The organism is Micromonospora sp. CPCC 206060, from assembly GCF_036906895.1.
Classification (GTDB): Bacteria; Actinomycetota; Actinomycetes; order Mycobacteriales; family Micromonosporaceae; genus Micromonospora.
The window spans coordinates 1-55,763 of sequence record NZ_JBAKHU010000006.1 but is presented as its reverse complement, the minus strand read 5'-3'; the positions used below and the strand labels follow the sequence as shown (position 1 = coordinate 55,763).

Sequence of the window (55,763 nt, the reverse complement as noted above, 5' to 3'; positions counted from 1 at the left end):
CCAGGGCCAGGGTGAACCCGGGCAGGTGCCAGGTCTGCCCGGCCAGGTAGTGCTGGCGCAGCAGGATCTCCTTCGGTTCGCCGAGGCCGCTGACCGCGTCGCCGTGGTACCCGAGCCGGACGATCCACAGTCGGGACGCCTCGCCGAGGCAGCGGGCGGTGTCGGCGCACTCGGTGGCGGCGAGCTGCCCGCCGGTGCGTTGCGGTCGGGTGGCCAGCAGGTCCAGGGGGCGGCGGTTGGCGGGTACGTAGTGTTCGACGGTGTCTCGGGCGACCCAGCTCCCGCCCGGGTCCTGGCTGCCGTAGACGACCCCGTCACCGGTCCGGTAACCGTCGGCGATCAGGGCGGCGAGCTGGTGTCCGGCTTCGCTGTGCCCGTCCGGTTCGCGGATGGCGAGCTGCTGCGGTACGGCCAGCGCGATGATCACGGCCAGCGTTCCGATGGTGAGGCCGACGTGGACCCGGCCCAGCGCGACCCCGGCGAGCAGCGCCCAGGCGGGCAGGGTGAACAGCAGGTACCGGGGCAGGAACAGGGGGGTCACCTGGGCTGCGGCGTACAGGCCCAGTATCGGGACGGTGGCCCAGGCGGTCAGGGTGGCGACCGGGCGGCGCAGCGGAAGGCTGAACAGGGCCAGCAGCCCGACCAGCAGCCCGACCCAGGCCACCCCGAAGATCTCCCGGGGCAGGGTGAGTAGGGTCTGCACGTCGGCCGGGGGGATCCAGGCGACCTGGCTCTTCTGCTGGTTGCCCAGGCGCAGCAGGGGGAGGGCGGGCAGGGCGCCGACGGTGGCGGCGAGCAGCCAGCCGACGGTGCGGCCGCGGTAGTGGGCGAGGACCACCCAACCGTGCGCGGCCAGCAGCAGCAGGGCGATCGGGTGCAGCAGGCCCAGGGCGGCGACGGCGAGCAGGTAGGCCAGCCACCGCCAGAGGCGGGGCCGGGTGACCGCCCGGACCAGCAGGTACGTCGCCAGGGCCGCGCAGAGCACGACGAACGCGTACACCCGGGCCTCCTGCGCGAAACGCGACGAGGTCGGTAGGAGGGCGAAGAGCAGCCCGGCGGTCAGCCCGGCCCGGGGGCTGGCCAGCCGTGCCCCCAGTGCACCGATGAGGGCCGCCGCGCCGGCCATGGCGAGCACCGAGGGCAGCCGGAGTGCGGTGTCCGAGGTGCCGGCGAGTTCGGCCCAGCCGTGTACCAGGGCGTAGTAGGGCCCGATGATCGCGTCGACCCAGCGCAGCAGGGCGAACATCTCCGACCAGGACGACCGGGCCACGCCCCAGGTGGCCAGTTCGTCGGTCCACAGTGCCGGGCGGCCGATCCCGATCAGGCCGAGGGTCGCCATCACCAGGCCGGGCACCAGCCAGGAGGTGACGCCGACCGGTGGTTCGTCGGTCGGTACGTCCAACGGCGGATGGCTCTCGTCCTCACCCCACGGGTCGCGGCGGATTAGCTGCATGTCCCTCAGCCGGGGGATCACCGCGGTCATGTCCCGTTCGTTCGTGCGGCTCTGCATCGCCTGCCGGACTCCCCCCGTGTGGTGCCGCGAACCCCGCGGAAGCCTAGCGGTCGATGCGTCGTTCGGGGCATCCTGCCCGGGTTCAGCTCCGCTGAGTATCTGTCTGCCCACTGTGTGCGATGACGGGGTAGGATATCGATCGCTGTACGTGGCCAGATGTATCGATTCCGGTAATCGCCTCGACTGGCGGAGGTACTTCACCACCACGGGGGAGTTCGTGACCGTAACCAAGTCCGGTCCACTCGGAGGCGTGGGCGCCCTGCCCGATCTCACCGGCGGGTCGATCCCGGCGCACATTCACGATCTGCTGGAGGAGGCCATCATCACCGGTGTCCTCGCACCGGGCACCCGGATGCGGGCCGACCTGCTGGCCGCCGAGTACGGCGTCAGCCGCATCCCGGTCCGTGAGGCGCTGCGGTCGCTGCACGAGGCCGGCTGGGTGGACATCCGCCCCCGCTACGGGGTGTACGTGCGGGACCGGTCCATCCAGGAACTACGGGAACTGGTGGCGACCCGGGCGGTCATCGAGGCGTCGATCGCCGGCTGGGCGGCGCAGCACCGGTCCACCGACGACCTGGCCCGCCTCGGTGAGCTCGCCCTCTCGGGGCGTCGGGTCGCCGGCACGGCGGACGCCCGGCAGTTGTCCCGGCTCATCTCGGAGTTCTGGGCCGTGCTCCGCCAGGCCGCCGGTAACCAGGTGATGGCGGCCGTCTCCGTCGACCTGGAGAAACGGGCCCGGTTCTATCTGTCGGCGGTCCCCGCCGGGTCCGGCATGCACTGGCCATCCGCTCTCGACCGGCTGGTGCTGTTTCTGACCAGGGGCGACGTCGAGTCCGCCGCCGCCGAGGCCCGCAGCTACATCACGGCGACCGGTGCCACCATGGGGCGGCTGCTGACCGCCCGTGACCGGTCGTAGTGGGCGGAGCGACGGCGGTCGGGGAGGGGGCTGCGCGGCGCACCCGATGATCGGCTAAAGTTCTTCTCCGTCACCGGTTCACCTCGGCGGCACGCGGACGTAGCGCAGCTGGTAGCGCATCACCTTGCCAAGGTGAGGGTCGCGGGTTCGAATCCCGTCGTCCGCTCCATCCCCCTCTGCGCGGCCGGTTCCCGTCACGGTTGCGACACGACCAGATCGATGACCTCCCCAGGGGACCTCCGTGGCGTCGGCCCGCCCGGCTGCCCGTACCCGATCCGCATGACCATCTGCGGCGTCCCGTAACGTCCCAGGGCCAACCGGAGCTGTTCCCGGGCGCCGGGCACCTCGATCGGCTGGGAGAGCATCGACACGCTCAGCCCGGCGTCGGTGGCGGTGAGCAGGACCCGCTGCAACGCCTGCCCGGCGGCGATCTGGTCGGCGGTGGCGTCGCTGGGTGAGCCGAGCACCGCCACCAGCGGCTCCGGTTCGAAGTCCCGTCCCGGTGCCCGGTGCCGGGTGCCGAAAGCCCGCTGCGGCAGCAGGTCGTGCGGTTCGGACTGCGGTCCACCGGCCGCCGCCGGGATGCCGTCGTCGGCCGGCTCGGACCGGATCCACTCGACCACCTCGGCCCGGTAGCCGGGGTCGCGTTCCAGCACCCGGTTGGCGCTGCGGGCGATCTCGGCCACCATGGCGACCGCACTGGTGCCGATCACCAGCTCCAGCCAGGCCCCCTCGGCCTGTGCCGCCTCCCCGAGCCGCCAGCGCGCGTCGGCCGGTACCGGGTCGGGCCAGAAGGGCGCCCGGTTGCTGAACCGGAGGGAGATCGCCCCGTGCAGGCTCTGCTCGGTCGGGGTCGGCCGGCGGGGCTGGTCGGGGACCAGGCGGGCCACCACGTCGGGGTCCGCCGGGTACGGCCGCAGTCGCACCTGGGCCGGGATACCCGCCACGGCCAGGGAGAGTCGCAGGTTGAACAGGGCGGCACCGCAGGCGAGCCGGGCGCCCCAGCCACTCGGGTCGGTCGCCGGCAGACGACGGGCCGGGTCGATCGAGACCTCGATGCCGCCGTCCCGCAGCCGGAACCGCCACGGCTGGCTGTTGTGCAGCGACGGGGCCCGTACGGCGTCGGCCACGGCGGCCCGCAACTGCTCGATCGTGTACGCGGTCTGCATGGTCACACGCCTCCCTCGTGCCCGGCGGCCCGATCGTCCGTACCGGTCCTGCCCGCCGCCTCCGCCGCGTCGTCCGTGCCGTGCGCGATCACCTCCACCGGGTCGCGGCGCGGTACCGGCGGCAGGCCGTCGGCTGCGGCGGTGTACCCGATCCGCAGGGCGAGATAGGGCTCGCCCTGCCCGGCCAGCAGGTCCCGCAGCAGCCGGCGTGGCCAGGCCACCTCGATCGCGTCGCTCAGCGGCGCGGTGGACAGCCCGCACGCCACTGCGGTCAGCAGCACCGCGGAGAGCGCCTCCCCGCCGCGCAACCAGCCGGCCGGGTCGTCGTCGGTGCCGTGCAGGACGGCGAAGCTGGCCCCCGAGTCCCGTCCGACACCCACCCCCAGTCCGGGCGTACCGCCCAGGGTGTGGTCGCGCACCGGCACCCGGCGTGGCACCTGCCGGACGGCGGTGGTGGCCGGCACCCCGTCGCCGCTCCACGGCGGCCGGTGGGTCCACCGGGTCAGTTCGGCGCGGTACGCCGGGTCGGCCAGCTCGGTCGCGGCGGCCTGCGCGGTGACCACCGCCAGCATCGGCATCTGGTCGCCGCGGACCACGTGCAGGCCGGCGCCCTCGGCGGCGGCCGCGTCCCGCAGCCGGTCGAGCAGGATCGGATCCACCGGGGTGTCGCCGAACGCCCGCCGGTCGGTCCGTCGGCGGGGGATCGCGGCCAGCAGGGCGTGCTCGGCCACCTGCGGGGTACGCCGACCGGTCAGCCGGATCCGGGCCAGCAGGCGCGGACGCGCGGGCTCCGGGTGCCGGTCGACGGTGACCTCGTGGCCGCCGGCGGTCAGCACCACCCGGGCGTGGTGCAGCGCGGCGCCACAGCTCAGGGTGAGCAGCCGTCCCGCCGGGTCGGCGACGGTCAACTGCCGGTCCGGGTCGGCGTGCAGCTCCAGGGCCCCGCCGGTGATCACCCAACGCCACGGCTGGGTGTTCAGCACCGACGGCGCGTGCAGCGCCGCCCGGGCCGCGTCCGCGAGGGCGGCCGGCACGTCGATGGTCGGGGGTGTCGTCGGTGTGGCCATCCTCGCCTCCTCGGTTCGTCACCTCCACGGTGCGGCACCGGGCGGGGTGCCGCGCAGGGCCGGACGTCCCGAAGCGGAGGGGACCAGCTACCCGGTTCCGGCCCGGTTACGGGACCTTCGGCCCGTGCGCCGGCCGGTCGGATCGGGTAGAAACGACGAATGATCCGGGTGTTTCTGCTCGACGACCATGAGGTCGTCCGTCGTGGTCTGGCCGACCTGCTCTCCAGTGGTGGCGACATCGAGATCGTCGGTGAGTCCGGTTCGGCCCAGGAGGCCGCCCGCCGGATCCCCGCGCTCCGCCCCGACGTGGCGATTCTCGACGCCCGGCTGCCCGACGGCAACGGCATCGACGTCTGCCGGGACGTGCGGGCCGTCGACTCCTCGATCAAGGGCCTCATCCTCACCTCGTACGAGGACGACGAGGCGCTCTTCGCGGCAATCATGGCCGGCGCGGCCGGGTACGTGCTCAAGCAGATCCGGGGCACCGATCTGATCGACGCGGTGCACCGGGTCGCGGCCGGGCAGTCGCTGCTTGACCCGGCGGTCACCCAGCGGGTGCTGGAACGCATCCGCAGCGGCGTCGAGCAGCCCCGGGAGCTGAAGGCCCTCACCGAGCAGGAGCGGCGCATCCTGGAATACGTCGCCGAGGGGCTGACCAACCGGGAGATCGCCAGCCGGATGTTCCTGGCCGAGAAGACCGTGAAGAACTACGTCTCCAGCGTGCTGGCCAAGCTGGGCCTGGAACGGCGTACCCAGGCTGCGGTGCTGGCCACCCGGCTGCTCGGTCAGCACCCCTGACCCTCCTGGCCCAGGAGGCGCGCCCCTGACCTGCCCTCCGTCGTGCCGCTGCGTGCTCAGTCGCGCAGTGGCACACTCCACCGCAGCACCGTGCCGTGCGGAGCCCCCGGGATGATCTCGAACTCGCCGCCGTGCCCCTCGGCACGTTCCCGCAGGTTGACCAGGCCGCTGCGGGCCGCCGCCGGGTCGCAGCCCACCCCGTTGTCGGCCACTGTCACGGTCAGCCGGCTGCCGTCGACGTGCACCGCCACCCGGACCTGACTGGCCCGGGCATGCCGGACCGCGTTCGACAGCGCCTCCCGCAGGGTGGCCAGCAGGTCGGGCCGGACCCCCTCGGGTACCGCGCTGTCCACCGGCCCGGTCAGCTCCAGCGCCGGCCGGAACCCCAGCGACTCGGCCGCCGTGTCCACCGCCTCCCGGATGTCCGTGCGCAGCGCCGCGCTCATCGGGGTACGCAGCTCGAAGATGGTCCGCCGGATGTCCCGGATGGTGGCGTCCAGGTCGTCGACCGCCGCGTTGATCCGCTTCGCGACCTCGGGCCGGGCGGTCAGCGGCACCGCGCTCTGCAACTGCAGGCCGGTGGCGAAGAGCCGCTGGATCACCACGTCGTGCAGGTCCCGGGCGATCCGCTCCCGGTCCTCCAGCACCACCAGCAACTCCCGCTCCTCCTGCCCCCGGGCCCGTTCCATGGCCAGGGCCGCCTGGTCGGCGAAGCTGCCCAGCAGCGGCACGTCGTCCTCGGTGGGGCCGCCCCGATCCGGGGTGTGCGCGACCACCAGCACACCGTGCAGGGTGTCCGCCGTCGCCAGCGGGGAGACCACCGCCGGCCCGGCCGTCACCGGCACCGGCCAGGGGGCCGACTCCGCGAGGTTCTCCACCATCTCGTGCCGGCGGTCGGTCACCGCCCCGGCGAAGGTGGTCTCGGACGCCGGCAGGACCACCCCGACCAGCCGGTCCAGCCCGTGGTGGGAGCCGTCGACCACCTCCACGGTGAACTGGCCGGCGTCCTCGTCGTAGAGCAGCACCAGCGCCAGATCGGCGTCGGCGACCTCCCGGGCCCGGCGGGCCACCAGGCGCAGCGCGTCGGTACGCCGTACCTCACCGAGCAGCACCGAGGTGATCTCGGCGGCAGCGGCCAGCCAGCGTTCCCGGCGGTGCGCCAGCGCGTAGAGCCGGGCGTTCTCCACCGCGACACCGGCCGCGGCGGCCAGCGCCACCACGATCTCCTCGTCGTCCTCGGTGAACTCCGCCGCGCCCTGCTTCTCGGCCAGGTAGAGGTTGCCGAACACCTGGTCCCGGATGCGCACCGGTACGCCGAGGAAGCTGTGCATCGGCGGGTGGTTCGGCGGGAAGCCGTACGACTGGGGATGCTGGGTGATGTCGGGCATCCGGACCGGCCGGGGATCGGCGATCAGCAGCCCCAGCACCCCCCGGCCGTGCGGCAGGTCCCCGATCTTCGCGTGCAGTTCGGGGTCGATGCCGTGGGTGATGAACTCGGCCAGCAGCATGTCCTGACCGATCACCCCGAGCGCGCCGTACCGCGCGCCGACCAGCTCACAGGCCGCCTCGACGATCCGCCGCAGCGTACTGCGCAGATCCAGGTCGGTGCTGATGCCGACCACCGCGTCGAGCAGGGCCCGCAGCCGTTCCCGGCTGGTCATCACCTCGCCGACCCGGTCGAGCATCTCCTGGAGCAGCTCGTCGAGGCGAACCCGGGACAGCGGGGTCAGGCCGAGTGAAGGGGTCTGCGGCTCGGCTGATGGGTTGACCATCGGCCGATGGTAGCCGGACCGGCCGCTAGCTGCGGACTGCGGAGGTGTCCACGATCTGGCTGGCCGACAGCCGGGGGGTGTGCGGCGGTCCGGCGTGCGCCGGGTCGGCGATGCCCAACCGCAGGACCAGATAGGGGAAACCCACCCCGGCGAGCAGGTGACGCAACGTCTGTCGGGTGCCCGGCACCTCGACCACCCCGCTGAGCGGTACCACCGACACCCCGAGCCGGGTCGCGGCCAGCCAGGCCGCCGACAGGGCCTCGCCGGCCCGCAGCCAACTGTCCGGCTCGTCCTCGTCGCCGCTGAGCGTCCCGTAGACGGCCGCCCGGTCGTGCCCGGGGCCCACCGGCAGGGTGCCGGGGCGACCGAAGTCCCGGCCCGGCACGGTGGTCTGCGGCTGCTGCTCAGGCAGCACCTCCGGCGGCAGGCCGGTGCCCTCCGCGCGGCTGATCCAGTACCGCAGCTCCGCGCGGAGCTGCGGCTCACCCGCCTCGACGTCCGCCGCGTGACTGGCGGCGGCGGCCAACTCCAGTACCTGGTCGGCGTCGAGCACCTGCAACCGGGCGCCCTCGGCCGCCGCCGACCGGCTGATCTCGTCGAGCACGGCGTCGCCGACCCGCTCCTCGGTGACCGGTCGGCGGTCGGTGTGCCGCACCTGCATGCACTGCACCAACCGCATCGCCGCCGGGTCGGCACCGTCGGCGCGGCTGGCGGTGAGCCGGGCCAGCAGGTCCGGGTCGCCGGGCTCGGGCAGCCGCTCGACCGCCACCCGCCATCCCTCGGCGGCCATCGCCACCCGGGCGTGGTGCAGCGCCGTGCCGCAGCTCAGCACCAGCAGCCGGCCGTCCGGGTCGGTGGCGGTGAGCTGGCGCTCGCGTACCGCCCGCAGCTCCAGCCCGTCGGGTAGGACACGCCACAGCCAGGGCTGCGTGTTGTGCAGCGAGGGCGCGTAGCCGGCCGTCGTGGCTGCCTCCGCGAGCGCGGTGGCCAGCGTACGGTCCGTCCCCGGCTTCTCCTGGCTCATGGTCACGACCTTCCTTTTCCGCCCATCGTGCCCCAGCCCGCAGCGGTGCGGGGCCGGTTGCCCGCTCCATCCTCCGCTCGGAACGGTTGGTCCGCACGGTACCTATGCCCTGCCCGGCCCGGGACATTCGCCCCACCCGGTACGTCGGGTCCCGACGCCCGGTACGCCAGAATCCCGGTCACCAGCCCGCCCGGATTGGGAGGATCGACCGGGAGGAGAGGCCCATGGAGTGCGTCCCGGAGCAGCCCGCGGCGAACCGGCGGCGGGCCTGGCTGGAGTGGACCCCGCTGGTGGCGCTCACCGTCCTGGTCGCCGCCGGGGCGGTGCTCCGGTCCACCGGACGGCCGGGCGCGGCGGGGCTGGTCTGGGCCGGGGTGACCGTGGCCACCCTGCTGCCGGCCACCTGGTCGGTACTGCGGTCGTTGTGGCATCGGCAGTTCGGGGTCGACGTGATCGCCGTCCTCGCCCTCGGCGGTGCGCTGCTGGTCGGCGAGTACCTGGCCGGCGCGGTGATCGCCCTGATGCTGGCCACCGGGCGGACCCTGGAGGCGTACGCCCAACGCCGGGCCACCCGGGACCTGCGGGCCCTGCTCACCCGGGCGCCCCGGACCGCGCGCCGCCGCACCCCGGACGGCGGGATCGAGGTGGTCGACCTGGCCCGGGTGCAGGTCGGCGACCGGCTGGTGGTCGGCCCCGGCGACGTGGTCGGTGTGGACGGGCGGACCGAGGAGGCGGTCACCCTCGACGAGTCGGTGGTGACCGGCGAGTCCCGCCTGGTGCAGCGCCAACCGGGCGAGGACGTGGCCAGTGGTGTGGTCAACGCCGGTGCCGGATTCGGGATGCTGGCGACCACCACCGCCGCGCGGAGCACCTACGCGGGCATCGTCCGGCTGGCCGAGGAGGCGACCGCCCGCAAGGCCCCGATGGTCCGGCTCGCCGACCGGTACGCGGCGGCGTTCGTACCCTTCACCCTGGTCCTGGCCGGGCTGGCCTGGCTGCTCTCCGGTGAGTTCGTCCGGGCGGTCGCGGTGCTGGTGGTGGCCACCCCCTGCCCGCTGCTGCTGGCCACCCCGATCGCGATCGTCTCCGGCCTGTCCCGGGTGGCCCGCCGGGGCGTGCTGGTCCGCGACGGCGGCTCCCTGGAACTGCTCGGTCGGGCCCGGACCCTGCTGGTGGACAAGACCGGCACGTTGACCGCCGGCCGTCCCCGGGCCAGCGAGACCGTCGTCGCCCCGGGCGGTGACTCCGACGAGGTACTGCGGCTGGCCGCCTCGGTCGAGCAGCTCTCCGGGCACGTGCTGGCGGCGGCCCTGGTCCGGGCGGCCCGCGACCGTGGCCTGGCCCTGACCACCCCCACCGAGGTGACCGAGGAACCCGGTCGGGGCGTCACCGGGCGGGTCGGCGGCCGGCTGGTCCGGGTCGGGCAACTCGACGGTGAGCTGCCCGACTGGGCCGAACGGGCCCGGCGGCGGGCCGACCTGGACGGCGCCGCCACCGTCTGGGTCAGCGCCGACGGTGCGCCGGTCGGTGCCCTGCTGCTGGAGGACCCGGTACGCCCCGACGCCCGGCGGACCGTGCGCCGGCTGCGCGAGGCCGGCTTCACCCGGCTGGTGATGCTCACCGGGGACCGCCCGGGTACCGCCGACCAGGTGGCCCGGGTGGTCGGCGTGGACGACGTGGTGGCCCGCTGTTCCCCGCAGCAGAAGGTGCAGCGGGTACGCGCCGAGTCGCAGCGGGCGGTCACCGTGATGGTCGGCGACGGGGTGAACGACGCCCCGGCGCTGGCCGAGGCGGGGGTCGGGGTAGCGATGGGCGCCACCGGGGCGACCGCCTCGGCGGACATCGCCGACGCGGTGCTCACCGTGGACCGGCTGGACCGGCTCGCCGACGCGGTGGAGATCGCCCGGCACGCCCGGCGGATCGCGGTGCAGAGCGCCACCGTGGGCATGGGCCTGGCCGTGCTGGCCATGGTGGCCGCCGCGTTCGGGCTGCTGCCCCCGGTGGCCGGGGCGTTCCTCCAGGAGGGCATCGACGTGGTGGTGATCCTCAACGCGCTGCGGGCACTCGGCGGCGGACTGCGCCACCAGGCGGTACCCGGACACACCGGGGAACTGCTCGACCGGTACGCCGCCGAGCACGCCGGGCTGCGGGGCGTACTGACCGGGCTGCGCGGCGCGGCCGACCTGGTGGCGACCCGACCGGACGCCGACCAGGTGGTGCCGACGCTGCGCGCGGTGCACCGCCGGCTGGTCGACGAGGTGCTGCCGCACGAGACGGCCGAGGAGCAGCGGCTCTATCCGGCGTTGGCCGGCCCGCTGGGCAGCGCCGAGGCGACCGCCACGATGAGCCGCTCCCACGTGGAGATCCACCGCCTGATCGACCGGATCGGCGGCCACCTCGACCAACCGGGTACGCACCCGGCGCCGGACGGCGACGCCGCAGCCGGGCCCGGCGGCCGACTCCACCCCGACCAGGTGCCGGACCTCCTCGCCAGCCTCTACGGCCTGGACGCCGTGCTCCGCCTGCACCTGACCCAGGAAGAGGAGGACTACTTCTCCCTGAGGACGTAAGGAAGGGCCCCCGCTTAACGCTTTCGGTAGAGGAAGGGCCCCTTCTTAACAACTCAGAGCGGTCGGACCACGGCCACCGGGCAGTACGCGTGCGCGATGAGCTGCTGGCTGACCGAGCCGAGCAGCATCCCGCGCAGACCGCCATGCCCCCGGCTGCCGACCACCACGAGCTGCGCGTTGCGGGTCGCCGCGACCAGGATCGCCGCCGGGTTGCCGGCGGGTACCTCGACGGTCACCTCGACCTGCGGGTACCGCCGCTGCCAGTCGGCCAGCAACCCGTCCAGCGCCTCCCGTTCCCGGGCCGCGATGTCGTCCAGGTGCAGGTCCGCCGGGGTCCACTCGGGTACCGGCCGACCCCAGGCCCGCACCACGTGCAGCGGTACGCCGCGCAGCGCGGCCCGCTCGAACGCGAAGCCCAGGGCGGCCAGCGAACCGGCCGACCCGTCCACCCCGACCACCACGTGCCCAGGCCGGCCGCCCCCGGCCGGCACCGATCCGCGGACCACCACCACCGGGCAGTGCGCGTGCCCGGTCACGCTGACCGCGGTGGAGCCGGCGAGCAGCCCGGCGAAGCCGCCGTGTCCCCGGCTGCCGAGCACCAGCAGTGCGGCTGAGGCGGACCGCTCGGTCAGCACCAGGGCCGGTGGCCCGTCGAAGACCTCCCCGTGCACGGTGATCCCGGGATGCGTGCTGCCGGCCCCGGCCACCGCGTCCCGGACCAGCTCCTCGACCTGGCGCCGGGCCAGCTCGTCCGGCCAGGTGCCGGGGGCGATACCCGGCCCGACCCAGCTGGCCACGGTCAGCCACTCGAAGGCGTACGCCAGCCGTACCGGCCGGTTGGTCCGGCCCGCCTCGTCCAGCGCCCACCCGAGCGCGGTCCGGGCGTCGTCGGATCCGTCGTACCCGACGAGGATCTCGTCACTGGTCACCGGGTGCTCCTCAGCGGTTCGTGGGGTCGGTTTCGCGTACCCACCGCCACTCGGCGACCATCGGGTGGTCCTCGCCGTACCGGCGGGTGTGGTCGCGGCACTCCTGCCGGGCGTCGACCATTGCCTGGCGCAGGTGCGCGGCCCGCACGGCCAGCCCCGGTACCCGGTCGATGACGTCGATGACCAGGTGGAAGCGGTCCAGGTCGTTGAGCATCACCATGTCGAACGGCGTGGTGGTGGTGCCCTCCTCCTTGTAGCCGCGGACATGCAGGTTGCCGTGGTTGGTCCGCCGGTAGGTCAACCGGTGGATCAGCCACGGGTAGCCGTGGTACGCGAAGATGATCTGCTTGTCCCGGGTGAAGATGGTGTCGAAATCCCTGTCCGGCAGCCCGTGCGGGTGCTCACTGGCCGGTTGCAGCCGCATCAGGTCGACCACGTTGACCACCCGCACCTTCAGCTCGGGCAGGTGCCGGTGCAGCAGGTCGGCGGCGGCCAGGGTTTCCAGCGTCGGGACGTCACCGGCGCAGGCGAGCACCACGTCCGGTTCCTGGCCCTCGTCGGTGCTGGCCCACTGCCAGATGCCCAGGCCCCGCCGGCAGTGCTGGATTGCGGCGTCCATCGGTAGCCAGTTCGGGGCCGGCTGCTTACCGGCGACGACCACGTTGATGTAGTGCCGGCTGCGCAGGCAGTGGTCCATCGTGGAGAGCAGGGTGTTGGCGTCCGGCGGGAGGTAGACCCGGACCACCTCGGCCTTCTTGTTGGCCACGTGGTCGATGAAGCCGGGGTCCTGGTGCGAGAAGCCGTTGTGGTCCTGCCGCCAGACGTGGCTGGAGAGCAGGTAGTTCAGCGAGGCGACCGGTCGGCGCCACGGGATGCCCCGGGTGGTCTTGAGCCACTTGGCGTGCTGGTTCAGCATCGAGTCGACCACGTGGATGAACGCCTCGTAGCTGGTGAAGATGCCGTGCCGGCCGGTGAGCAGGTACCCCTCCAGCCAGCCCTGGCACAGGTGCTCGGAGAGCACCTCCATCACCCGGCCGTCCGGGGACAGGTGGTCGTCGCCGGTCTCGGTGGCTCCGACGAACGCCCGGTCGGTCACCTCGAACGCCGCACCGAGCCGGTTGGAGGCCACCTCGTCCGGGCCGAACAGCCGGAACCGGTCCGGGTTCGCGGAGATCACGTCGCGGACCCAGCCGCCGAGCGCGCCGGTGGCGCCGGCCATCGGCTCACCAGGGCGACCGACGTCGACCGCGTAGTCCCGGAAGTCGGGCAGGACCAGGTCGCGAAGGACCATCCCGCCGTTGGCGTGCGGGTTGGCGCTCATCCGCCGGTCACCGCATGGGGCCAGCTCCGTCAGCTCGGTAACCGGGGCGCCGGTGGCGTCGAAGAGTTCCTCCGGCCGGTAGCTGCGCAGCCAGCGCTCCAGTTCGGCCAGGTGCGCGGGGTTGTCCCGGACCTCGTTGATCGGTACCTGGTGGGCGCGGAAGGTGCCCTCGACCCGCTTGCCGTCGACCTCGCGCGGGCCGGTCCAGCCCTTCGGGGTACGCAGCACGATGGCCGGCCAACGGGGCCGGTCGGTGTTCCCGTCGACCCGGGCCCGACGCTGGATGGCCGCGATGGTGTCCAGCGCGCGGTCCAGGGTGGCGGCCAGTTCCTGGTGTACCCGTTCCGGCTCGTCGCCGTCGACCACGAGCGGCTCGTAGCCGAAGCCGCGCAGCATCGACATCAGGTCGTCGTGGCCGATCCGGTCCAGCACTGTCGGGCTGGCGATCTTGTAGCCGTTGAGGTGCAGGATCGGCAGCACCACGCCGTCGCGGGCCGGGTTGAGGAAGACATTGGACAGCCAGCTCGCGGCGAGCGGGCCGGTCTCCGCCTCGCCGTCGCCGATGACGCAGGCCACCAGCAGGTCCGGGTTGTCGAACGCGGCCCCGTACGCGTGCATCAGCGAGTAGCCCAGCTCGCCGCCCTCGTGGATCGACCCGGGGACCTCCGGTGCCACGTGACTGGGGATGCCGCCGGGGAAGGAGAACTGCCGGAACAGCCGGGCCATGCCGGTCTCGTCCCGTCCGACCGACGGGTACAGCTCGCTGTAGGTCCCCTCCAGCCAGGTGTTCGCCACGATCGCCGGTCCACCGTGGCCGGGGCCGGTGACGAAGATGGCGTCCAGGTCGCGCTGGGTGATGGTCCGGTTCAGGTGGGCGTAGAGCAGGTTCAGGCCGGGGCTGGTCCCCCAGTGGCCGAGCAGTCGGGGTTTGACGTGCTCGGGTGCCAGCGGCTCGTGCAGCAGCGGATTGTCCAGCAGGTAGATCTGCCCGACGGTCAGGTAGTTGGCGGCGCGCCAGTACGCGTCGAGCCGGCGCAGCTCGTCCTCGGTCAGGGGGCCGTGTACGTCGAGTGCGGTATCCATCTACCAAAGCCTCTCGCGGGTCGGGGGATCGCGCATCCGGAGCCGGGCCGTCCGGGTCGATCCCAGCTTCGCGGTCGGGTGGTCAGCTCGGTCAGGGCCGTTGGTCCCGGCCTCGGGGGCCCTCCTGGTGTATCGACGGGTGCCTCTGGCCCTCCGGCGGAGTGGGTCGGTCCACGCCCGGGTCGTGCCGGTCCATGCCCGGGTCGTGCCGGTCCATGCCCGGGTCGTGCCGCCGTGCCTGCTGCCCGACGGCCTGGCCGCGCACCACGATCACCGGTGCGGGGGAGTGGTACAGCAGGCTCTGGCTGACCTCGCCGAGCATGCCCCGGGTCGGGTCGGAACCCCGGGCACCGACCACGGCCAGCACCGCCGCCCGGGACCGTTCGACCAGCACCTGGCCCGGCTCGCCGGTGACCACCTCCTGCCGGACCGGCACGCCGGGGTGGTCACCCTGCCAGCGGGCCACGTCGTCGGCGAGCCGGCTGGCCAGGTCACCGTCGAGCCGGTCCGGGTCGGTGACCCGGATGACCAGCAGTTCGGCCCTACGGCGGGCGGCGTAGTCGAAGGCGTACGCCAGCGCGGCGTCGGCGGACGGCGATCCGTCCACCCCGACCAGTACCGGCCCGTCGGCCGGTGGCGGGGTGCCCCGGACCACCAGAACCGGTGACCCGGCGCGGGCGGCGACCTGCACGGCGGGTGCGTCCGACGGTACGCAGCCGCAGCTCGCCAGGTCACCGTCGCCGAGTGCGACCAGCGCGGCGTGCTCGGAGTACCGGACCAGGCTGGCGACCGCCGGACCCTCGGCGAGTTCGCCGTGCACCGCTAGGTCGGGGACGATCTCGCTGGCGGCGGCCATGGCTCGGTCGATGAGTTCCTCGACGGCGTCCCGGGGCCCCAGGCCGCTGGGTTCGGTCTTCACCGCCGCCCAGTTGAAGGCGTGCAGCACGGTCAGCGGGCGGCGCTGTGCAGCGGCCTCCTGTGCGGCCAGCCGGACGGCGGCCAGGCTCAGCGACGAGTCGTCGACCCCCACCACGACCGGCGCGTCGGCGGGAGCGGTCATCCGGCCTCACCTCCCGGCTCCCCGCCCCCGACCGTGGCGGCTGCCCACGATCGAGGCTAGTGCGGCCGGTGGGGCCGGGCCTCGGATTCAGCGGAACTGGAGCCGGTCGCCATGGTCCCGTCGGCGGCGGGCGAGCCGTCCACTTCCCGCCGATCATGGAGTTGTGGTGCCCCACGAAAGCCGTGAACGGGTGCCAACCGCCCACCACAACTCCATGATCGACTAGGTGATGGTGAGTAGGGCGACGGTGGCGTTGTCCCGGCCGCCCGCCGCGAGCGAGTCGGCCAGGATCCGGTCCACCGTCCCGCCCGGCTCCCGGATGCCGCCCAGCAGGTCCCGCAACCGGCCGTACTCGACCTGCTCGGCCACCCCGTCCGTGCAGAGGCAGTAGACGTCCCCGGGGCGCAGGGTCACCGCCAGCAGATCCGGCTCCGGCCGGTCCGGATGCCCGATGTAGCGGGTCAGCTGGTACCGGGCGGCGGCGGCCGCCGGCGAATCGGCCGGGTACCAGCCGTGCACCGCGCCCAGCCAGGCGACCGTGTGGTCGACGGTCAGCAACTCCAGCAGGCCACCCCGGAGCCGGTAGACCCGGGAATCGCCGATCTGGGTGATCCAGCCGTGCTCCCCGTCCGGCCCGACCAGCAGGGCGGTCAGCGTGCAGCCGGTCAACTCGCCCAGTTGCGCCCCGGCGGCGCGTACCCGGGACTGGGCCTCGGCGACGGCGGCGCGCAACCGCCGGTCGTCCGCCGTCGAACCGGCCGCGTGCACCGCCTCGACCAGGGTGGTCATCGCGGTGGACCCGGCGACCGTGCTGCCCCGGCCCGACCCCATCCCGTCGGCCACCGCGGCGAACGGCAGCGTCGCGTCGACGTGCAGCACGTCGAAGTTCGCCGGGTAGCGGTGACCGACGACGCTGCCACCGGCGAGCGTCACGTCGTGCCGGCCGACCCGGAACCGGCGCACCTGGCCGGGATTCGTGGACATCAGCGGACGCTAGCAGGGGCGCAACCACGGTGGGGGACCACCGGCCGGGACCTGATGCCGGCAACCCGCAGCGGGGCCGACCGCCGGCTGCGAGGATGGGAACGGACCCGTCGGTGACCTGCGGAGGCGGCAGCGGTGAACCTGTGTGAGCTGCTGGAGACCCACCGACTGATGGCGGTGGTACCCGCCGACGACCCCGAGCCCGCGCTGGCCAGCATCCGGGTCCTCGTCGAGGCCGGGGTACGCCTCATCGAGGTGCCACTGACCTCGCGGGACGCGGTCGGGGTGCTGCTGCGGGCGCACGCCGAACTGGGCGGCGACGCGGTGCTCGGCGCGGGCAGCGTACTCACCGACGCGGACGTGGTGCAGGTCGAGCAGGCCGGTGGCGCCTTCGTGGTGACCCCGGCCCTGGTGCCAGCGGTCGCCGAGTCGGTACGCCTCAACCTGCCCGCCCTGGTCGGCGCGCTCACCCCGGCCGAAGTGGTCTCGGCCAGCCTGGCCGGGGCGACCGCGGTCAAGGTCTTCCCCGCCTCGCTCGGTGGCCCCGACTACCTGCGTACGCTCCGCGAACCCTTCCCGACCGTGCCGTTCGTCCCGGTCGGCGGGGTGGACCTCGACGCCGCGCTCGCCTACCTCGACGCCGGTGCGTTGGCGGTGGGGATCGGGGCGCCGCTGCTGGGCGACGCCCCGCACGGTGGTGACCTGGCCGCGCTACGCCGTCGCGCCGCGACCTTCCGCTCCGCCCTCACGTAAGGAAGGGCCCCTTCTTAACGCATCCGGTAGAGGAAGGGGCCCTTCTTAACAACTCTCAGCGCCATTCAACGCCCCGATGCGCCGCTTGGTGTGCCACTTGAAGCGCCGCTTGGTGTGCCGTTTGGAGCGCCGCTTGGTGTGCCATCTGGTGTGCCGCTTGGCGCCGGTGTTCCCTGATCAGCCGAGCCAGCAGGGTACGTTGTTCAGGGTGAACGATGTCGGCCTGCTGTTCGTCCCGGTCCAGCTGCCCAGGAAGCCGAAGCTGGCGCTGCCGTTCGGCGTGACGATGCCGTTCCAGGAAGCGTTGCCGACGGTGACCGTCGCGCCGGTCTGGCTGACCGTGCCGTTCCAGAGCTGACTGACCGACTGACCGTCGCGGAAGGCCCAGCGCAGCGTCCAGCCGTTGACCGGGGTGTACGAGGTGTTGACGACCTTCACCTCGGCCTGGAACCCGCCGGTCCACTGGTTGGTGACCGTGTACGTCACCCGGCACGGCTTCGGGGCCTCCTCGGTCGGGGTCACCGACGGCGAAGGGCTGGGCGAGACGGTCGGGCTGGCCGTGGGCGAGACGGTGGGCGAGACCGTGGGGGAGACGGTCGGGCTGACTGTCGGCGTCGGGGTCGGCGCCCCGATCCGGGACGGGTCGACGATCCCCCAGTACGCCGGCTTGGCCTGCAACTCCAGGTCGAACAGGAGCGGGGCGTCCTTGCGGGTCACCGGGAAGCTGTCCAGCCAGGTGTCGTCGTCGGCCAGCCCCCAGACCGTCACCGAGGTGATCTCACTGGCGTACCGGCGGTAGAGGGCGAACAGGTCCCGGTAGCGGTACGCCTGGGTCAGTAGCCGGTCGGCCGGCGGGGTCGGGAACGACTCGGAGTTGTTCCGGTAGATGCCGATGTCCATCTCGGTGATCTGCTGTTCCACCCCGAGCGGGATGAACTTCTGGAGCATCGCCTCGGTCTCGGACACCGACGGCCAGTCGATGTTGACGTGCATCTGGTGCCCGACCCCGTCGACCGGTACCCCCTCCGAGCGTAACTGCGCGACCAGCGCGTGCAGTTTGTCACGCTTGGCCGGCACGTTGGTGTTGTAGTCGTTGATGTAGAGCGCGGCGGTCGGCGCCACCTCCCGGGCCACCCGGAACGCGGTGCGCAGGTAGTCCAGGCCGGTGATCTCGAACCAGCGGCTGCGGCGCAGCCCGTCGGCCTGATTCTCGTCGATCACCTCGTTCGCCACGTCCCAGACGCCGATCTTCGTGCCGTACCGGCCGACCACCGCGCGGATGTGCGCCTCCAGCCGGCTGAGCAGCAGCGCCTTGTTCTCCGGCGTCGCGGTCATCGGGTTGCCGGCCGCGTCGTTGAAGACCCAGGTCGGGGTCTGCTGGTGCCAGACCAGGGTGTGCCCGCGTACCGCTATGCCGTTGGCGACGGCGAACCCGACCAGCGCGTCGGCGTCGGTGAACCGGAACTGTCCCTCGGTCGGCTCGGTGGCGTCCCACTTGAGCACGTTGCCGGGGGTGATCGAGTTGAAATGCCGCTTCAGCAGTTCGGCGTGGTTGCCGACGAGCTGCTGCGGGCCGATCGCGGCGCCGATCGGGAAGGCGTCGGCGAGGGCGCTCTTCACCGCCGGGATGTCGGTCTGGATCGGTTTGGTCGGCAGGTACGACAGCTGGAAGTCGTCGATGTGCAGGCTCGCGGTGCCGCTGGCCGACTCGACGTACGTGGCCAGGTAGTCGACGTCGTGCGCGAGCAGGTAGGACCCGGTCAGGTTGACCCAGCCGTCGGCGGTGACAGCGGTGTTGCCGACCACCTGGTCGTAGGCGGCGGTGCCGGCGGTACGCCGCTCCAGGCTCAACCGGACCTGGCCGGAGGGCTGCCCGGCGGCGAGCCGGACCCACACCGACAGGGTGTACCGGGTGCCCTTGGTCATCGTCTCCAACAGATTGCGGGTGGGCCCCTCCCAACTGCGCGTCCGGCCGGTCACGGCCAGGCTGTGGGTACCGCTGTGGGCGGTCGCGGTGCTGGCGGCGACGGTCTCGTCGGCCCGGGCGGTCCAGCCCTGGGCGGTGCCGTCGTCGAAGGTGCTCTGCACCACGACGACCGGGTCGGCGGCGTGCGCCGGGGGAGTGGCGGTCAGGGGTACGACGACGGCGAGCGCGGCCGTCGCGGCCAGGGTGGCCAGCGCGGCGGGCAGGGCGCTCCGTCGGGAGGTCAGGTGCATCGTGGTCCTCACGTTCGCAGGTGTTCGGGCTGCGCGTGGAGTTCCCGGGCCGCCTCGGCGATGAGTGCGCTGGCGGTCGGCGACCGGCGCCGGTGGCGACCGACGGTCGTCGCCGGGTACGGCGATGCCGACGCGACGGCGACCGACGGTCGTCGCCGGGTACGGCGATGCCCACGCGCCGGCGACGACATGAGCCCGCATGTCGGTCGCGCGCTGCGCGGTCCTGCTCCCTGGCCGTGCCGGTGGCGCTGGTGGTGGTGCCCGCCGATGTCGCGGACGACCGCCGTCGGGGTGCTCCGGCCCCGGCCACCGATGCGCATCGATCGTAGGGGTCCGGGGCGCACCCGGACCAGTTCGTCAACCTGGGTTGACAAAAGACGGTCGTCAACCTAGGTTGACACCATGAGTAGCGCAACGGAGTTGGCGGCGGCGGCCGGCAGCACCGACCCCCGGGTCGGGTTGCGGGCGGTGCTCGCCCTGCGCCGGCTGCTGGACCGCCTGGAACGGGTGCAGGTGGACAACGCCCGGCGACAGGGCTGGTCCTGGCAGGAGATCGCCGACGCACTGGAGGTCAGCAAGCAGGGGGTCCACAAGAAGCACGCCGGTCGGCCGGCGGTCAACGGAACGTGGGAGGAATGATGTTCGAACGGTTCACCCAGCGCGCCCGGGCCGTGGTGGTCCACGCCCGGGACGAGGCTGACCGGCTGCACCATCCGCGGGTCGGCACCGAACACCTGCTGCTCGCCCTGCTGCACGACGGGCAGAGCCTCGCTGCCACGGTGCTGCGCGACGCCGGGGTCCGCGCCGACGACCTGCGGGCCCGCATCGAGCAGGAGGCCGGGCCCGGGTCCCGGGCCCTCGACGAGGCCGACGCCGCCGCGCTCCGGGAGATCGGCATCGATCTGGCCGCCGTCGTGGCCCGGGTCGAGGAGTCCTTCGGGCCGGGCGCGCTCAACGATCCGCCGCCGGCACCGCGGCGGTGGCCGTGGGGTCGACGGTACGACGGGAGCCGCTTCTCGCCCCGCGCGAAGAAGGTGCTGGAGCTGGCTCTGCGCGAGGCGGTCCGGCTGCGGCACAACTACGTCGGCACCGAACACATCCTGCTCGGGCTGCTCCGGGAGGGTAACGGCCTGGCCGCCCTGGCCCTGACCCGGGCCGGGCTCGACCTGGCCGACCTGCGCCGCCGGGTGCTCGACGCGGTCCGCGCCGGTGCCCGACCGGCTGCCTGAACCGACCGCCTGAACCGACCGCCTGGCCGACCGCCCGGTCGCCTGCCGAAACCTTTTTCCGCTGCCCGGAAAGTCACCCTCCGCCGGGTCGCCCCCGGAACCGATGTGCTGCACACTTGCGGCCGTGAGCGGTGTGCAGCAGGCCCCCGGCGGTGGTCCGGGCCCGGTCGACGGTTGCCGGGGACCGGTGTCGGCCGTGGTCGTCAACCCGGTCAAGGTCGCCGACGTCGACAAGCTGCGCAGGACGGTCCGGGGCACCCTGGTCGACGCCGGCTGGCCGGAACCGCTCTGGTACGAGACCACGATCGACGACCCCGGCCTCGGGCAGACCCGGGCCGCCATCGAGGCCGGCGCCGAGATCGTCTTCGCCTGCGGCGGTGACGGCACGGTGATGTCCTGCGTCAGCGGTGTGGTCGGCACCGAGGTCGCCCTCGCCGTCCTCCCCAACGGCACCGGCAACCTGCTCGCGGCCAACCTCGGGCTCTCCAACGACCTCGCCGCCGGCCTGGAGGTCGCCCTCGAACGCGGCCGGCGTCGGCTCGACGTCGGCGCCGTCGACGACCGGTACTTCACCGTGATGGCCGGAATGGGCTTCGACGCCCAGATGCTCGACTCGACCTCGGAGACCACCAAGGCCCGGATCGGCTGGCCGGCGTACCTCGTCGGTGCCGCCCGGCACCTGCGGGACCGACCGATGCGGGTGCAGATCCGGATCGACGACCAACCGCCGCTGCGGCGGCGGGCCCGGTCGGTCCTGGTCGCCAACGTGGGCCGGCTCCAGGGCGGGGTACGCCTGCTCACCGGGGCCGAGCCGGACGACGGCTACCTGGACGTGGCCGTGCTCACCCCGCGTACCCTGCGGCACTGGGCCGCTCTCGGCTGGGCGCTGCTCCGCCGGCAGGGCCGGATCCCCCGGATGGAGGTGTTCCGGGGAAAGCGGGTCGAGATCACCAGCAACCGTCCCCAGCCCCGGGAACTGGACGGGGACCTGATCGAACCGGACCGTACCCTGCGGGTCGAGGTTCGCCCTGAGGCGTTCTGGCTCTGCGTACCCCGGCCCGAGCAGGCCCCGGACCTCGCCGACGACGCCGAGGCGGTGGCCGAGCGGGGCGAGCGGCGGGTCGAGGAGGCACGCCGTGAGTAGCACCCGGATGGTGCCGGAGACCCGGTTGATGGCCCACGAGGAACTCTCCGCCGACGACGCCTGGCACACGCTACGCCGGCACGGCGGGTGGCACCTGGCCCGGGACGCCTTCGTCCGGTTCCGCTACGGCGACGGGTTCAGCCACTCCCGGGCGCTGGCCCTGCAACTCTGCCTCGCGGTGGTGCCCTTCCTGATCGCCCTCACCGGCCTGATCAGCGACCTCGGGGTGGAGGAGGGCGGCCGGGTGGTCGCCGACACCGTCCTGGCGCTCACCCCCGGTGCCAGCGAGGAGGTGGTGCACGACCTGCTGGTCGAGGAGGAGCGCACCGAACGGGCCGGGGAACTCGCGCTCAGCCTCGGCCTGCTGACCGGTCTGGTCGCGCTGACCTCGACGATGGCGCAGATCGAGCGGGGCGCCAACCGGATCTACGGCGTCGAGCGGGACCGTCCGGCGCTGTGGAAGTACCTCCGGGCGGCCATCCTCGCGGTGACGGCGGGCGTACCGGCGCTGATCGGGTTCCTGATCCTGGTCGGCGGCGGCCCGATGGGCGACAGTGTGCAACGGCACTACGCCTGGGGCGAGGTCGCCAACGGTCTGTGGGACGTCGTCCGGTGGCCGCTGAGCCTGGCGTTGACCGTGCTCGCCGTCGCGGTGCTGTTCCGGCACGCGCCCCGTCGCAACCAGCCCGGCCTGTCCTGGCTGCTCTTCGGCGCCGGCATCGCCACCGCGCTGTGGTGGTTGGCCAGCCTGCTGCTGGCCGCGTACGTGCAGGTCAGCGACGGATTCGGGCAGACCTACGGCGCGTTGACCGGGATGATGGCGCTGCTGCTGTGGGCCAACCTCACCGGGATGGCGCTCTTCGGTGGGCTGGCCTTCGCCGCTCAGTTGGAGGCGCTGCGGATCGGGGTCGAGGAGCCGGCCCAACCGGACCTGTGGGAGCCCGAGGCGGAGCGTACGGAACTGCACGACACCGGAGAGATGACCGCCCTCTGAGCGCCCCGGGCCACCCCGGTGTACGAGCCGCACGGATCGGGTAAAGCCGCTCGCCAGGAGCGAGAGGGAGGTGCCGTGGTGACCACGGTCAAAGAGGTGGTGCGGCGACCACTGGGCCATTTCGCCGAGCGGAGCCTCGCCGGGCTCGCCGTCATCCTCGGCGCCGGGGTCGGCTTCGGCGTCCTGCTGGTGCTGGTCCGGACGAGGTGGTCCCCGCTCTACGACGTCGACCACGGGGTGGCCGCCTGGCTCAACGACCTGGTGGCACCGCACGGTCCACTGGTGACCGTGCTCAACGCGATCACCGACCTGGGCGGGCGTCCGGTCATCATCTGGCTGGTCACCGTCGCGGTGGTGGGTCTGCTCATCCGGCGGCGGGCCCGGCTGGCGGTCTACGTGATCGTCACCGGCCTCGGCGCGCTCATCCTCGACCCGGCGCTGAAGACCCTGGTCGGGCGGCTGCGCCCGGAGGTGGAGGTGCCGATCGGCAGCTACGCGGGGGAGAGCTTCCCCAGCGGGCACGCGCTCGGTTCGATGGTCGCCTACGGTGCCCTGCTGCTGGTGTTCCTGCCGGCGATGGCGCCCCGGTGGCGTCGACCGGCCATCGCGCTGGTCGCCACGGTCGTGGTCGCGATCGGGCTCACCCGGATCGCGCTCGGCGTGCACTTCGTCTCCGACGTGCTCGGTGCCTGGTTGCTCGGCGCGGCCTGGCTCGGCGTCACCGCGTACGCCTTCTGCCTCTGGCGGCGGGAACGGGGCCGGACGGTACCGCCGTTGACCGAGGGCCTGGAGCCGGAGGCCGGGCACGACATCGTCCCCGCCCCGGCCGGGGAGCAGGTGCTGCCCCATCCGCGTTCGGCGACCGCCGAACTGGTGGTCGGCTGGGTGCTGGTCTTCGGGGCGTTGTTCGCCTTCGGTACCTACGTCAGCTACCACGCCAAGGGCACCATCTTCGAAGCCCTGGACACCGACGTGCCGCGGTGGTTCGCCGACCGGCACACCGGCGCGCTCACCGACCTGAGCTGGTGGTGGAGCAAGTTCGGCGACACCCACGCCATTCTGCTGGTCTCGATGGTCTTCTGCCCGCTGGTGCTGGCGGTCTGGCGCCGCTGGCGGCCGGTGCTGTTCGTGGCGCTGACCATGTTCGGCGAGCTGAGCCTCTTCCTCGCCTCGGCCGCAGCGGTCGACCGGCCCCGCCCGGCGGTGGAGAACCTGGACGGCCAGATGCCCACCTCGTCCTTCCCGTCCGGGCACATCGCCGCGACCATCTGTCTCTACGCCGCGATCGCGGTGCTGGTCTTCCCCCGGACCGACCGCTGGTGGCGGTGGGTGCTGGTGGCGCTCGCGGTGATCATGCCGCTCGGGGTGGCCATCTCCCGGATGTACCGGGGCATGCACCACCCGACCGACTTCATGGGCGCGATCCTGCTCAGTGCGTTCTGGATCGGCCTGCTCTACTGGGTGCTGCGCCCCAACGCGGACGTCTACGAGGGCAACCAGCCGGCCATCGAGTCGGCGGACGTGCACACCCTCGACGACGAACTGGTCAGGGCGGGCCGCCCGGACTGACCGGCAGTGCACCGGGCGACGGCCGGTAGGCCACGGGGCAGTCGACGTGCACCGGCCGGGAGGGAACGGGTACGGCCATGCTGCGGGTGATGACCTGGAACATCCGTAACGGCGGGCAGGACCGGACAGCCGGGGGGAGAGCCGTCCGGCCCGGCGACGATCCGGCCCGCCTCGCCGGGGTCGTCGAGGTTGTCGACGGGTACCGGCCGGACATCCTGGCGGTCCAGGAACTCCGGGGCTTCCGCCGGGACGATCGGATGGCGCGCTTCGCGGCGGCGGTGGGTATGCGGCCGTACCTGGCCCGGGAGTGGTTCGGGCAGCCGGTTGCGGTGCTGGTCCGGCCGCCGGGGCGGGTCGTCGGGGCGGGACCGCTCCGCCGTCCGTTCCACCACGCCGCGCAACAGGTCGTCGTGCCGACCAGCGCCGGACCGTTGCGGGTGCTCGCCGCCCACCTGCACCCGTACTCGGGCACCCGACGGCTGGTCGAGGCCCGGTGGCTGGCGGCGGCCTGCCGGGGCGGCCCGGACCGGCAGGTGTTGCTGATGGGGGATCTGAACACCCTGGATCCGTGGACCGACCACGCCGGGAGACTGGACCGGCTACCGGCCGCCTACCGTGGCCGGCACCTGCGCCGTGACTCCACCGTGGACACCCGCGCGGTCGCCCTGCTGGACCGGGCCGGACTGGTCGACCTGTACCGGCACGCCGGTCAGGGCGACCCGGAGACCGCACCGACCCGGCACGGTGGCGGTGCGGAGTTCTCCGGGATGCGGCTGGACTACCTGTTCGGTTCGCCGGCGCTGGCCGCGCGGACCCGGGTGTGCCAGGTGCTGCGCGGCGGGGCGGCTGAGTGGGCCTCCGATCACTATCCCGTCGTCGCCGAACTGGACCTCGACCTCTACTGAGCCGGCTCAACGGGATCGCTGCCGTCGGGCGCGGTCTGCACGGAAGTGCCCACCTACGGGGGCGGCCGGGTGACACCGCACGCACGTTGACCAGGTTCTCTAGGCTGTCGCCCGTGACAACCAGCGATCGAGGTACCCGCGTGTCGGTGCCACCACCGGCCGACCAACCGCCCAGGCTCTCCCCCCTGATCGCGGTGCCGGCCCGGGTGGTGGCGCTGCTGGTGGTCGTACCGTTGCGGTTGATCTGGGAAGCGGTCGTGGCCGTCGGTGGTTTCGTCTACCGTTACCTGCTCGCCCCGGTCGGCCGGTTCCTCTACCGCTACCTGCTGCGCCCGATCGGCTGGCTCCTGCACCGGGTGGTCTGGCTCCCGCTGACCTGGCTGTTCCGCTATCTGATCTGGGTGCCGCTGGTCTGGCTGCTCCGGTATCTGGTGTGGATCCCGCTGACCTGGGTGGTTCGCTACCTGATCTGGGTGCCGCTGGACTGGCTGGCCAGGCTGCTGGCGCCGGCGGGACCGGTGCTTGCCCGCTGGTTGGACGCCTTGTGGCGGGTGCTGGCCGACGCCGTCGGCTACGCCTGGCGGGCCGCCGGCTGGCTGTTGCGGGGGATCTATCTGGTCCTGTTCCGTCCGATCGGGCTCGTCCTGGCCTGGACCTGGCGGCACACCGTGGTCCCGGTGGCCCGGGGCGTACGGGCGGTCTGGCGGGCGACGGTCGTGCCGGTGGCCCGGTGGGTGAACCGCGCCGTGCTCGGACCGGTCCGTGCGGTGACCCGGGAGATCCTGGCCGCTCTCGGCCTGCGCGGCTGATCCACTGCCAGCCTGTCCGGGGAGTCCCCGGTCAGAGCAGCAGGTTGATCACGACGGTCAGCACGACTGACGCGACGATCGAGAAGAGGATCATCAGAAGGCAGCCGAGTCCACCGCCGAGCGGGCGGATCTCCGTGTTCCCGATACGCATGACGGTCACCCTTCCCGTAGCGGCTGGGCCAGAAACTCGCGTACCGCGACGGCGACGGCGACGGGCGTGGGGGCGACCCGGTTGTGCGCCGCCCACTCGCTGGTCAGCCCGGCGGCCGGGCGGGGCGCGGCCAGCGCCAGCCGTAGTTGGCGGGCGTCGAACCGGCCGGGACGGTGGGTGGTCACAGTTGCCGTAACCGGGGTAGCAGTTCCTCGCGGGCCCAGTCGATGAACATGGGCTGGCTCTCGCCGCCCACCTGGACGATGGCGACGTGGGTGAATCCCGCGTCGACGAACTGCTTGAACGCCTCGACGTGCGTGTCGGTGTCCGGTCCGCACGGGATGCCCTGAGCCACGTCCTCCTCCCGGACGAACTGGGTCGCGGCGGCGAAGGACTCCGGCCCGGGGAGGTCGGCGTTGACCTTCCAGCCGAGGCCGAACCAGCGGAACTGGTCATGGACGATCTTCCGGCACTCGGCCTCGTCCGGCCCGTAGCAGATCGCCACCTGGCCGTAGCGGGGTTTGCCACCACCCCCGGCGTCGTCGAAGAGCCGCAGGATGCGGTAGTCGGGCTCGGTGGCGATCACCCCGTCGCCGTACTCCGCCGCGAGGCTGGCCGAGGAGGGGCCGGAGGCGGCCAGGGCGATCGGTACCGGGGTCTCCGGTCGGTCCCAGAGGTAGGCGTCCGGCACGTCGAAGTGGTTGCCGGTATAGGTGAGGGTGGCGCCGTCGAGCAGCGGCCGGATGATCTGCATCGCCTCCTCGAACATCTCGTGTCGCTGCTGGACGTGCGGCCAGCTACCGACGACGTGTTCGTTGAGGTTCTCCCCGGCGCCGAGGCCGAGGGTGAACCGGCCGTCGGAGAGCACTCCGAGGGTGGCGGCCTTCTGCGCCACCACGGCGGGGTGGTAGCGGCGGATCGGGCAGGTCACGAAGGACATCAGTTCGGCCCGGGAGGTGGCGTGAGCGACCGCGCCGAGCACCGACCAGGCATAAGGGGCGTGGCCCTGGGAGTCCAGCCAGGGGTAGTAGTGGTCGGAGATGACGAGCTGGTCGAAACCGGCGTTCTCCGCCCGTACCGCGTAGTCGACCAGTTCCTTGGGGCCGGCCTGCTCGCACATCAGTGTGTAACCCACGGCGACCATCTCGACGTCTCCTCTCGCCCGGCGACCGTCGGGGTTTACCCCGAGGCCGGCCGGTGAATCCCCGCCGGGCCGGATACTCCGGCATCGATTCCTTGGCAGGTGCTTCTCCGGTGCCCAAGGGCTCCGCTTAATCGGTTCATCTAAGCTCCGGCGCTCGTCCTGTAGTGGGATTGGCCGCCCCGCGATGGTCCTGCGTGTGCTCGGCCGTCGCGGGGTGCTCAGTGCAGGCGCAGCGGCACTGAACCGTTTGCGCCCTCTCCGGGCATCGGCTTAAGCTGATGGGCGCGCAACCGGGTGCCGGGCGGGGCTGTCGGGCAGCAGCCTTCCTTTGCCAGATCTCTCTGCGCCCGCGTTCGCGGGGCCTCTCCACGAGGAAGACCATGAAGAAACGCCTGTCCCTGGCCGCCGCTGCGCTGCTCGCGCTGGTCGCGGCCGTCTTCGCCGTCAACACCCCGGCGCACGCCGCCGCTGGTTTCACCGTTGCCAACGGCAAGCTCTACGACGCCAACGGCAACGAGTTCATCATGCGCGGCGTCAACCACGCCCACACCTGGTACCCGCAGCACACCAGCTCGTTCGCCAGCATCAAGGCGCTCGGTGCCAACACCGTCCGGGTGGTGCTGGCCAGCGGCGACCGGTGGACGAAGAACAGCGCCAGCGACGTCGCGAACGTCATCTCGCTCTGCAAGACCAACAAGCTGATCTGCGTCCTGGAGGTGCACGACACCACCGGGTACGGCGAGCAGAGCGGGGCGATCACCCTGGACCGTGCGGTCGACTACTGGATCAGCATCCAGAGTGCGCTGACCGGCGAGGAGAAGTACGTCATCGTCAACATCGGCAACGAGCCGTACGGCAACCAGAACTACGGTTCCTGGGCGACCGACACCGGCAACGCCATCAAGCGGCTGCGTACCGCCGGTTTCCAGCACACCATCATGGTCGACGCCCCGAACTGGGGTCAGGACTGGTCGAACACGATGCGGGACAACGCCGGCTCGGTGTTCAACGCGGACCCGAACCGCAACACGGTCTTCTCGATCCACATGTACGGCGTCTACAACACCGCCAGCAAGATCAGTGACTACCTCGGCCGGTTCCGCAGCAACAACCTGCCGATCGTGGTCGGCGAGTTCGGCCACAACCACTCCGACGGTGACCCGGACGAGGACGCCATCCTGTCGTACAGCCAGGCCAACGGGATCGGCTACCTCGGCTGGTCGTGGAGCGGTAACGGTGGTGGCGTCGAGTACCTGGACATGGTCACCAGCTTCAACCCGGCGAGCCTGACCAGCTGGGGGCAGCGGATCTTCAACGGCGCCAACGGGATCAAGCAGACCGCCCGGGAGGCGTCGGTCTACGGCGGCGTCACCCCGACCACCCCGCCGACGACCCCGCCCACCACTCCGCCCACGACCCCGCCCACCACCCCGCCGACCACGCCGCCCGGCAAGCCCTGCACGGCGACGTACTCGATCATCAACAGCTGGCAGGGCGGCTTCCAGGCCGACGTCAAGGTGACCGCTGGCGCGCAGGCGCTCAACGGCTGGGCGGTGAACTGGACGTTCGCCAACGGCCAGAGCGTGAGCCAGTCCTGGAACGCCAACCTGACCAGCAGCGGGGCCAACGTGACCGCGCGCAACGTCGACTACAACGCTGCCGTGGGTGCCGGGGCGAGCACCACCTTCGGCTTCATCGCCAGTTGGAACGGCACCAACGCGGTTCCGGCGGTGACCTGCACCGCGAGCTGACCGCAGTCAGCCCGCACCACAAACGGATCTTGGTGGCGAACGGACCCGGGAAGGGCCGTTTGCCACCAAGATCCGTCATCGGCTGCCGGGCCGGCCGGCTGCCGGGCTGAAAGATTCATTGTGGACCCGCTGTCTCCGTTAAGGCTGCCCTGAGCTGCAAATATGCCCCGTCCGACCGGGACGGGGTCCGGCGAGGGTGGCCGCCGCGTGGGTAGTCAGACAGAATCGGTCCGCCTGATGCTGCCCGCTTGGCGCGGACGCTCTCAAGGAAGGTACGGGGACACCGGACCGCTGACCGGGCGATGACGACCTGACCGGAGGACACCATGAAGGTGTGGCGTTGTGAGCAGTGCGGCTTCGAGTACGACGAGGCCAAGGGCTGGCCGGACGAGGACATCGCCCCCGGCACCCGCTGGGAGGACATCCCCGACGACTGGTACTGCCCGGACTGCGGAGCGGCCAAGGCCGATTTCAGCATGGTCGAAGTGACCCCGGCCTGAGCCATGGCCGGACCGGAGCGGGTCGTGGTGGTCGGCGCCGGCATCGCCGGGGTCAGCGCCGTGGCCGGGATGCGGGCCGCCGGGTTCGCCGGGCAGATCGTGCTGGTCGGTGCCGAGGACGGACTGCCCTACCGGCGGCCACCGCTGAGCAAGGAACTGCTCCGCGGGGAGAAGACCCTCGCAGACCCGCCACCTGGTACGCCGACCAGCGGGTCGAGCTGGTGACCGGATGCCCGGCCACCGCCGTCGATCCGGCTGCCCGGCAGGTCACCCTCACCGATGGACGGATCCTGGCGTACGACCGACTGGTGCTGGCCACCGGCGGCCGGGCCCGCCGGATCGGCCCGGAGTCCGACCGGGTACACACCCTGCGCACTGCCGCCGACGTACCCGCCCTGCACGCGGCGCTGACCCGCGCGGACCGGCTGGTCGTGGTCGGCGCCGGTCTGGTCGGCTCGGAGATCGCCGCGAGTGCCCGGTCGTTGGGGTGCGCGGTCACCCTGCTGGAGACCGCCGCCCGGCCGCTGCCGAGGCTGCTCCCGCCGGACATCGGCCGGATGTACGCCGACCTGCACGCCGCACACGGCACCGAACTCTGCACCGGGGTCAGCATCGTGGATCTCGTCGACCAGGGTGACCGGGTCGTGGTCACCGCCGCAGACGGCCGCTCCTGGTCGGCGCCCGTGGTGGTGGTCGCCGTCGGCATGCAGCCCAACGCCGAGCTGGCCTTCGCCGCCGGGCTGCTGGTCCACGACGGCATCCGGGTCGACGGGGCGCGCCGCACCTCCGACCCCGCCGTCTACGCCGCCGGTGACGTGGCGAACCGCCCCGAACCGGTGCTCGGCGGGCGCTGCCGGATCGAGCACTGGCAGGGCGCGCAGACCCACGGCACCGCAGTGGGCCGGGCGGTCGTCGGGGAGGCGGTCGACTTCGCCGAGGTGCCCTGGTGCTGGTCCGACCAGTACAACCACAACCTCCAGGTGACCGGCTGGCCGGAGGCCGCCGACCGGTGCGTGCTGCGGGGCAGCCTCGCCGACCGGCGGTTCACCGCGTTCCTCACCCGCGCCGACCAGCTCGTCGGCGCGGTGGCCATGGGAAGCCCGGCCGACATCCGGGCTGCCCGTACCCTGATCGGGGCCCGGGCCCGGGTACGCGCCGACGCGCTGGCCGACGACGCGATCGCCGTGGCTGACTGCCGGATCAGCTGAGAGGGGCGTGCCGGTGGAGATCAGACAGGTCACGACGGTCGACGGCGTGCTCGCCGCCGGGGCGCTCTTCGACGACCCGGTACGCCCCGACTGGGCCACCCGCTTCCTCGATTCGCCCGGCCACCACCTGCTCGTCGCGTACGTCGACGGGACACCGGTCGGCATGGTGACCGGGGTGGAGATGACCCACCCGGACAAGGGCACCGAGCTGTTCCTCTACGAGCTGGGCGTCGCCGACGGGTACCAGCGTCGGGGGATCGGCGGGGCGTTGGTCGCCGCGCTCGCCGACCTGGCCCGGGAGCGCGGCCTGTACGGCATGTGGGTGGTGGCTGACGGCGACAACGTCCCTGCGTTGGCCACCTACCGGTCGGCCGGCGGCGAGGCCAGCCCGAACGAGGTCGTCTTCACCTGGACGTTCCCCTGACGCCAGCGTGCTTCCAGACAGTTCCCAGCCTGAACGGTTAGGGTGCGCAGAGTAGCGTCCGGCTCCGCCCCGGAGAGCCGGTGCGATTCCCCCGGGGGTTCTGCGGCATGGTCTTCAAGAAGATGTTGAGCGCGTTGGGGGTCGGCGGACCCAGTGTGGACACCGTCCTGGCCAATCCCAACACACGACCCGGGCTGAGCCTGGACGGGCAGGTCAACCTGCGTGGCGGCGATGCGGCGGCGAGCATCGAGCAGATCAGCGTCAGCCTGGTGACCCGGGTCGAGATCGAGGGCGGGGACACCGAGTACGCCGGCATCATGGAGTTCCACCGGATGCCGGTGAGCGGTCCGCTCCAGCTCGCTCCCGCCCAGGAACTGGCCATCCCGTTCCAGCTCCCCGTGCCCTGGGAGACCCCGATCACCGACGTGTACGGCCAGCGCCTGCACGGCATGATGATGGGGTTGCGGACTGAGGTGGCGGTGGCGCGGGCGGTCGACAAGAGCGACCTGGACCAGGTGGCGGTGCACCCGCTGCCGGTACACGAGCGCATCCTGGAGGCGTTCTCGCAGCTCGGCTTCCGGTTCCACAGCGCGGACCTGGAACGCGGGCACATCTACGGGGTGCAGCAGACGCTGCCGTTCTACCAGGAGATCGAGTACTTTGCTGCGCCGCAGTACGCGCAGACCATCAACCAGGTGGAGCTGACCTTCGTCACCAACCAGCGTGGCGTCGACGTCATCCTGGAGTGCGACAAGCGCGGCGGACCGTTCACCCCGGGGCAGGACACCTTCGGCCGGTACACCGTGGCGCACGCCGACGCCGACCGGCTCGACTGGACCCAGGTGGTCGACAGTTGGCTGCGCGAGACCGTCTCCCGGTACGGCAGCCACGGCGGTCGCGGTTTCGCCGGTCACCACGGCGGCCACGGTCGGGGGCACGGCATGGGCGGGATGGCCGCCGGTGCCGCGCTCGGGGTGGCCGGTGGCCTCGTTGCCGGCGAGATGATCGAGGACGCGTTCGAGGGCGACTTCGGCGACGTCGAAGAATAGGCCGGCAGGGCGCAGTCGACGGCGGTGGCCTGCGGGAAATTCCCCACAGGCCACCGGACGTCACTGCCGTCGATCGCCGGTCAGCGCCGGTCAGCGGCGGCGGGAACGCTCCTCACCGCTGCGGAACGCGCTCCCGGCCTTGGCCAGCCCCCGGCTGCCCAGGTAACCAAGGGTCAGCAGGGTGATGAAGAACCAGGCCTGCGGGGCGCGGAAGATGTCCACCCCGACCGAGTTCTTCCCGACGAGCTGTGACGCGGCCAGGATACCGACCACCGCGGCGATGTAGATCCAGAACTCGGTGGTCCTCAACGCGTTCTTGGTCTCGGTACCCGGAGCCCGCATCTGGGCCTCCCGGTGCCCGTCGTGCTGCACCGCCGGCATCGGCCGGGTCGGGGTCTCCTGGATGGTCCGGTTCATCGGTCGTGCGGATGCGGCCTGCGTGCTCATCTGTCCTCCTTCAGGATTCGATGAGTCGTACTGCTGGCCCCTGCCCCGCTCCCGCGTTCCGGTCGCGGTGCGGCATGTGCCGGCGGGACCACGGCCTGGCTACCCGTTGCCCTGGCCGGGAAACCGTCGCTGGCCGCCCGATCCCGTGGCCCGGCGGATGCGGGCACCGGCTGTCCGGTGCAGCGTTCCCCGGGGGGTGCCGGGTGGCGTTTAGTCCCGGTGATCGCGGGCAGCCTCCGGGGTACCGACACTTTGTGAGGTGGTTGCACGTGCGCGAGGACGACGTGACCAGGGAAGCCGCGCGGCGGGCCGAGCAGCGGATCGCCGGTGGCCACTACGGGCCCGGCGCACTCGATGAGGTGACCGTGCCGCAGACCGACGAGCGGCGCGTACTCCAGGAGACCGACGCCGATGACCCGGCGGAGGTGGACATCGACCCCGAGGTGCTGCGCGACGGGGGCCCGACCCGGGGCCAGGGGGCGGTCACCACCACCGGTGGCACGGCCGGACCGGCCAGCGCCCGGCGGATCGCCCGTTCACCGGAGAAACACCCGGAGGTGGCGCCGACCACCACCGGTGACGCCACCACCGGAGGAATGAGTACCCCGGCCCGGGGGTCGACCAGCGATCAGTCCAGCGAGGCCAGCCAGGTCGGTAACTTCACCGACCGCTGACCGGCCCCGCCGGGTGTAACGGATCCGGGTGTTAAGCAGGGGCCCTTCCTCTACCGGAAGCGTTAAGCGGGGGCCCTTCCTTTCACGCGGGGCGGAGCACGCCGAGGCGTTGGGTGGCCCGGGTCAGCGCCACGTAGAGGTCGCTGTGGCCGCGCGGCGACTCGGCGACGATCCGGTCCGGGTCCACGACGATCACCGAGTCGAACTCCAGCCCCTTGGCCTGCGGCACGGTGAGCACCACCAGCCGGCTCTCCAGTTCGGGGTGCTCACCGACCGCCGCCTCGGGCAGTTCGGCGCTGATCGCGGCACCCAGCTCGGTGACCCGGCCGGCCGGGACGATCACCCCGAGCCGGCCGTCACCCACCGTGTCCGCCTCGGCGACGGTGGCCGCGACCAGTTCCCCGGCGAGCGCCGCCGGCTCGACCCGTCGGTCCCACGGCGGCACCCCGGTCTCGCGTACCGCGCGGGGTGGGCGCAGCGCCGGGTCGATGCCGGCCAGCACCTCGGCGGCGACCGCCATGATCTCGGCCGGCGTCCGGTAGCTGACGGTCAGCTCCTCCAGCCGCCAGCGCTGCGTCACGTACGGCTCCAGCACCTCGTGCCAGGAGGCCGTGCCGGCCAGGGCACCGGTCTGTGCGACGTCCCCGACGATGGTCATCGACCGGCTGGGACAGCGGCGCATCAGTACCCGCCACGCCATCGGGGAGAGTTCCTGCGCCTCGTCGACGATGATGTGGCCGAACGCCCAGTTCCGGTCCGCCGCGGCCCGTTCCGCGGTGGTGAGCCGTTCCCCGGTCTCCTGCCGCTCACCCAGCCGGTCGGCGTCGAGCAGGTCGGTGACGCTGAGGATCTCGCCCTCCGGCTCGTCCTCCAGGTCGATCGAGCGGGAGCCCTGGGCGATCTCCAGCACGCCCTCGGCGTACTCCCGCTGGGCGACCTGCGCCCGGCGGGCCCGTTCGGCGCGGGCGGCGATCTCCCGGCCGTCCTCGCCGAGCTGCTCCGCCGCCTCGTCGAGCAGCGGTACGTCCGCCGGGGTCCAGCCGCCCGGCTGCCGGTGCAGCAGGGCCCGTTCGGCGTCGGTCAGCCGCGGTGCGGCGGCGGCGATCCGGTCGGTGTCGGCGTAGAGGTCGGCGAGCAGTTGCTGCGGGGTGAGGACCGGCCAGAGCTCGTCCAGGGTGGCCCGGACCTCCGGCTCGGCGGCCAGTTCCCGGCGGATCTCCGCGAGGTCGGCCTCGTCCAGCAGGTTCTCCCCGCCGAGCGGGTCGGCACCGATCCGTTCGGCCACCTGGGCGGCGAGGGCGTGCACGATCTCGATGTCGAAGACCGCCCGGGCCAGGTTGTGGGGTTTGCCGGTCCGCCGGGCCCGCTCCCGCGCGGTGGCCACGGTCTCCGGGGCGAGCTGGAGGACGTACTGGTCCACCTCGACGTCCCGCACGTCGTCCGGGACCTCCTGCCGGTCGGCGATGGCGGCGGCGAGTACCTCGGTCATCTCCAGCCGGCCCTTGACGGCGGCGGTCTCCGCCGGCTCGTCCCGGTCGGCGACCACGCCGGGGAAGAGTTCTCCCTGGGTACGCAGCAGTACCCCGGTCTCGGCGAGCGTGGGCAGTACCTGGGAGATGTAGCGCAGGAACGTGGCGTTCGGCCCGACGAGCAGAACGCCCCGGGTGGAGAGTTCCCGCCGGTGCGTGTAGAGCAGGTACGCGGCCCGGTGCAGGGCGACCGCGGTCTTGCCGGTGCCCGGGCCGCCCTGGACGACCAGTACGCCACCGAGGTCGGAGCGGATCACCCGGTCCTGTTCGGCCTGGATGGTCTCCACGATGTCGCCCATCCGGCCGGTGCGGCTGGCGTTCATCGCCGCCAGCAGTGCCGCCTCGCCGGTCAGCCCTTCATGCGCGGTGGGGGAGGCGGTGGCCAGGTCGAGTACCTCGTCGTTGAGGGCGACCACCTTCCGATGCCGGGTACGCAGATGCCGTCGGCGGCGTACCCCCTGCGGTGACGCGGCGGTGGCGAGGTAGAACGGGCGCGCGGCGGGGGCCCGCCAGTCCATCAGCAGCGGTTCGTGCCCGCCAGAGGTGTCGAAGATGCCGATCCGGCCAACATACTGACGGGCGTCATTGTCGAGGTCCAGTCGGCCGAAGCAGAGACCGTTCTCCACGGCGGAGAGCTGGTCCACCTGTTCGGCGTACATGCCGATGGCGCTGTCCCGCTGGGAGCGGGCCTGCGGGGTGCCGCCGGTTGCCCGTAACTGCTCGGCCAGCCGGGCGGCGGCCTGCTCACGCAGGTCGTCCAGCCGGTCGTAGAGCATGGAGACGTACTCCTGCTCGTGGCCGATCTCGTCGTCGGGCGACCCGTGGTGCGGGCCGCCGGGGGCGCCGGAGTGGCTTGACAAGCTATCTCCCATTGGTTAAACTGGACGTGGCAGCCGCATTTTCATGCGGCTATTTTTTTTGCCTGAACTGTTGAAGATAGCGCGTTCTGGCTCGTCGGCCAACGGCGACCCCGGACATGGTCGAGGGGTGCGCACCATACTGGTGCGCACCCCTCGTTTCGCGCTGGTACCACGTTCGGTGCTCGTACCAACGTTCGCGCTGGTACCGCGTTGGTGCTGGGGCCGGTCGACCCGGGGTCAGCCGCGGGCGACCTCGTACAGTCGCTCCGGGGTGACCGCACCGACCAGCACCCGGCCGTCGTCGGTGAGCAGCACGCTGAACAGCCGGCTGGTCAGCAGTCGCCCGCTGCCCCAGTCGCCGCTGACCTTCGTCAGGCCGTTCAGCAGACCGGCGATCTGCTCGGCGGCGGCCTTGTCCCCGGCAGCCTTGTCCCCGTCGGCCTTGTTCCCGGCAGCCTTGTCGGCCTCGCCGAGCGGACCGGCCTCGGCGACGACGACCGTGGTCCAGCCGGTGCCGACCGTCTTCGTCCGGTCCATCCCGTCCGGTGCCGTCCCCGGCTTCCGTTCCGGCGCGTCACCCTTCGCCGAACCCTCGACGATCTTCACGCCGGGCGGCGGGTTGAACTTGAACTGAGCCGCGTCCGGTCGCCGGAAGTCGACCTGGGTGAAGGCCACCTCGAAGGCCGCCCGGTCGGCACCGGTGGCGAACACCTCGAACCGCAGCGGGATGTGCTCGGTGGCGTCGATCGCGATGCGGATCTGGGCGATCAGCGAGCGGTTGTCCCGGGGGTCGAGCACCAGCTCGTACGCGTCCCGACCGGCGACCGTCGCCGACCGGCCCACGCTCACCTCGGTGCTCGGGTCGATCGCGGCCAGCGCCAGGTCCGCGGCCTGCTGCGGGGTGGCCGGCAGGTCGCTCGGCGCGGCCTTCGTCCCGTTCTCCGCCGCCACGGTGTGGTGGACCGCCTCGTTGGTCCGGCTGTTCCACGCCCAGACGTCCCGGCCGTCCCGGATCAGGTCACTCTCGCCGAGCGTGCCGATCAGGGCGACCCGCTGCCGGTCCGGCCCGGAGTACCAGACCCGCAGCGTGTTCGTGCCGTCCACCAGCGCGGTCAGGTCACCGGCGGCGGCGGAGGCGAGCCCGGCCAGGGCGGGCAGCCCCAGGTCGGCGCGCTGGACCACGGTGCCGGAGAGCCCTTCCAGCCGGGATGTCTGCAGGTCCACCAGGAGCTGGGCGGCGGTACGCGGCGGCAGGCTCGGTTCGGCCTCGGCGGCGAACGTACCGATGGCTGCGCCGCCACCGATGACCGCTGCGACGGCGGTAACCGGTACCAGCCAGCGCAGTGTGGGTCGGGTGATGATTGACATGCTGTACACCTCCTGGTGACATCCTGCGCCCGGTGCACTGTGAGGGCGCTGAGAGGACCTGTGGCTCCGTTCAGCCGGGGTGGCACCCTTGTCGGGTGCGGTTGCTGGTGGTGGAGGACGAGGCCCGGCTGGCGGGCGCCCTGCAACGTGGGTTGCAGGCCGAGGGGTTCGCGGTGGACATCGCACCGACCGGGCCACAGGGGTTGGACGCGGCCCGGCACGGCGGGTACGACGCGATGATCCTCGACGTGATGCTGCCCGGGCTCTCCGGTTACGAGGTGGTCCGCCGGCTGCGCGCCGAGGACCACTGGCTGCCGGTGCTGATGCTCTCCGCCAAGGACGGCGAGTACGACCAGGCCGACGGGCTCGACTGCGGGGCCGACGACTACCTGACCAAGCCCTTCTCGTACGTGGTGCTGCTGGCCCGACTCCGGGCACTTTTGCGCCGGGGTGCCCCGGAACGACCCACCGTGCTGACCGCCGGTGACCTCACCCTGGACCCGGCCCGGCGACTGGTCACCCGGGCCGGTGCGGAGATCACCCTGACCGCCCGGGAGTACGCCCTGCTGAACTACCTGATGCGTCGCCCCGGCGAGGTGATCTCCAAGACCGAGCTGTTGGACCACGTCTGGGACGCCAGCCTGGAGACCGGACCGAACGTGGTCGAGGTGTACGTCGGTTACCTGCGCCGCAAGATCGGCCGGGACCGGCTGGAGACGGTCCGCGGTGCCGGCTACCGCCTGACCCCATGAAAGGAAGGGCCCCTTCTTATCGTTTTCGGTATAGGAAGGGCCCCCGGTTAACAGTCGGCCTGCGTGGGCGGCTCATCGTGCTCGGCGTACTCGGGCTGGCCGCCGGCCTGGGGCTCGGCGGCCTGGTCGTGCTCGGTGTGCTCAGCCACGCCCTGCAACGGAGCGTGGACACCGAGGCGTTCCACGCGGCGGACGCGGTGGCCCGGCTCGTCGACTCCGACGCGGTACCCGATCCGCTCCCGGTGGCCGGCGGGCAGGTACGGGTACAGGTGATCGACGGTCAGGGCCGGGTACAGGCCGCTTCGATCGACGCCGACCGGCTGGTACCGATGCTCTATCCCGGCGAGATGGCCGGCACGGACCGGTACCGGACCGTGGTGCCCGGTGGGCGGCTCGGCATGGCCGACCCGGTCCGGGTGGTGGCGGTGGCCGCCGGTCCGCCGGACGACCGGGTCACCGTGCTCGTCGCCCGGTCGATGGCGGACGTGCGGCACAGCGTCGCCGTGGTCCGCACCATCCTGCTGATCGCCTTTCCGCTGTTGGTGACCGGGCTCGCGGCAGTGGCCTGGCGGGTGGTCGGCGCGACCCTGCGTCCGGTGGAGGCGTTGCGTACCGGTGCCGAGGAGATCGCCCGCAGCGCGGGCGACAGGATGGCTCCGCGCGGTCCCGGGGATCCGGCGGGTGACGGCGGTACCGGTACCGACCGGCTGCCGGTACCGGCCTCACCCGATGAGATCCACCGGTTGGCGGTCACCCTCAACGGCATGCTCGATCGGTTGGCGGTGGCCCGGGCCCGGCAGCGCGCCTTCATCGCCGACGCCGCGCACGAGCTGCGCAGCCCGTTGACGAACATGCGTACCGAACTGGAGGTGGCCCGGCGGCTCGGGGACCGGACCGACTGGCCGGCCGTCGCCGACGACCTGCTGGCCGACACCGAACGGTTGAGCCGGCTGGTGAACGACCTGCTACTGCTCGCCCGACTGGACGATGCCGGGTCCCGCCCGCTCGCCCGCTCGGCACCGGTCGACCTGGCCGAACTGGTCGCCGCAGTGGCGGCCCGGTACCCGTCGCCCCCGGTGCGGGTGCGGGTACCGGACCATCCGGTGTGGACCCTTGGCGCGCCGGACGAGCTGGTCCGGATCGTGGCGAATCTGTTGGACAATGCGGTCCGGCACGCGGCCGGCAAGGTGCGGCTGACCGTCGAGGCCGGTGTATCCGTGGGGAAGAAGGTGACCGGCGGCCCCGGTGGGCCCACCGGGGCGGGTGGGCGCGGTGTCTCCGGGCGGGTGGCGGTGCACCTGGTCACGGTGACCGACGATGGTCCGGGCATCCCGGCGCAGGACCGGGCGCGGGTGTTCGACCGGTTCACCCGGCTTGACGACGCCCGGGCCCGGGACGCCGGTGGCACCGGCCTCGGCCTGGCGATCGTGCGGGATCTGGTCCACCGGCACGGGGGTGTGGTCGAACTGGCCGACGCCGACGGCGGTTCAGCCGGCGAGCCCGACGCCGACGGCGACGGCGGTTCAGCCGGCGAGCCCGACGCCGACGGCGACGGCGGTTCAGCCGGCGAGCCCGGGGCCGGCGCAGCCGTCGAGGGGACTGCGGCTGCGGCTGCGGCCGGGCCGGGGCTCCGGGTGACGGTACGGCTGCCGGCGGCCCCCGACCCGGCCGGCTGATCCGGGTCGGGTCAGCGGCGCCGCGCGGTACAGACGGGCTTGGCCCGTCCGACCGTGTTCACGGAGTAGACCACCGCGACGGTGAAGCAGTAGTCGGTGGTGCGGTCCAGGCCGTGGACGACGTACCGGCCGGAGCCCGCCGGTAACTCCTGGAAGGCCCGTGACTGCTGGCCGGCCCGGCCACCGGAGATCACCACGGGCCCCTCCGCGCCTCGCGGGTAGGTCCAGGTGAGGGTGATGCTGTCCCGGTTGTCGCGGATCCGCACCGAGGTCGGCGGGGTGCCGGGGGAGGCCGGTGCGGGCCCCGGTGCGGCGTTGGCGCTGGTGGCCCGCGTCGTCGGTCCGGGACTCGGCGTGCCCGGCGGGTTGGCCGGGGGTACCGGGTCGTCGACGCTCGCCACCCCGGCGACCACGGCCGCCGTACCGAGCAGCACCACAACCACGCCGCCCACCACCAGCGGCACCCGGCGGCGCGACACGGCTGGCGGGGCCACCCGGACCGGTAACCGGTTGCCACGCCGTGCCGGCAGGTGCCGGTTCCGCGGGACGCCTTCGAGGTCGGTGCCGGGCACGGTGTGTGTCGGGCTGCCCCGGGTGAGCTCGGGTACCGCCGGTGGCAGAGACGGCTGGTATGCCGGCCCGGTCTCCCCGCTCCGGTGTGTCGCAGCCGGGTCGCCGGCCTGGTACGCCGGCCCCGGCTCCTCCGGCGGCCACCACGGCTCGTCGTCTGCCACGTCGTCGAAGCGCGCGTACCTGCCCCCGGCGCCGGGCTCCTCGGGGGAGAGCCGTGGGGCCGGCACCGACGGTGGCAGGTCGTACGGGTCAGGGGAGGTGTCGTACGGATCCCGGGTCGACGACGGGGGAGCCTCGTACCGTCCGTGGGCGGACCCGGAGTCGGTCGGGGTACGCGCCGAGGGCACCACCGGCTGGTCCCGGTGCGGGGTCGACGGCGCGATGTCCGAGCAGACGTGGTCGGGGTTGGCTGCCGCCCGCGACAGAGCGGCGACCTGACCGGCGAGCGGGTCGTCCGCCGCCAGGTGCTGCCGGCACAGTTCCAGGGCCAGGTCCAGGTGTTCGTGCGCGGCGGTGAAGAGTCCACAGTCGCGCTGCATGGCACCGAGCCGGGCGAGCATCTTGATGCCGGCGGGATGGCCGTCGCCGTACACCTCGCGGTGCAGTTCCCACGCGTCGGCGAGCCGGTTGCGGGCCACCGTGCACTCGCCCCGGGCGTACTCCACTGTGGCCAGGTCGGCGTGCGCGGCCAGGACCCGCAGCGACTCCGGCCCGTCGCTCGCGGTCAACTCGATGATCACGTCGCGGTAGAGCCGGGCCGCCCGGGCGTGGCTGCCGACCCGGTGCAGGACGGCGGCCAGTGTGGCGGCGGCGGCCACGGTACGCGGGTCGGCTGGGCCGTGCAGCCGGGTGGTGGCGGAGTACGCGAACGCGGCCCAGCCCCGGGCGCCGTGCGCGTCGCCGAGCGCGAGCAGCACCCGGGCCTGGAGGCCGGCCGCCTCGGTCAGCTCCGGCGTGGCGTACGCCGGGCGCGGGTCGGCGTCGGCCAGGGCGTCGGCGAGCAGTTTCTGCGCCGCGGCGAGATCGCCGGTGGCCACGAGATGGTGGGCCTGGACAGTGAGGTCACCGAAGCCGGAAGACACGCCTCATCGTGCTTGGCCAGCGACGGTCAGTACAAGACCCGTGCGGCGCAAGTTTGGGTCATCAAACCGTCCGATCGTCGGCCAGGTGGTCCGCCAGGGTCTCGCTGATCCGCCGCAACTGGTCGATCTGCGCCGGACTGAGCGGGTCGAACAGGTGCCGGCGTACCCCCTCGACATGGCCCGGGGCGGCGGCGGCCAGGGCGGCGAAGCCGGCGTCGGTGAGGATCGCGATCTGGCCGCGCCGGTCGGTGGGGCATTCCTGGCGGCGGAGCCAACCGGCCTCCTCGAGCCGGGCGGCGGCATGCGAGAGCCGGCTGCGCGACGAGCCGGTGACCTGGGCGAGGTCGCTCATCCGTAGTTGGCGGTCGGGGGCCTCGGAGAGCCGGACCAGGATCTCGTAGTAGGCGTGCGGCATGCCCGCGTCGCGTTGCAGCTCCCGGTCCAGGGTCTCCATCAACGCCCGGGTGGCGGTCAGGAAGGCCCGCCAGGTCCGTTGTTCGTCTGCGTCCAGCCAACGGGTCATGACGGCCATCATAGCCGAGTTGGTTGAACGCTCAACAAAAACGGGCTACCGTTGACCGCATGGGAATCCACCGGCTCAACCACGCCGTACTCTTCGTCAGCGACCTTGCCCGCAGCGTCGCGTTCTACCGCGACGTGCTCGGCTTCACCGTCATCCCGATGACGCCGGACGGCTTCACCGGGGCCGCGTTCCTCCAGGCGCCCGGTTCCACCAACGATCATGACCTCGGCCTCTTCGAGATGGGTGCTGCGGCGGGGCCGTCGGCCGCCGGGCGTAGCACGGTCGGCCTCTACCACCTGGCCTGGGAGGTCGACACCCTCGACGAACTCGCCGCCACCGCGCAGCGGCTGGCCGCCGCCGGTGCCCTGGCCGGCAGCTCCGACCACGGCACCACCAAGAGCCTCTACGCCCGAGACCCGGACGGACTGGAGTTCGAGGTGGTCTGGCTGGTCCCCGCCGACCGGCTCGACCCGACGGCGCTCGCCGCCCGCAAGCGGATCGGCCGGCTCGACCTCGACCGGGAACGCCAGCGTTACGGAGGTCAGACCCGGGGCGGGGTCGGGATCTCCGTGCCGGTCTGACCGGTCCAGCACGGAAACTCCGTGCCGGCCGGCGGCGTCCGGTACGGCACTGGTAGAACCGGGACGTGTCCCACGACCCGATCGGCGCCGTCCACCGCCACCTGCTCACCCGTCAACTCGCTGGCTGGGCGCCGGCCGCCCTGCGCCGGTCCCGCCGGGCCACCGTCGTGCAGGCGTACGACGGACCGGACGGCGGAACGGCGGACGCTGCGGTCCGCGCGCTGGCCGGCACCCTCGACGTACCCCGGGGGGCCCGGCTCGCGATGGTGGTGCTCGCCGCCGATCCCGACGACCTGGCCGCCCGGCTCGGTGCCGCCGAGGTGGGCCTCTCCGCCGACGTCGCGGTGCACCTCATTCCCGGTGGGGTACCCCGGTTGCCGGTCGCGCTGAAGGCCGCCGGTGCGGCCGGGGCGCCCATACTCGGCTATGTCGAGGTGACCTCCGGCCCGGTCCCCGAGGCGGAGATCCGGGCCGCGGTGGACGCGGGTCGCCCGGCTGACGTCCTGCTGGCGTACCGGTCGTCGGCGGGCCCCATGGTCGACCCCGGCGCCGTACTCCGGTCAGCCGGACTGCCCCTGGTCACGCAGGTCGGGCTGGTCACCGGGGGAGGGCCGGCCGCACCGGCCCCCGCCGCGGGAGACGCACCGGCCCCCGCCGCGGGAGACGCACCGGCCCCCGCCGGGGGAGGGCCGGCCGCACCGGTCACCGGGCCCGGGGCGGAGGCGCTGGTCTGCTACGGCACGACGTCGGAGAAGAACCTCGCGACGTTCAAGGACGCGATGTGGACGCTGCCCGCCCAGACGGGCGTACGGTACCGGGACGCGGCCGGTCGACTGCTGGACGTCGTTGCCCCGGACCGGGCACCACTCGGCGCCGACCTGCTCGCCGAACTGCGCCGGTCGGAGTCGGCGACCGTGAACGACCTGCGTCGGTTCACCCTCACCGCCACCGCGTACCGGGTGGTCGACGCGATCGACGCGCTGGCCGGGCTGATCAGCGGTGGGCTGGCCAGCCGCGACCCGGAGCACGGTCGGTTGGGGGGTGAGGTGGTGATCCGCCCGGTGCGGTCCGGTCCGGCACCTGACTGACCGGGGCGGGAATGGTGCCGGACAGCCGGCGGGCGGAATGGTGCCGGACAGCCGGCGGGGCGCGGACGTCAGACGTCCGCGCCCCGCCGGCTGTCCGGGTGTCAGGCCCGGGACTTGTCCTGCTTCCAGGAGAGCGGACCGGGCAGGTCGACCCGGTGCGCCTTCGCCCGCGAGTTCCATGACCAGCGACCGATCTTGATGCTCCAGGAGGAGAAACCGTTCTCGGTGAAGTTCAGGATGATCGGACCGTACTTCTTGCGCTTGCGGAACATCAGGCCCATGGCTGTGCTCCCTTCGTTCTGCTGTGCGGGGGTCGACCGGAACATGCCCAGAAGCGCCGTTCGGCAAACCGGGCGCGATCATGACTGCATTCAGGGTTGGTCCCAACCCACGCCTCAAATTCCTACCCAACAGATGGAATTCAAGCCGCGAGAAGTCCAGCCAGACAGCGTCTTCCGTTCGGCTGTTGCCGTCAATCCCATCTGATGGGCGAGCGTTGACGGCGGACGGCGACCGGCGGCAGCATGGGTTCATGCGACGGCGAGCCGGGTTCCTCCTCACCGCTCGCGTGTACGTCGACCTGGTCCGACACGCCAGCGCGCTCTGTTGAGCTGATCTGCGGCGTCGAACCGGCGACCTTCCCGCTCCTCTCGGTGTCCCTTCCGCCTGACCGCTCCCCGTGGAGCGGTGGCTCAGGCTGCCCCTGCGAGGCTTCCGTCCGGTATGGACAGCGAGGAGCGCTCCCCTCAGGTGAGACCCTCCCGACCTCGTTACCGACCTCGGCTACGCGCAGTACGGCGTCGCGATCCACGACATGCCGGGATCATCACGGTCTCCGCGCCCGGTCTGCTCCTCAGCCAGCTCCTCGTCCACCTCGAACGGCGCTGCTCCACCTGGCGCGTCGACACCTCCGCCCGAGAGGACCCCGATGACCCCCACCCTGCGCCTCAACGCCTTCCTGCTGGGCGTCGGACACCACGACGCCGCCTGGCGGCACCCCCGTACCGAACCGCGCCGGATCACCGAGCTGGCCCACTTCGTCGAACTGGCCCGGACCGCCGAACGGGGCGCCCTGGACTCGGTTCTGCTGGCCGACGGGCTCTCCGTCGGGCCCGACATCCGGCACCGTGTTCCGCCGGTCTTCGAGCCGCTGACCCTGCTCGCCGCACTCGCCACCGCCACCGAGCACATCGGCCTGATCGCCTCCGTCTCCACCACCTGGAACGAACCGTTCCACGTCGCCCGCCAACTCGCCTCGCTCGACCATCTCAGCGGGGGCCGGGCCGGCTGGAACATCGTCAGCTCCGGCCAGGAACGGGAGGCGGCGAACTTCAACCGGGACCGCCAACCCGACCACCCCGACCGGTACCGGAGGGCCGCCGAGTTCGTCGACGTGGCCGTGAAGCTCTGGGACAGCTGGGAGGATGACGCCCTGGTCCTGAACGCCGGTGCGGGAGTGTCCGTCGACACCGGACGGGTACACGAGATCGACCACTGGGGTGCCGACTTCCAGGTCCGGGGTCCGCTCACCACGCCCCGGTCGCCGCAGGGCCGGCCGCTGCTGGTGCAGACCGATCCGCCGGCCGACGGGATCCGCACCGCGGCCCGGCACGTCGAGGCGGTGTTCACCGTCCAGCAGACCCTGACCGAGGCCCAGGCATTCTACGGCGGGCTGAAGCGACAGCTCGTGGCGGCCGGACGGAACCCGGATCTGGTGCCGATCATGGCCGGTATCACGCCGGTGATCGGCGGTACGGAGGCCGAGGCACACGCCCTCGCCGCCGAACTGGAGGCGCTGGTCGTGCCCCACCAGGCGCTGGCCCAGCTCTCCACGGCACTCGGTGTGGACCTGTTCGGCCTTCCGCTGGACGGACCGCTGCCCGAACTGGCACCGGTGCGGGCCGGCCAGGCACGGCTGAACCGTTACCGGCTCCTCACCGACCTGGCCCGCCGGGAGGGCCTGACCATCCGGCAGACCATCGGTCGGTTCGACGGAAGCCGGGGATACCGGGTGGTCGCCGGCACCCCGGAGCAGATCGCCGACCAGATCGAGCGGTGGTTCACCCAGGGCGCGGCGGACGGGTTCAACGTCATGCCGCCGTACCTGCCCGACGGACTGACCGACTTCGTCGACCAGGTGGTACCGATCCTGCGCGCCCGGGGTCTGTTCCGGACCGAGTACACCGGCCGTACGCTACGCGACCACTACGGACTGCCGCGCCCGGCGAACATCTACACCGCTGCGCCCGCCCCGGCCCTGGTGACAGCATGACGACCGTCGACAGTGCCGCCCCACCGGACCTGCGCGCGATCGACCGGGACCTGTTCCGGTCGGTACTGCGCCGGCAGGCCGCGACCGTGACCGTGGTGACCGCCCCCGGGTCCACACCGGTACCGGGCCCGCCGGTACCGCCGGTCGGGTTCACCGCCACGTCGTTCACCTCGGTCTCCCTCGACCCGCCGCTAATCTCGTTCTGCCTCGACCGGTCGTCATCGAGCTGGCCGACGGTACGGCTGGCCGGGTACCTGGCGGTGCACCTGCTCGCCGCCGACCAGCAGGAGGTGGCGCGGAACTTCGCCACCAGCGGTGTCGACCGGTTCGCCGGGCACCCCGAGTGGCACCACGGCCCGTACCGGGTGCCCCTGCTGGACCGGGCGCTGGCCTGGCTGGTCTGCCGGACCGTCGACCGGGTGAACGCTGGCGACCACGCGGTCGTCATCGCGGAACCGCTGCTCGCCGGGTCGACCGGTGGTACCGGACCGCTGCTCTACCACGGCGGGACGTACGCGACGACCTGGCCGGGGGAGGTGCCGGGCGGTCAGCCGGTCAGCGGGGTTCCCAGGCGTCCGGCTGGGTGGTGAGCTTGCGCACGTGCGCCGGCAAACGGCCGTTGAGGGCCTCGGCGAGGCTCACCTCGTCCACCACCTGCCGGACGGCCGCCCGGACCGCCACCCAGAGGCCGGGCAGGTGCTCGGCCGCCCCGTCGTACCGGGTCTCCTCCGGCCGTAGCCCGCGGACCCCGGCCAGCGGCCCCTCGACGGCCCGCAGGATGGCCCCGATGGTCACCTCACGGGGTGGCCGGGCCAGCGTGTAGCCGCCCTCGGCGCCCCGCTGCGCCCGGACCAGACCGGCCCGGCGCAAATCGGCGAGGATGGCTTCGAGAAACTTGCGTGGCATGTCCTGTTCGGTGGCGATGGCCTGGGTGGACATCAACGACGGGTACGTCGCGGCGAGGCTCAACGCCGCCCGCACCGCATAGTCACCCCGCGCGGAGATCTGCACCGGACCATCATGCCGGGCTGGCCGATCCCACCAGCGCACGGGTACCGGATCCTGCGGATCCCCGGCGGCCGGCCCGGAACGCGCCGGGGCTCAGCCCCACCTCCCGGACGAAGAACCGGCCGAAGTTGGTGGGCTCGGGGAAGCCGAGCCGACGGCCGACCGCCGCGATCGGCTCGTCCGTGGCGACCAGCAGCCGCATCGCGGCCAGGGCGACCCGCTGGTCGATCACCTGCTTGGCGCTGTGGCCGGTCACCGCCAGGCAGGCCCGGGTGAGGGTACGCACCGAACAGCCCAGAGTCGTCGCATAGTCCTCGACCCGCCGGGTCTCCGGATGCCGTCGCTCCACCTCGGCCCAGAGCCGCCGGAAGGTGGCCAGCTCCGCCACACCACCGCTCCGTTCCCGGCCGGAGAGCAGGGCGAGACGCAGCAGCACCGCCGCGAGCTGGTGCCGGGCGAGCAGGTGCCCGTGCACATCCTCGGGGTACCGCCCGCAGTCGGCGACGAGCTGGGTGATCCCGGCGACCATCGCGTCCCCGTCGGCGCCGCCGGGCTGCCAGTGCGCCGCTCCGCCCGGTAGGGCGGCCGGCCCGCCGTCCGGGTCGTCCGGGACATCACCGGTCCAGCGGACCCCGAACCCGTCCAGCCCGGCCCCGACGCAACGGAGCGCCTGCCCGGGGCGGACCCGCAGCACCACACCCGGATGACAGGAATGGTCACGGAAGTCCAGCTGCGCGGTACCGTGCCCGGCGGTGATCAGAATCAGCAGGTGGTGCTGCGCCAGGATCGGGCGGCGCCACGACGGATCAGGGTTGAGACCACCCAGGGCGACCGCCTGGATCTCCGTCCCGACCCGGGAGGGGCTGATGGCCGGCTCGTCCATTGCCCGACGGTAGCCGGACCGCCCGACTCCCGCATCCCACGCGGACCGGGACTTGTCCGACCGTACCGGCCCGGTTACGTTACCCGACGGTAGTAACGGGTCGGCCCGGGATGACGCCGACGAGTCGTGATGGGATGTGGCATGCCGGATCTGTTCTCGGTGCAGGGCAAGACGGTGCTGGTCACCGGCGGTTCCCGGGGGATCGGACTGATGATCGCCGAGGGCTTCGCGGGCGCCGGGGCGCGGGTGATCATCTCCTCCCGGAAGGCGGACGCCTGCGCGGCCGTGGCCGAACGGCTGAACCGGACCGGTCAGTGCGAGGCGATCCCCGCCGACCTCTCCACCGTCGACGGGGCCGACGGGCTCGCCAGCGCGGTGCGGGAGCGGGTCGACCGGCTCGACGTACTGGTCAACAACGCCGGAGCGACCTGGGGTGCGCCGCTGGAGGCGTACCCGGAGAGCGCGTTCGACAAGCTCTGGGCGGTGAACGTCAAGGCGATCTTCCGGCTCACCACCGCCGTGCTGCCTGAACTGCGTCGGGCCGCCGGCCCGGACGACCCCGCCCGGGTCATCAACATCGGATCGGTCGACGGGATCCGGGTACCGGCGATGGAGGTCTACGCCTACTCGGCGACCAAGGCGGCGGTGCACTTTCTCACCCGCAGTCTCGCCCACCGGTTGGCCGGCGAGCACATCACGGTCAACGCGATCGCCCCCGGACCGTTCGAGAGCAAGATGATGGCCTTCGCGTTGGAGGACCCGGCGAGCCGGGCGGCGATCGAGCAGCAGGTGCCGCTGGGCCGCATCGGTCGGCCGGAGGATATGGCGGGTACGGCGATCTACCTGGCGTCCCGGGCCGGTGCCTATCTGACCGGGGCGGTCATCCCGGTCGACGGTGGGATCACCACCCACGGCTGAGGTCGTACCCCCGGGGCCCGGCGACGACCGGCGTGGAACAGGGCCACGCGGACTCGGCAGATCCGCGTGGCCCGGTCACTCTGTCGTCAGGTCAGCGCCCGGCCAGCAGCCGGTTCACCGCCGTGTCGACGTCGAGGTGCTCCGCCTCCCGGCCGCGTGGCACGACCACGTAGGTGCGGCGCAGGAAGCGGACCAGCACGCTCCGTGGTACCTCGAACAGCGCATTGCCGTCGGGCGACGACAGCGCCAGCGCCACGAAGTCCCCCCGGGGCGTGGCCCAGGGCCAGACCCGGACGTCGCCGATGCCGGCCGGCTCGTCCAGTCCGGTGACCAGCAACTCCCGGGCGAAGGACCAGCTCACGGCCTCGCCGCCGGCCGATTCAGCATGGAAAAGGACATGAACCGCGTACGGGTCAGCAGGGTCGTAACGCAGACTGGCGCGCACCGGCAAGGCGCTGGCGTCAGGCGCGACGAGCCTTAACGACGTTTCGACCTCTACGGTCGTCGGTCGGATGACACTCATGGACGTTCTCCCCCCGGCACCGCTGCGGAACGCGCGTGTCCCGCTTTTCCCATACTCAGGTGCTACTCCTGGCTACGCTCCGCCATGCTCTGACTTCACCCAGTGGTGGGAAGGTGATCGGAAACGCCGCTTGAATTCCAAGATTCAGGTAGTGTGTCCGTTTTGCCCAAGTACTGGATCCTGCCCGGCCTCGGGTGGCTCGGTCGTCGCCTCACTCCGGTAACGTCCAGTCGTCCCACCGAGTGACGGGCCCGGGTGACACTGGGGGTGGAAATGGTTACGAATCCCTCCTCATTGGAGGAAACGGATCCGGGTGTCCGGACGGCTCGCGCCGTACGCGTCACCGGGGAGCGGGGGTACGCGGTGCCGAGGGGGCAACAGGGCGGGCGACGAGGGAGGCCCGGGCGAACGGCCGTGGCCGAGTCGCCGGTCAGTCCCCGCCGGCAGCGCGTGCGTACGACGCTCGAACTGATCCGGGCCAACCCCACCGGGCGGATCGCGCTCAAGGTCTTCATCGCCGTGGCGGGTGCGCTGGTGGTCACCATCGGAATCGCGCTCATCCCGCTGCCCGGCCCCGGGTGGCTGCTGGTGATCGCCGGTCTCGGTATCTGGGCGGTGGAATTCCACTGGGCCAAACGGCTACTCGGCTTCACCCGTCGGCACGTCCACAACTGGACCCGTTGGGTGACCAGCCGGTCGCTGCCGGTGCGCTTCCTGCTCGGCGCCGTTGGCCTCGTCTTCGTCGCCATGGTGGTCTGGCTCTCGCTCAAGTACAGCCTCGGCATCGACCTGCTGGCCCGGTTCCTGCACTACATCGCGACGCACTGACCCCGGATTCGCGCCGAGTCGGCCCGATCAGGTACAGTCATGCGCGCTGAGGGCGATTAGCTCAGCGGGAGAGCGCTTCGTTCACACCGAAGAGGTCACTGGTTCGATCCCAGTATCGCCCACGCAGGTCAAAGGCCACCTTCCATTGATGAAGGTGGCCTTTCTGCTACCCGTACAGCAACGAAGTACAGCAGTCCGTCATCGGGTGAGTGATTCGCCGAGGCGCTTGGGTGCGTCTCTGGTCGCCTTGGATGAGACCTGGGTGTAGATCTCCATCGTCACCGAAAAGCGGGCGTGCCGGAGGATCTGCATGGTGACCCTCGGATGGACGTCGAGGTCGGCCAATAGCGTTGCGCAGGTGCGCCTTGGTGGACGGTGATCGCTCGGACTCCTGCCCGATCGCATCTCGTCTGCCAGGAACGCTGGAAGTTGCGCGGCTCGATGGGCGTGCCATAGCGGGTGGTGAATACGAGGTCGTTCTCGTGCCACGCCTTGCCCGGCGTTGCATCTCGGCGACCTTGCCATGCGAGACCCGTACCGGTGGCACCCGGCGGATTCGGCCAGCGTCGGTGACGACCTGGACGTGACCGATGCCGCGTCGGCGGCACAGGGCGGCAAGGTGCCGTTCGATGGCCTGCTTGGTGCGGCGCAGATCAACATCTCGTGGATCCATCCCCGGGTAGCCGACATCCCGGGGGTCGCCTCGCAAGCGCCTTGAGGTGTTGTCTGATCGTCGGCCTCGGTAGGGTCCGTGCGTGCTCGTGTCCCAGTACGCCTACTTTGCGCTGACCTCGAACCATGTCACGGCGGCCGAGATCGCGGGCCGGTTGGGCATCGAACCTGACGAGGTCGTGGTTCGCGGCAGCCGTCGGATGGAACCGCCGCTTCCCGCTGCGCACAGGTGGAAGGTCTCCTGCCGGAGCCCTCACCTGAGCGTGGACCAGCAGATTGGGGCGATTGTTGATCGGCTGTTCGTTCACGCTGGTCGGATCGGCGACCTGGTGGCCGAGCTTGACCACCTTGATGGTGGCCCGGGTGGCAGTGTTCTGCAGGTCGTGCGGGCCTTCGAACGCCCTGCTGGCGAGGCTGAGGACCTGACCGGCCCGGCCGAGAACCTCCAGAAGCTGCCCGGACAGCATCAGCTACTGGGCTGGCACCTTGACACCCGGACGATGGAGTTCCTTCGACTTACCCGCGCGGAGTTGGACGTCGACGAGTACGCCTACGGTTGAAGCCGCCGATCCAGGCCACGGCATCAAGCCGCCGCGGCCTGGGGTTCGCCGAATGCCTTGACTGGGTCGTAGACCTGGCCGCTCGCCAGGCAGTGGTGCAAGCAGCCGAGCAACCGATTGAACAGGTTGCGTAGTGCGGCGGGGTGCCGGTCGCCGTGGTCGCGGCGGCGTTGGTAGTGCTGCTTGGCGGGTGGGGCGTGAGTGGCCGCGACGAACGACCAGAGGTAGCCGGCGGCGGCGAGGCGGTCGTTCTTGACCTTGCGGTGGGTAATGGAGATGCTGCGGCCGGACGCGCGGGTGACGGGTGCGGATCCGGCGTATGCCTTCAACGCCCGTGCGTCGGCGAACCGGGTGCGGTCGTCGCCGATCTCAGCGAGGACGCGGGCTCCGGTGACGTCGGCCAGACCGGGGAAACTGGTGACGATCTCGTGGTCGGGATGCCGGCGGAACGCTTTGCTGGTGGCCTCGGCGAGCTGGTCGACGCTGACGCACTCGGCGTTGAGCGTGGCCAGGAGTGCGAGGGCCTGGGTGCCCATCGCGGCCTCGACCATGGGTAGCTGCCGCAGCTGCGGACGGCGCAGGGCTTCGTGCAGCTCGGCGGCGAGTTCGTCGATGCCGCGTTGCCGCCCTGCGCGGCGCAGCGCCGTTGCGATCCGGGTGTGGGACAGCTTGGCCGCCTCCGCCGGCGTCGCCGCGATGGCCAGCACCGCGCGGGCGTCCGGGCTGGTCAGATGCCCCTTCCTGCCGGCGAACGCGCCGAGGAACCCTGGAAAGTACTCCCGCAGCAGCGACCGCAGCTCGTTGGATGCCCTGGTGCGTCGCCATGTGGCGTCCTGATGGGCACGGGCGAGCACTGCCACGGCCTGCACGAGCTCACTGTCGGCCGGTAGCGCCCGGTGCGCGTGAGCGTCGGTCCGCAGAATGTTCGCCAGCACCATCGCATCGACGTGGTCGGACTTCTTCCGCGACACCGAGTACCGCTCCCGGTAGCGGGCCACCGCCATCGGATTGATCGAGTACACCCGCGCCCGGACGCGCGCAGGGCCGCGACCAGCAGACCACGCGGAGTCTCGATCGCCACCGGGATCGGCTCATCGACGTTGTCGCCGGCTCCGGCGAGCATGTCGACCAGCGAGGTGAACCCTTCCAGGTCGTCGCTGATGCGGCGCTTGTCGACCAGTTGGCCATGCTCGTCGACCAGGGCGATGTCGTGGTGCCGCTCGGACCAGTCGATGCCGCAGAACACCTTCAACCTCTTACTCCTTCCTCCTGACCTGGTTGCGGACCCTGGCGGAAACGCGCGGCGCCCTAATGACGAGGCTCTCAGGCCTACCCTCCGATGAGCCGTTCGCGATTCCAGCGACCCGCACGGTTCCGGTCTTCGCGTTCAGAGCTCGTCGGCTCCCGGTTCGCGAGGTGTGTGCCGCGCGGGCGGGCTGCAACCACGATCAACATGCTGCTTCAAGTCACGGAGGTGGTCCGGACACGCCGGCCCGCCGGTCTTGCACGAGGCCTAACTGGCCCAGAGGTGTGCAGGCGTGTACTCGACGAGCCGGACCATCACCGCCAACGACCCGTAGCCACCCACGCTGCCGATCTTTTTGGAGACCTTCGAAGGCCGGGTAACGGGCAGGCATCCCGCGAGCCGCGACGGACCGTTCGGGAGTCATTAGGTGTGGCCCTTCTGGCAGGCGCGGCCTGCCGGCCCGTCAGGGCGGCTTACCGCCCCGGCGGGCCGGCTCACCGCGCGCCGCGCGCATGACGACGGTGTCTTCGTCGCGCCCGAGCGGCGGCCTCTTGCCGCGAGGCGATCGGCGGTAGACGGCGAACCAGACGGGCCAATCGAAGGATTGACTGGCCACTCAGTCAGTGGTGATGATCACATCACCGGTGCTCACCTGATGCGCCGACCTTCGCGTCCCACTCGCTTCTTTCGATGGGCGGCCCGGCATGGATACCTACTCCGAACAAATCTCCCGCTGGACTCTCAATCATCTACCGGCGCGCATAACCGAAGCGCTCAACAGCCTTGCCGCGTTCGAGCGGCTCGCCGCCGACATGAGCCATCGTCTCGCTGCGCTGCCAGCCCGCCCGGACCACGTGCCCACGCTGACAGGTCGGCGACTACTCGTCGATCTCGGCTTCTGGGGCAGCGCCCTGGTGCGACTCGCACTAGTCCACAGCCGCACCGACGCTGTGCTCGATAGTACGACGGCTGGCGACCTTTCTTTCCGCCACTATTACGCCCGACTCGCCGCCCAATCTGCTTCTGGGCACCCACCGTGGCAGTCGTTCACGTCGATCATCATTTGGAACGTTCCTACGGTCGAGGTCCGCCTCGATGGTGACCTGCACAGCCGGTCCGAGGGCATATTCGACGGCCCACTGGTGCGTACGTGGACCGGCACTGCCAGCGAAGTGATGCTGTGGGAACTATTCAAAGTCGGCGCGGCGCTCGGCTCCGCCGCCAACAGATCGCTGGAGCCGATCGTTTCTGGCGCGGTGTCAGCGATGTCGGAAGAGTCACTGTCGCGTCTGCTCGCTAGTCACGCGTTCCTACGGAGCTTTCGTCAGCGGATGGTGAACTTTTCCCGCGGGCAAGATCCACGGGGAGAATTCTCCATCGACGTTTTTATGAACCAGATCCGACAGTTCGGTGTGCCGTGGCAATCCAAGGCGGAGGCTCCAAGCGGCCCACATGACGTGGAGTCGCTGGCACGGGACGCCATATTCGGTATGCCACAAATCCGACACGAACAATGGCGGCGCGATCGGTCCGGGTCGATGATGTCCGCTGAAGGAAAGCGCTTGGAACAGGCGGCCGACGCGCCGACACTCGCCGAGGTCATTCAGCGGAGCGTGGCCAAGACGCGACCATTCGACGACCTGACCGTGTCCGTCCTGGTCGCGGCGCACGACATTTACGAAGAACGGCGGAAGCTGTCCGCAGCTCACTACGGGATAGCTCGCAAAATGCTGTACCGCCCGCAACGTGCGCAATCGTCGGACCGTGCTGGCATTCCCACGCTCGCGGTCGACAACTCTCAAGGCATCACAGGAATGTCGGATCATGACGTCCAGAGGTTCGACCATGCGCGCCGCGTGAATCCGCTGGAGAACGTCTTGGCCGCGCTGCCATCCGACGAGATCAGCCATGCCCGCAGCCTCATTCAGGAGTCGTTGTCCACCCACTCTGTATCAATTACCTTGCGACACCCCGGCACCGCGACATCCTGCGCCCAGGCTTAGTACTCCAACGTCACTTAGAGCGACCGGCAATAGGTGCCGTACGGGACAGGTAGCCGGTCGGGGGTAGCAAACAGGCACGGGACTCATCGATTATCAGAGTTCTCTACGCTCGGTAACCGATCAGGAGTCCCGTGCCTGCCCTGCCATCATCGCTGTTGGAACCCCTCTGGGTCGAGTTCGCAGCGCTGCTGCCCGACCGGCCTGAGTTCGATCCGGCCCACCCGCTGGGCTGCCACCGCCGTCGTATCCCCGACCAGGTCGTGTTCGCCCACGTCATCGAGGCCCTGGTCCACGGCTCGGGCTACGAACGCATCGCCACCACCGGCTGCTCGGACCGCACCAAGTGCGTCCGGTACCTCCAACGCGGTCAACCCGCGCATCGGACCCGGCTGGTCAACCACAGCGATCACACCATCATCGCGACCTACGGGACCGAGTACCGCGGCATCGTCCAGTACTACCTGCCCGCCGGCGATGTCTGGCGACTGAGCCGGCTGCGCTGGGTCATGGAAACATCCATGCTCAAGACACTGGCACTCAAGCACCGTTCGGCGGTGTCGAAAATGGCCCGTAAATACCGGACCACCATCGACACCCAGCACGGCAAGCGACGGTGCTTCGAAGCCCGCGTCGAACGCGAAGGCAGGACACCACTGGTCGCCCGGTTCGGCGGCATACCACTCAAGCGGCAGAAGACAGCGGTCGTCCTCGACCGTCGTCCGGTCCCGGTCGCCGCCCGCAAGGAGCTGATCAACCGACTCCTCGCCGGGCAGTGCGAAATCTGCGGTGGCACTGTGGACATCCAAGTCCATCACGTCCGCAAGCTCGCCGATCTCGACCGGGACAAGCAGTCACGCAAGAACACCTGGACGACGATCATGGTCAAGCGGCGACGCAAGACGCTCATCGTCTGCGCGAATTGCCACACCGAGATCCACTCCAACAACAGCGCCGCACTCACGCAGTAGTCACCGGAGAGCCGGATGCTCGGAAACGGGCCTGTCCGGTTCGGGAGGAGGGCGTCGGAAAAGGACCTGCCCGGCAGGCACCTCGCCAACGCCCCACCTCACCACCCCGACCGAACACATGCCCTTCTTCAAGAACCCGGTCTCGTCGCAGGCCAGCACCGCGTCGGGGTGTCCGAGCTGATCGATCAGCCAGGCCCGAACGTCGTCACGGACGCCGTCGGCGTCCCACACCGCCGTACGCAACAGCCGCTGCATCGCCTGCGGATCAGCGTGGCCTGCCCGTTCCGCGAGGGACCAGCAGGTCTTGCGTTCCACGCCCGACAGCAGCCCTTCCACGAACTGCCCCGCCGTCCGGCGCGGCTCGGCCCGCACGAACCGGTCAGCGACACGCGTCACCGCCTCGTCCAGGATGACCCGCCACCCGGCGGGGTCTACGCTGTGGCACGCGGCCACCGCACGATCTTCGGTTGTCCTCACAAACCATCGATGATCAACGCGGTGGCCGTCTCCATGCCCACGCCACGCCCAACGCCAAAGCCAAGTGACGTTGGAGTACTAGTGCCAACGCCGTTCAGTTAGGCGTGGGCGTGGCTGGTCAAGGGTGTGTTGATCGGGGTGTGAGAGGCGGGGTTCCGGTATCAAGGTTTGTCACTCCAAGACAACCCGAACCAGGAAC

General features: G+C 71.7%; 49 protein-coding genes, 2 tRNA genes and 7 pseudogenes (1 of these 58 running past the window's edge). 33 read left to right on the top strand and 25 right to left on the bottom strand.

All coding sequences use genetic code 11. The features are described 5' to 3' along the window. On the bottom strand, window positions 1-1,510 hold the 5' portion of the coding sequence (locus V6U90_RS07660; protein WP_334432617.1) for a glycosyltransferase family 39 protein. Its footprint begins 20 nt before the window's first position; only the first 1,510 of its 1,530 coding nucleotides appear in the window; the start codon lies at window positions 1,508-1,510; its stop codon lies off the left edge, out of view. Between the two features lie 220 nt (window positions 1,511-1,730). On the opposite strand from V6U90_RS07660, the gene V6U90_RS07655 reads away from it, so the two are divergent. Both V6U90_RS07655 and V6U90_RS07650 read left to right on the top strand, forming a co-directional pair. Beyond that, window positions 1,731-2,429 (top strand): GntR family transcriptional regulator, encoded by a 699-nt coding sequence (locus V6U90_RS07655; protein ID WP_334432615.1) that lies wholly within the window; start codon window positions 1,731-1,733, stop codon window positions 2,427-2,429. 93 nt (window positions 2,430-2,522) lie between these two features. Further along, window positions 2,523-2,598 (top strand) — tRNA-Gly (locus tag V6U90_RS07650). 25 nt (window positions 2,599-2,623) lie between these two features. Here the strand turns inward: V6U90_RS07650 and V6U90_RS07645 are convergent. Together V6U90_RS07645 and V6U90_RS07640 are read right to left on the bottom strand one after the other, a co-directional pair. Next, complete coding sequence (locus V6U90_RS07645) at window positions 2,624-3,598, bottom strand: Acg family FMN-binding oxidoreductase (protein ID WP_334432858.1); 975 nt, start codon at window positions 3,596-3,598, stop codon at window positions 2,624-2,626. A 2-nt stretch (window positions 3,599-3,600) separates the two neighbouring features. Continuing rightward, entirely contained in the window at window positions 3,601-4,665 is a 1,065-nt protein-coding gene (locus V6U90_RS07640; RefSeq protein WP_334432613.1) for an Acg family FMN-binding oxidoreductase, read from the bottom strand. A 159-nt stretch (window positions 4,666-4,824) separates the two neighbouring features. Here V6U90_RS07640 and V6U90_RS07635 point away from each other — a divergent pair, with 159 nt between their 5' ends. Then, window positions 4,825-5,463 (top strand): response regulator transcription factor, encoded by a 639-nt coding sequence (locus V6U90_RS07635; RefSeq protein ID WP_334432611.1) that lies wholly within the window; start codon window positions 4,825-4,827, stop codon window positions 5,461-5,463. 56 nt (window positions 5,464-5,519) lie between these two features. On the opposite strand, the gene V6U90_RS07630 is transcribed toward V6U90_RS07635, so the two are convergent. Then, window positions 5,520-7,235, bottom strand: a complete 1,716-nt coding sequence (locus tag V6U90_RS07630) for a sensor histidine kinase (RefSeq protein WP_334432609.1) — start codon at window positions 7,233-7,235, stop codon at window positions 5,520-5,522. A 25-nt stretch (window positions 7,236-7,260) separates the two neighbouring features. Further along, window positions 7,261-8,259: an Acg family FMN-binding oxidoreductase gene (locus tag V6U90_RS07625; RefSeq protein ID WP_334432607.1), complete on the bottom strand. Its 999-nt coding sequence runs from the start codon at window positions 8,257-8,259 to the stop codon at window positions 7,261-7,263. Window positions 8,260-8,483: 224 nt separating this feature from the next. Here V6U90_RS07625 and V6U90_RS07620 point away from each other — a divergent pair, with 224 nt between their 5' ends. Continuing rightward, window positions 8,484-10,829 carry a heavy metal translocating P-type ATPase gene (locus tag V6U90_RS07620; RefSeq protein WP_334432605.1) on the top strand — a complete coding sequence of 782 codons (2,346 nt, stop codon included), beginning with the start codon at window positions 8,484-8,486 and terminating at the stop codon, window positions 10,827-10,829. A 53-nt stretch (window positions 10,830-10,882) separates the two neighbouring features. Here the strand turns inward: V6U90_RS07620 and V6U90_RS07615 are convergent, their stop codons facing one another. From V6U90_RS07615 to V6U90_RS07600, 4 genes and pseudogenes are all read right to left on the bottom strand, one after another. Next, window positions 10,883-11,758: a universal stress protein gene (locus V6U90_RS07615; RefSeq protein WP_334432602.1), complete on the bottom strand. Its 876-nt coding sequence runs from the start codon at window positions 11,756-11,758 to the stop codon at window positions 10,883-10,885. Between the two features lie 10 nt (window positions 11,759-11,768). Beyond that, window positions 11,769-14,162 (bottom strand): phosphoketolase family protein, encoded by a 2,394-nt coding sequence (locus V6U90_RS07610; RefSeq protein ID WP_334432600.1) that lies wholly within the window; start codon window positions 14,160-14,162, stop codon window positions 11,769-11,771. A gap of 256 nt (window positions 14,163-14,418) precedes the next feature. Further along, window positions 14,419-15,222, bottom strand: a pseudogene (locus V6U90_RS07605) (universal stress protein); the annotation flags it as partial. 222 nt (window positions 15,223-15,444) lie between these two features. After that, complete coding sequence (locus V6U90_RS07600) at window positions 15,445-16,206, bottom strand: PP2C family protein-serine/threonine phosphatase (protein WP_334432599.1); 762 nt, start codon at window positions 16,204-16,206, stop codon at window positions 15,445-15,447. 135 nt (window positions 16,207-16,341) lie between these two features. Between V6U90_RS07600 and V6U90_RS07595 the strand changes: the two genes are divergently transcribed. Continuing rightward, window positions 16,342-16,959, top strand: a complete 618-nt coding sequence (locus V6U90_RS07595; RefSeq protein WP_334432597.1) for a bifunctional 4-hydroxy-2-oxoglutarate aldolase/2-dehydro-3-deoxy-phosphogluconate aldolase — start codon at window positions 16,342-16,344, stop codon at window positions 16,957-16,959. A gap of 177 nt (window positions 16,960-17,136) precedes the next feature. On the opposite strand, the gene V6U90_RS07590 is transcribed toward V6U90_RS07595, so the two are convergent. Beyond that, window positions 17,137-19,176: an endo-1,4-beta-xylanase gene (locus V6U90_RS07590; protein WP_334432595.1), complete on the bottom strand. Its 2,040-nt coding sequence runs from the start codon at window positions 19,174-19,176 to the stop codon at window positions 17,137-17,139. A 402-nt stretch (window positions 19,177-19,578) separates the two neighbouring features. On the opposite strand from V6U90_RS07590, the gene V6U90_RS07585 reads away from it, so the two are divergent. The 7 genes from V6U90_RS07585 to V6U90_RS07555 all read left to right on the top strand — a co-directional run bounded on the left by V6U90_RS07585 (window position 19,579) and on the right by V6U90_RS07555 (window position 25,826). Beyond that, window positions 19,579-19,815, top strand: a complete 237-nt coding sequence (locus V6U90_RS07585) for a helix-turn-helix domain-containing protein (RefSeq protein ID WP_334432592.1) — start codon at window positions 19,579-19,581, stop codon at window positions 19,813-19,815. Further along, a complete protein-coding gene (locus V6U90_RS07580) occupies window positions 19,815-20,405 on the top strand; it encodes a Clp protease N-terminal domain-containing protein (protein WP_334432590.1) in 591 nt (196 codons plus the stop codon). Before V6U90_RS07585 ends, V6U90_RS07580 begins: the two co-directional genes overlap by 1 nt. Before the next feature lie 133 nt (window positions 20,406-20,538). After that, window positions 20,539-21,549: a diacylglycerol/lipid kinase family protein gene (locus V6U90_RS07575; protein ID WP_334432855.1), complete on the top strand. Its 1,011-nt coding sequence runs from the start codon at window positions 20,539-20,541 to the stop codon at window positions 21,547-21,549. Continuing rightward, on the top strand, window positions 21,542-22,543 hold the full coding sequence (locus V6U90_RS07570; RefSeq protein WP_334432588.1) for a YihY/virulence factor BrkB family protein: 1,002 nt from the start codon (window positions 21,542-21,544) through the stop codon (window positions 22,541-22,543). Before V6U90_RS07575 ends, V6U90_RS07570 begins: the two co-directional genes overlap by 8 nt. A 78-nt stretch (window positions 22,544-22,621) precedes the next feature. Next, window positions 22,622-24,112, top strand: coding sequence for a phosphatase PAP2 family protein (locus V6U90_RS07565; RefSeq protein ID WP_334432586.1), 1,491 nt, complete (start codon window positions 22,622-22,624; stop codon window positions 24,110-24,112). A gap of 89 nt (window positions 24,113-24,201) precedes the next feature. Next, window positions 24,202-25,017, top strand: coding sequence for an endonuclease/exonuclease/phosphatase family protein (locus V6U90_RS07560; RefSeq protein ID WP_334432584.1), 816 nt, complete (start codon window positions 24,202-24,204; stop codon window positions 25,015-25,017). Between the two features lie 113 nt (window positions 25,018-25,130). Next, a complete protein-coding gene (locus V6U90_RS07555) occupies window positions 25,131-25,826 on the top strand; it encodes a hypothetical protein (RefSeq protein WP_334432581.1) in 696 nt (231 codons plus the stop codon). Window positions 25,827-25,982: 156 nt separating this feature from the next. Here the strand turns inward: V6U90_RS07555 and V6U90_RS07550 are convergent, their stop codons facing one another. Further along, window positions 25,983-26,162: a hypothetical protein gene (locus tag V6U90_RS07550; protein WP_334432579.1), complete on the bottom strand. Its 180-nt coding sequence runs from the start codon at window positions 26,160-26,162 to the stop codon at window positions 25,983-25,985. Next, window positions 26,159-27,121, bottom strand: coding sequence for a TIGR03557 family F420-dependent LLM class oxidoreductase (locus V6U90_RS07545; RefSeq protein WP_334432577.1), 963 nt, complete (start codon window positions 27,119-27,121; stop codon window positions 26,159-26,161). The genes V6U90_RS07550 and V6U90_RS07545 overlap by 4 nt, the downstream gene beginning before the upstream one ends. A 380-nt stretch (window positions 27,122-27,501) precedes the next feature. Here V6U90_RS07545 and V6U90_RS07540 point away from each other — a divergent pair, with 380 nt between their 5' ends. The 6 genes from V6U90_RS07540 (at window position 27,502) to V6U90_RS07515 (ending at window position 32,053) form a co-directional block, all read left to right on the top strand. Further along, a complete protein-coding gene (locus V6U90_RS07540) occupies window positions 27,502-28,872 on the top strand; it encodes a cellulase family glycosylhydrolase (RefSeq protein ID WP_334432575.1) in 1,371 nt (456 codons plus the stop codon). A gap of 326 nt (window positions 28,873-29,198) precedes the next feature. Beyond that, a complete protein-coding gene (locus tag V6U90_RS07535; RefSeq protein ID WP_334432573.1) occupies window positions 29,199-29,372 on the top strand; it encodes a rubredoxin in 174 nt (57 codons plus the stop codon). Between the two features lie 3 nt (window positions 29,373-29,375). Continuing rightward, window positions 29,376-29,597 (top strand): FAD-dependent oxidoreductase, encoded by a 222-nt coding sequence (locus V6U90_RS07530; RefSeq protein ID WP_334432571.1) that lies wholly within the window; start codon window positions 29,376-29,378, stop codon window positions 29,595-29,597. Further along, entirely contained in the window at window positions 29,594-30,580 is a 987-nt protein-coding gene (locus V6U90_RS07525; RefSeq protein ID WP_334432569.1) for an NAD(P)/FAD-dependent oxidoreductase, read from the top strand. Before V6U90_RS07530 ends, V6U90_RS07525 begins: the two co-directional genes overlap by 4 nt. 13 nt (window positions 30,581-30,593) lie before the next feature. After that, the gene (locus tag V6U90_RS07520; RefSeq protein WP_334432566.1) at window positions 30,594-31,004 is read left to right on the top strand and encodes a GNAT family N-acetyltransferase; all 411 of its coding nucleotides are present in this window, start codon (window positions 30,594-30,596) and stop codon (window positions 31,002-31,004) included. A gap of 107 nt (window positions 31,005-31,111) precedes the next feature. After that, window positions 31,112-32,053 carry a sporulation protein gene (locus V6U90_RS07515; protein ID WP_334432852.1) on the top strand — a complete coding sequence of 314 codons (942 nt, stop codon included), beginning with the start codon at window positions 31,112-31,114 and terminating at the stop codon, window positions 32,051-32,053. A 90-nt stretch (window positions 32,054-32,143) separates the two neighbouring features. On the opposite strand, the gene V6U90_RS07510 is transcribed toward V6U90_RS07515, so the two are convergent. Continuing rightward, complete coding sequence (locus V6U90_RS07510; protein ID WP_334432564.1) at window positions 32,144-32,500, bottom strand: hypothetical protein; 357 nt, start codon at window positions 32,498-32,500, stop codon at window positions 32,144-32,146. A 269-nt stretch (window positions 32,501-32,769) separates the two neighbouring features. On the opposite strand from V6U90_RS07510, the gene V6U90_RS07505 reads away from it, so the two are divergent. Then, window positions 32,770-33,174, top strand: coding sequence for a hypothetical protein (locus V6U90_RS07505; RefSeq protein ID WP_334432562.1), 405 nt, complete (start codon window positions 32,770-32,772; stop codon window positions 33,172-33,174). An 82-nt stretch (window positions 33,175-33,256) separates the two neighbouring features. Here the strand turns inward: V6U90_RS07505 and V6U90_RS07500 are convergent, their stop codons facing one another. Both V6U90_RS07500 and V6U90_RS07495 read right to left on the bottom strand, forming a co-directional pair. Further along, window positions 33,257-35,575: a HelD family protein gene (locus V6U90_RS07500; RefSeq protein ID WP_442933546.1), complete on the bottom strand. Its 2,319-nt coding sequence runs from the start codon at window positions 35,573-35,575 to the stop codon at window positions 33,257-33,259. 225 nt (window positions 35,576-35,800) lie between these two features. Then, on the bottom strand, window positions 35,801-36,931 hold the full coding sequence (locus V6U90_RS07495; RefSeq protein ID WP_334432560.1) for a LolA family protein: 1,131 nt from the start codon (window positions 36,929-36,931) through the stop codon (window positions 35,801-35,803). A gap of 95 nt (window positions 36,932-37,026) precedes the next feature. Between V6U90_RS07495 and V6U90_RS07490 the strand changes: the two genes are divergently transcribed. Next, complete coding sequence (locus tag V6U90_RS07490) at window positions 37,027-37,683, top strand: response regulator transcription factor (RefSeq protein WP_334432557.1); 657 nt, start codon at window positions 37,027-37,029, stop codon at window positions 37,681-37,683. Window positions 37,684-37,757: 74 nt separating this feature from the next. Beyond that, window positions 37,758-39,359 (top strand): sensor histidine kinase, encoded by a 1,602-nt coding sequence (locus V6U90_RS07485; protein ID WP_334432846.1) that lies wholly within the window; start codon window positions 37,758-37,760, stop codon window positions 39,357-39,359. 11 nt (window positions 39,360-39,370) lie between these two features. Here V6U90_RS07485 and V6U90_RS07480 read toward each other — a convergent pair whose 3' ends face one another. Together V6U90_RS07480 and V6U90_RS07475 are read right to left on the bottom strand one after the other, a co-directional pair. Further along, complete coding sequence (locus V6U90_RS07480) at window positions 39,371-41,014, bottom strand: tetratricopeptide repeat protein (protein WP_334432555.1); 1,644 nt, start codon at window positions 41,012-41,014, stop codon at window positions 39,371-39,373. A gap of 61 nt (window positions 41,015-41,075) precedes the next feature. Further along, window positions 41,076-41,546, bottom strand: coding sequence for a MarR family winged helix-turn-helix transcriptional regulator (locus tag V6U90_RS07475; protein WP_334432843.1), 471 nt, complete (start codon window positions 41,544-41,546; stop codon window positions 41,076-41,078). A gap of 50 nt (window positions 41,547-41,596) precedes the next feature. Here V6U90_RS07475 and V6U90_RS07470 point away from each other — a divergent pair, with 50 nt between their 5' ends. Both V6U90_RS07470 and V6U90_RS07465 read left to right on the top strand, forming a co-directional pair. Next, a complete protein-coding gene (locus V6U90_RS07470; RefSeq protein ID WP_334432552.1) occupies window positions 41,597-42,118 on the top strand; it encodes a VOC family protein in 522 nt (173 codons plus the stop codon). Window positions 42,119-42,183: 65 nt separating this feature from the next. Next, entirely contained in the window at window positions 42,184-43,206 is a 1,023-nt protein-coding gene (locus V6U90_RS07465; RefSeq protein WP_334432550.1) for a hypothetical protein, read from the top strand. A 101-nt stretch (window positions 43,207-43,307) separates the two neighbouring features. On the opposite strand, the gene V6U90_RS07460 is transcribed toward V6U90_RS07465, so the two are convergent. Beyond that, entirely contained in the window at window positions 43,308-43,487 is a 180-nt protein-coding gene (locus V6U90_RS07460) for a DUF4236 domain-containing protein (RefSeq protein ID WP_007075522.1), read from the bottom strand. Between the two features lie 647 nt (window positions 43,488-44,134). Between V6U90_RS07460 and V6U90_RS07455 the strand changes: the two genes are divergently transcribed. Together V6U90_RS07455 and V6U90_RS07450 are read left to right on the top strand one after the other, a co-directional pair. Beyond that, window positions 44,135-45,478, top strand: a complete 1,344-nt coding sequence (locus V6U90_RS07455) for an LLM class flavin-dependent oxidoreductase (protein ID WP_334432528.1) — start codon at window positions 44,135-44,137, stop codon at window positions 45,476-45,478. Continuing rightward, window positions 45,475-46,068 (top strand): flavin reductase family protein, encoded by a 594-nt coding sequence (locus tag V6U90_RS07450; protein ID WP_334432526.1) that lies wholly within the window; start codon window positions 45,475-45,477, stop codon window positions 46,066-46,068. The genes V6U90_RS07455 and V6U90_RS07450 overlap by 4 nt, the downstream gene beginning before the upstream one ends. On the opposite strand, the gene V6U90_RS07445 is transcribed toward V6U90_RS07450, so the two are convergent. Both V6U90_RS07445 and V6U90_RS07440 read right to left on the bottom strand, forming a co-directional pair. Continuing rightward, complete coding sequence (locus tag V6U90_RS07445; protein ID WP_334432524.1) at window positions 46,034-46,489, bottom strand: RrF2 family transcriptional regulator; 456 nt, start codon at window positions 46,487-46,489, stop codon at window positions 46,034-46,036. The genes V6U90_RS07450 and V6U90_RS07445 overlap by 35 nt on opposite strands. Before the next feature lie 7 nt (window positions 46,490-46,496). Beyond that, a complete protein-coding gene (locus tag V6U90_RS07440) occupies window positions 46,497-47,369 on the bottom strand; it encodes a helix-turn-helix domain-containing protein (RefSeq protein WP_334432522.1) in 873 nt (290 codons plus the stop codon). Between the two features lie 141 nt (window positions 47,370-47,510). Here V6U90_RS07440 and V6U90_RS07435 point away from each other — a divergent pair, with 141 nt between their 5' ends. Next, window positions 47,511-48,287: an SDR family oxidoreductase gene (locus V6U90_RS07435; RefSeq protein WP_334432519.1), complete on the top strand. Its 777-nt coding sequence runs from the start codon at window positions 47,511-47,513 to the stop codon at window positions 48,285-48,287. Window positions 48,288-48,378: 91 nt separating this feature from the next. Here V6U90_RS07435 and V6U90_RS07430 read toward each other — a convergent pair whose 3' ends face one another. Then, window positions 48,379-48,810, bottom strand: a complete 432-nt coding sequence (locus V6U90_RS07430; RefSeq protein ID WP_334432517.1) for an SsgA family sporulation/cell division regulator — start codon at window positions 48,808-48,810, stop codon at window positions 48,379-48,381. Between the two features lie 294 nt (window positions 48,811-49,104). Between V6U90_RS07430 and V6U90_RS07425 the strand changes: the two genes are divergently transcribed. Together V6U90_RS07425 and V6U90_RS07420 are read left to right on the top strand one after the other, a co-directional pair. Further along, on the top strand, window positions 49,105-49,638 hold the full coding sequence (locus V6U90_RS07425; protein ID WP_442933545.1) for a TIGR02611 family protein: 534 nt from the start codon (window positions 49,105-49,107) through the stop codon (window positions 49,636-49,638). Window positions 49,639-49,688: 50 nt separating this feature from the next. Further along, window positions 49,689-49,760: transfer RNA gene (locus V6U90_RS07420), tRNA-Val, on the top strand. Between the two features lie 76 nt (window positions 49,761-49,836). On the opposite strand, the pseudogene V6U90_RS07415 reads toward V6U90_RS07420, so the two are convergent. Both V6U90_RS07415 and V6U90_RS07410 read right to left on the bottom strand, forming a co-directional pair. Continuing rightward, window positions 49,837-50,144, bottom strand: a pseudogene (locus V6U90_RS07415) (tyrosine-type recombinase/integrase); the annotation flags it as partial. Beyond that, window positions 50,135-50,287: pseudogene (locus V6U90_RS07410) on the bottom strand (replication initiator); the annotation flags it as partial. The pseudogenes V6U90_RS07410 and V6U90_RS07415, both read right to left, overlap by 10 nt. Window positions 50,288-50,393: 106 nt before the next feature. Here V6U90_RS07410 and V6U90_RS07405 point away from each other — a divergent pair. Continuing rightward, window positions 50,394-50,870, top strand: a complete 477-nt coding sequence (locus V6U90_RS07405; RefSeq protein WP_334432512.1) for a DUF4279 domain-containing protein — start codon at window positions 50,394-50,396, stop codon at window positions 50,868-50,870. Window positions 50,871-50,893: 23 nt separating this feature from the next. Here V6U90_RS07405 and V6U90_RS07400 read toward each other — a convergent pair. Further along, window positions 50,894-52,122, bottom strand: a pseudogene (locus tag V6U90_RS07400) (IS110 family transposase). Between the two features lie 698 nt (window positions 52,123-52,820). Between V6U90_RS07400 and V6U90_RS07395 the strand changes: the two are divergent. From V6U90_RS07395 to V6U90_RS07380, 4 genes and pseudogenes are all read left to right on the top strand, one after another. Further along, window positions 52,821-54,119, top strand: a complete 1,299-nt coding sequence (locus V6U90_RS07395; protein WP_334432510.1) for a hypothetical protein — start codon at window positions 52,821-52,823, stop codon at window positions 54,117-54,119. Window positions 54,120-54,250: 131 nt separating this feature from the next. Next, window positions 54,251-54,460: pseudogene (locus V6U90_RS07390) on the top strand (IS5/IS1182 family transposase); the annotation flags it as partial. A 15-nt stretch (window positions 54,461-54,475) separates the two neighbouring features. Further along, window positions 54,476-54,688 (top strand): annotated as a pseudogene (locus tag V6U90_RS07385) (group II intron reverse transcriptase/maturase); the annotation flags it as partial. Next, window positions 54,683-55,087: an HNH endonuclease gene (locus V6U90_RS07380; RefSeq protein WP_334432840.1), complete on the top strand. Its 405-nt coding sequence runs from the start codon at window positions 54,683-54,685 to the stop codon at window positions 55,085-55,087. The pseudogene V6U90_RS07385 and the gene V6U90_RS07380, both read left to right, overlap by 6 nt. An 84-nt stretch (window positions 55,088-55,171) precedes the next feature. On the opposite strand, the pseudogene V6U90_RS07375 reads toward V6U90_RS07380, so the two are convergent. Next, window positions 55,172-55,540, bottom strand: a pseudogene (locus tag V6U90_RS07375) (transposase); the annotation flags it as partial. Window positions 55,541-55,763 lie beyond the last annotated feature (223 nt).

What these genes read in the sequence shown, in the direction of transcription:
- V6U90_RS07645 (WP_334432858.1), bottom strand. Translation starts at nt 3,598, where the DNA reads ATGCAGACCGCGTACACGATCGAGCAGTTGCGGGCCGCCGTGGCCGAC.
- V6U90_RS07640 (WP_334432613.1), bottom strand. Translation starts at nt 4,665, where the DNA reads ATGGCCACACCGACGACACCCCCGACCATCGACGTGCCGGCCGCCCTC.
- V6U90_RS07635 (WP_334432611.1), top strand. Translation starts at nt 4,825, where the DNA reads ATGATCCGGGTGTTTCTGCTCGACGACCATGAGGTCGTCCGTCGTGGT.
- V6U90_RS07630 (WP_334432609.1), bottom strand. Translation starts at nt 7,235, where the DNA reads ATGGTCAACCCATCAGCCGAGCCGCAGACCCCTTCACTCGGCCTGACC.
- V6U90_RS07625 (WP_334432607.1), bottom strand. Translation starts at nt 8,259, where the DNA reads ATGAGCCAGGAGAAGCCGGGGACGGACCGTACGCTGGCCACCGCGCTC.
- V6U90_RS07620 (WP_334432605.1), top strand. Translation starts at nt 8,484, where the DNA reads ATGGAGTGCGTCCCGGAGCAGCCCGCGGCGAACCGGCGGCGGGCCTGG.
- V6U90_RS07610 (WP_334432600.1), bottom strand. Translation starts at nt 14,162, where the DNA reads ATGGATACCGCACTCGACGTACACGGCCCCCTGACCGAGGACGAGCTG.
- V6U90_RS07600 (WP_334432599.1), bottom strand. Translation starts at nt 16,206, where the DNA reads ATGTCCACGAATCCCGGCCAGGTGCGCCGGTTCCGGGTCGGCCGGCAC.
- V6U90_RS07590 (WP_334432595.1), bottom strand. Translation starts at nt 19,176, where the DNA reads ATGCACCTGACCTCCCGACGGAGCGCCCTGCCCGCCGCGCTGGCCACC.
- V6U90_RS07585 (WP_334432592.1), top strand. Translation starts at nt 19,579, where the DNA reads ATGAGTAGCGCAACGGAGTTGGCGGCGGCGGCCGGCAGCACCGACCCC.
- V6U90_RS07580 (WP_334432590.1), top strand. Translation starts at nt 19,815, where the DNA reads ATGTTCGAACGGTTCACCCAGCGCGCCCGGGCCGTGGTGGTCCACGCC.
- V6U90_RS07560 (WP_334432584.1), top strand. Translation starts at nt 24,202, where the DNA reads ATGACCTGGAACATCCGTAACGGCGGGCAGGACCGGACAGCCGGGGGG.
- V6U90_RS07545 (WP_334432577.1), bottom strand. Translation starts at nt 27,121, where the DNA reads ATGGTCGCCGTGGGTTACACACTGATGTGCGAGCAGGCCGGCCCCAAG.
- V6U90_RS07540 (WP_334432575.1), top strand. Translation starts at nt 27,502, where the DNA reads ATGAAGAAACGCCTGTCCCTGGCCGCCGCTGCGCTGCTCGCGCTGGTC.
- V6U90_RS07535 (WP_334432573.1), top strand. Translation starts at nt 29,199, where the DNA reads ATGAAGGTGTGGCGTTGTGAGCAGTGCGGCTTCGAGTACGACGAGGCC.
- V6U90_RS07530 (WP_334432571.1), top strand. Translation starts at nt 29,376, where the DNA reads ATGGCCGGACCGGAGCGGGTCGTGGTGGTCGGCGCCGGCATCGCCGGG.
- V6U90_RS07515 (WP_334432852.1), top strand. Translation starts at nt 31,112, where the DNA reads ATGGTCTTCAAGAAGATGTTGAGCGCGTTGGGGGTCGGCGGACCCAGT.
- V6U90_RS07510 (WP_334432564.1), bottom strand. Translation starts at nt 32,500, where the DNA reads ATGAGCACGCAGGCCGCATCCGCACGACCGATGAACCGGACCATCCAG.
- V6U90_RS07500 (WP_442933546.1), bottom strand. Translation starts at nt 35,575, where the DNA reads ATGGGAGATAGCTTGTCAAGCCACTCCGGCGCCCCCGGCGGCCCGCAC.
- V6U90_RS07495 (WP_334432560.1), bottom strand. Translation starts at nt 36,931, where the DNA reads ATGTCAATCATCACCCGACCCACACTGCGCTGGCTGGTACCGGTTACC.
- V6U90_RS07475 (WP_334432843.1), bottom strand. Translation starts at nt 41,546, where the DNA reads ATGGCCGTCATGACCCGTTGGCTGGACGCAGACGAACAACGGACCTGG.
- V6U90_RS07470 (WP_334432552.1), top strand. Translation starts at nt 41,597, where the DNA reads ATGGGAATCCACCGGCTCAACCACGCCGTACTCTTCGTCAGCGACCTT.
- V6U90_RS07460 (WP_007075522.1), bottom strand. Translation starts at nt 43,487, where the DNA reads ATGGGCCTGATGTTCCGCAAGCGCAAGAAGTACGGTCCGATCATCCTG.
- V6U90_RS07455 (WP_334432528.1), top strand. Translation starts at nt 44,135, where the DNA reads ATGACCCCCACCCTGCGCCTCAACGCCTTCCTGCTGGGCGTCGGACAC.
- V6U90_RS07450 (WP_334432526.1), top strand. Translation starts at nt 45,475, where the DNA reads ATGACGACCGTCGACAGTGCCGCCCCACCGGACCTGCGCGCGATCGAC.
- V6U90_RS07440 (WP_334432522.1), bottom strand. Translation starts at nt 47,369, where the DNA reads ATGGACGAGCCGGCCATCAGCCCCTCCCGGGTCGGGACGGAGATCCAG.
- V6U90_RS07435 (WP_334432519.1), top strand. Translation starts at nt 47,511, where the DNA reads ATGCCGGATCTGTTCTCGGTGCAGGGCAAGACGGTGCTGGTCACCGGC.
- V6U90_RS07430 (WP_334432517.1), bottom strand. Translation starts at nt 48,810, where the DNA reads ATGAGTGTCATCCGACCGACGACCGTAGAGGTCGAAACGTCGTTAAGG.
- V6U90_RS07395 (WP_334432510.1), top strand. Translation starts at nt 52,821, where the DNA reads ATGGATACCTACTCCGAACAAATCTCCCGCTGGACTCTCAATCATCTA.
- V6U90_RS07380 (WP_334432840.1), top strand. Translation starts at nt 54,683, where the DNA reads ATGGCCCGTAAATACCGGACCACCATCGACACCCAGCACGGCAAGCGA.